At 64.6% G+C, this 55489-nt stretch carries 56 protein-coding genes (2 of these 56 running past the window's edge); 34 read left to right on the top strand and 22 right to left on the bottom strand.

What is annotated here, in order from left to right; genetic code table 11:
* The 8 genes from JVX91_RS28515 to JVX91_RS28480 all read left to right on the top strand — a co-directional run.
* Positions 1-531 carry the 3' portion of an MFS transporter gene (locus JVX91_RS28515; protein WP_205337368.1) on the top strand. The gene continues 831 nt to the left of window position 1, outside the view, so only the last 531 of its 1362 coding nucleotides appear in the window; its start codon lies off the left edge, out of view; it ends in the stop codon at positions 529-531.
* A 260-nt stretch (positions 532-791) separates the two neighbouring features.
* Complete coding sequence (locus JVX91_RS28510) at positions 792-1295, top strand: transcriptional regulator (RefSeq protein WP_205337367.1); 504 nt, start codon at positions 792-794, stop codon at positions 1293-1295.
* A 76-nt stretch (positions 1296-1371) separates the two neighbouring features.
* Positions 1372-1698: a hypothetical protein gene (locus tag JVX91_RS28505; RefSeq protein WP_205337366.1), complete on the top strand. Its 327-nt coding sequence runs from the start codon at positions 1372-1374 to the stop codon at positions 1696-1698.
* Positions 1699-1751: 53 nt separating this feature from the next.
* Entirely contained in the window at positions 1752-2357 is a 606-nt protein-coding gene (locus tag JVX91_RS28500; RefSeq protein ID WP_205337365.1) for a hypothetical protein, read from the top strand.
* Positions 2358-2438: 81 nt separating this feature from the next.
* The gene (locus tag JVX91_RS28495; RefSeq protein WP_205337364.1) at positions 2439-3614 is read left to right on the top strand and encodes an efflux RND transporter periplasmic adaptor subunit; all 1176 of its coding nucleotides are present in this window, start codon (positions 2439-2441) and stop codon (positions 3612-3614) included.
* Between the two features lie 9 nt (positions 3615-3623).
* Positions 3624-6770, top strand: a complete 3147-nt coding sequence (locus tag JVX91_RS28490) for a multidrug efflux RND transporter permease subunit (RefSeq protein ID WP_205337363.1) — start codon at positions 3624-3626, stop codon at positions 6768-6770.
* Entirely contained in the window at positions 6770-8191 is a 1422-nt protein-coding gene (locus JVX91_RS28485; RefSeq protein ID WP_205337362.1) for an efflux transporter outer membrane subunit, read from the top strand. The genes JVX91_RS28490 and JVX91_RS28485 overlap by 1 nt, the downstream gene beginning before the upstream one ends.
* Before the next feature lie 28 nt (positions 8192-8219).
* Positions 8220-8462, top strand: coding sequence for a hypothetical protein (locus tag JVX91_RS28480; RefSeq protein WP_205337361.1), 243 nt, complete (start codon positions 8220-8222; stop codon positions 8460-8462).
* Positions 8463-8518: 56 nt separating this feature from the next.
* On the opposite strand, the gene JVX91_RS28475 is transcribed toward JVX91_RS28480, so the two are convergent.
* Positions 8519-8974 (bottom strand): glycine zipper 2TM domain-containing protein, encoded by a 456-nt coding sequence (locus JVX91_RS28475; protein WP_205337360.1) that lies wholly within the window; start codon positions 8972-8974, stop codon positions 8519-8521.
* A gap of 258 nt (positions 8975-9232) precedes the next feature.
* Complete coding sequence (locus JVX91_RS28470; RefSeq protein WP_205337359.1) at positions 9233-10108, bottom strand: LysR family transcriptional regulator; 876 nt, start codon at positions 10106-10108, stop codon at positions 9233-9235.
* 235 nt (positions 10109-10343) lie between these two features.
* Between JVX91_RS28470 and JVX91_RS28465 the strand changes: the two genes are divergently transcribed.
* The 9 genes from JVX91_RS28465 (at position 10344) to JVX91_RS28425 (ending at position 20144) form a co-directional block, all read left to right on the top strand.
* Positions 10344-11510, top strand: coding sequence for a hypothetical protein (locus JVX91_RS28465; protein ID WP_205340127.1), 1167 nt, complete (start codon positions 10344-10346; stop codon positions 11508-11510).
* A gap of 52 nt (positions 11511-11562) precedes the next feature.
* Positions 11563-12501, top strand: a complete 939-nt coding sequence (locus tag JVX91_RS28460; RefSeq protein WP_205337358.1) for a LysR substrate-binding domain-containing protein — start codon at positions 11563-11565, stop codon at positions 12499-12501.
* Positions 12502-12752: 251 nt separating this feature from the next.
* Positions 12753-14174, top strand: coding sequence for an aldehyde dehydrogenase (aldA, locus tag JVX91_RS28455; protein ID WP_205337357.1), 1422 nt, complete (start codon positions 12753-12755; stop codon positions 14172-14174).
* A 114-nt stretch (positions 14175-14288) separates the two neighbouring features.
* Entirely contained in the window at positions 14289-15557 is a 1269-nt protein-coding gene (locus JVX91_RS28450) for an MFS transporter (protein WP_240201676.1), read from the top strand.
* Positions 15554-16771 (top strand): mandelate racemase/muconate lactonizing enzyme family protein, encoded by a 1218-nt coding sequence (locus tag JVX91_RS28445; protein WP_205337355.1) that lies wholly within the window; start codon positions 15554-15556, stop codon positions 16769-16771. The genes JVX91_RS28450 and JVX91_RS28445 overlap by 4 nt, the downstream gene beginning before the upstream one ends.
* Before the next feature lie 64 nt (positions 16772-16835).
* Positions 16836-18500 carry a GMC family oxidoreductase N-terminal domain-containing protein gene (locus JVX91_RS28440; protein WP_205337354.1) on the top strand — a complete coding sequence of 555 codons (1665 nt, stop codon included), beginning with the start codon at positions 16836-16838 and terminating at the stop codon, positions 18498-18500.
* Between the two features lie 92 nt (positions 18501-18592).
* Complete coding sequence (locus JVX91_RS28435) at positions 18593-19174, top strand: DJ-1/PfpI family protein (protein ID WP_205337353.1); 582 nt, start codon at positions 18593-18595, stop codon at positions 19172-19174.
* A gap of 33 nt (positions 19175-19207) precedes the next feature.
* Positions 19208-19513: a ribbon-helix-helix domain-containing protein gene (locus JVX91_RS28430; protein ID WP_205337352.1), complete on the top strand. Its 306-nt coding sequence runs from the start codon at positions 19208-19210 to the stop codon at positions 19511-19513.
* A 115-nt stretch (positions 19514-19628) separates the two neighbouring features.
* The gene (locus JVX91_RS28425) at positions 19629-20144 is read left to right on the top strand and encodes a hypothetical protein (protein ID WP_205337351.1); all 516 of its coding nucleotides are present in this window, start codon (positions 19629-19631) and stop codon (positions 20142-20144) included.
* A 66-nt stretch (positions 20145-20210) separates the two neighbouring features.
* On the opposite strand, the gene JVX91_RS28420 is transcribed toward JVX91_RS28425, so the two are convergent.
* A complete protein-coding gene (locus tag JVX91_RS28420; protein ID WP_205337350.1) occupies positions 20211-21734 on the bottom strand; it encodes a fumarate hydratase in 1524 nt (507 codons plus the stop codon).
* Positions 21735-21995: 261 nt separating this feature from the next.
* On the opposite strand from JVX91_RS28420, the gene JVX91_RS28415 reads away from it, so the two are divergent.
* The 3 genes from JVX91_RS28415 (at position 21996) to JVX91_RS28405 (ending at position 25010) form a co-directional block, all read left to right on the top strand.
* Entirely contained in the window at positions 21996-23123 is a 1128-nt protein-coding gene (locus tag JVX91_RS28415; protein WP_205337349.1) for a GGDEF domain-containing protein, read from the top strand.
* Positions 23116-24054 carry an iron-sulfur-binding ferredoxin reductase gene (locus JVX91_RS28410; protein WP_205337348.1) on the top strand — a complete coding sequence of 313 codons (939 nt, stop codon included), beginning with the start codon at positions 23116-23118 and terminating at the stop codon, positions 24052-24054. Before JVX91_RS28415 ends, JVX91_RS28410 begins: the two co-directional genes overlap by 8 nt.
* 182 nt (positions 24055-24236) lie before the next feature.
* Positions 24237-25010 carry an enoyl-CoA hydratase-related protein gene (locus JVX91_RS28405; RefSeq protein ID WP_205337347.1) on the top strand — a complete coding sequence of 258 codons (774 nt, stop codon included), beginning with the start codon at positions 24237-24239 and terminating at the stop codon, positions 25008-25010.
* A 531-nt stretch (positions 25011-25541) separates the two neighbouring features.
* On the opposite strand, the gene pyk is transcribed toward JVX91_RS28405, so the two are convergent.
* The 3 genes from pyk to JVX91_RS28390 all read right to left on the bottom strand — a co-directional run bounded on the left by pyk (position 25542) and on the right by JVX91_RS28390 (position 28898).
* The gene (gene pyk, locus JVX91_RS28400; RefSeq protein WP_205337346.1) at positions 25542-26993 is read right to left on the bottom strand and encodes a pyruvate kinase; all 1452 of its coding nucleotides are present in this window, start codon (positions 26991-26993) and stop codon (positions 25542-25544) included.
* A 93-nt stretch (positions 26994-27086) separates the two neighbouring features.
* Positions 27087-27995, bottom strand: a complete 909-nt coding sequence (locus tag JVX91_RS28395) for a universal stress protein (RefSeq protein WP_205337345.1) — start codon at positions 27993-27995, stop codon at positions 27087-27089.
* Between the two features lie 90 nt (positions 27996-28085).
* On the bottom strand, positions 28086-28898 hold the full coding sequence (locus JVX91_RS28390) for a tetratricopeptide repeat protein (protein WP_205337344.1): 813 nt from the start codon (positions 28896-28898) through the stop codon (positions 28086-28088).
* 99 nt (positions 28899-28997) lie between these two features.
* Here JVX91_RS28390 and JVX91_RS28385 point away from each other — a divergent pair, with 99 nt between their 5' ends.
* The 3 genes from JVX91_RS28385 to JVX91_RS28375 all read left to right on the top strand — a co-directional run bounded on the left by JVX91_RS28385 (position 28998) and on the right by JVX91_RS28375 (position 30284).
* A complete protein-coding gene (locus tag JVX91_RS28385; RefSeq protein WP_205337343.1) occupies positions 28998-29366 on the top strand; it encodes a hypothetical protein in 369 nt (122 codons plus the stop codon).
* A 75-nt stretch (positions 29367-29441) separates the two neighbouring features.
* Positions 29442-29864 carry a DUF4124 domain-containing protein gene (locus tag JVX91_RS28380; RefSeq protein WP_205337342.1) on the top strand — a complete coding sequence of 141 codons (423 nt, stop codon included), beginning with the start codon at positions 29442-29444 and terminating at the stop codon, positions 29862-29864.
* A gap of 60 nt (positions 29865-29924) precedes the next feature.
* The gene (locus JVX91_RS28375) at positions 29925-30284 is read left to right on the top strand and encodes a PilZ domain-containing protein (RefSeq protein WP_205337341.1); all 360 of its coding nucleotides are present in this window, start codon (positions 29925-29927) and stop codon (positions 30282-30284) included.
* A 126-nt stretch (positions 30285-30410) separates the two neighbouring features.
* Here JVX91_RS28375 and JVX91_RS28370 read toward each other — a convergent pair whose 3' ends face one another.
* The 8 genes from JVX91_RS28370 to JVX91_RS28335 form a co-directional block, all read right to left on the bottom strand.
* Positions 30411-31739: a DUF58 domain-containing protein gene (locus tag JVX91_RS28370; protein WP_205337340.1), complete on the bottom strand. Its 1329-nt coding sequence runs from the start codon at positions 31737-31739 to the stop codon at positions 30411-30413.
* Positions 31736-32752, bottom strand: coding sequence for a MoxR family ATPase (locus JVX91_RS28365; RefSeq protein ID WP_205337339.1), 1017 nt, complete (start codon positions 32750-32752; stop codon positions 31736-31738). Before JVX91_RS28365 ends, JVX91_RS28370 begins: the two co-directional genes overlap by 4 nt.
* Entirely contained in the window at positions 32749-34029 is a 1281-nt protein-coding gene (locus JVX91_RS28360) for a DUF4350 domain-containing protein (RefSeq protein WP_205337338.1), read from the bottom strand. Before JVX91_RS28360 ends, JVX91_RS28365 begins: the two co-directional genes overlap by 4 nt.
* Positions 34026-35606 carry a DUF4129 domain-containing protein gene (locus JVX91_RS28355; protein ID WP_205337337.1) on the bottom strand — a complete coding sequence of 527 codons (1581 nt, stop codon included), beginning with the start codon at positions 35604-35606 and terminating at the stop codon, positions 34026-34028. Before JVX91_RS28355 ends, JVX91_RS28360 begins: the two co-directional genes overlap by 4 nt.
* Positions 35593-36579, bottom strand: coding sequence for a stage II sporulation protein M (locus tag JVX91_RS28350; RefSeq protein WP_205337336.1), 987 nt, complete (start codon positions 36577-36579; stop codon positions 35593-35595). Before JVX91_RS28350 ends, JVX91_RS28355 begins: the two co-directional genes overlap by 14 nt.
* Complete coding sequence (locus JVX91_RS28345) at positions 36576-37247, bottom strand: RDD family protein (RefSeq protein ID WP_205340126.1); 672 nt, start codon at positions 37245-37247, stop codon at positions 36576-36578. Before JVX91_RS28345 ends, JVX91_RS28350 begins: the two co-directional genes overlap by 4 nt.
* Before the next feature lie 136 nt (positions 37248-37383).
* Positions 37384-38151, bottom strand: a complete 768-nt coding sequence (locus JVX91_RS28340; RefSeq protein WP_205337335.1) for a hypothetical protein — start codon at positions 38149-38151, stop codon at positions 37384-37386.
* 149 nt (positions 38152-38300) lie between these two features.
* Positions 38301-39116 carry a hypothetical protein gene (locus JVX91_RS28335; protein ID WP_205337334.1) on the bottom strand — a complete coding sequence of 272 codons (816 nt, stop codon included), beginning with the start codon at positions 39114-39116 and terminating at the stop codon, positions 38301-38303.
* Between the two features lie 137 nt (positions 39117-39253).
* Here JVX91_RS28335 and sbcB point away from each other — a divergent pair, with 137 nt between their 5' ends.
* Positions 39254-40690, top strand: a complete 1437-nt coding sequence (gene sbcB / locus JVX91_RS28330; protein WP_205337333.1) for an exodeoxyribonuclease I — start codon at positions 39254-39256, stop codon at positions 40688-40690.
* A gap of 69 nt (positions 40691-40759) precedes the next feature.
* On the opposite strand, the gene mvaT is transcribed toward sbcB, so the two are convergent.
* A complete protein-coding gene (gene mvaT, locus JVX91_RS28325) occupies positions 40760-41134 on the bottom strand; it encodes a histone-like nucleoid-structuring protein MvaT (RefSeq protein ID WP_205337332.1) in 375 nt (124 codons plus the stop codon).
* 261 nt (positions 41135-41395) lie between these two features.
* Here mvaT and purU point away from each other — a divergent pair, with 261 nt between their 5' ends.
* Together purU and JVX91_RS28315 are read left to right on the top strand one after the other, a co-directional pair.
* Positions 41396-42247, top strand: coding sequence for a formyltetrahydrofolate deformylase (gene purU, locus JVX91_RS28320; RefSeq protein ID WP_205337331.1), 852 nt, complete (start codon positions 41396-41398; stop codon positions 42245-42247).
* An 89-nt stretch (positions 42248-42336) separates the two neighbouring features.
* Complete coding sequence (locus JVX91_RS28315) at positions 42337-42516, top strand: hypothetical protein (protein ID WP_205337330.1); 180 nt, start codon at positions 42337-42339, stop codon at positions 42514-42516.
* Between the two features lie 3 nt (positions 42517-42519).
* Here JVX91_RS28315 and JVX91_RS28310 read toward each other — a convergent pair whose 3' ends face one another.
* From JVX91_RS28310 to upp, 3 genes are all read right to left on the bottom strand, one after another.
* The gene (locus JVX91_RS28310) at positions 42520-43518 is read right to left on the bottom strand and encodes a lysylphosphatidylglycerol synthase transmembrane domain-containing protein (protein ID WP_205337329.1); all 999 of its coding nucleotides are present in this window, start codon (positions 43516-43518) and stop codon (positions 42520-42522) included.
* 162 nt (positions 43519-43680) lie between these two features.
* Entirely contained in the window at positions 43681-44973 is a 1293-nt protein-coding gene (locus tag JVX91_RS28305; protein ID WP_205337328.1) for a uracil-xanthine permease family protein, read from the bottom strand.
* A gap of 3 nt (positions 44974-44976) precedes the next feature.
* On the bottom strand, positions 44977-45615 hold the full coding sequence (gene upp, locus JVX91_RS28300) for a uracil phosphoribosyltransferase (protein ID WP_152225787.1): 639 nt from the start codon (positions 45613-45615) through the stop codon (positions 44977-44979).
* A 155-nt stretch (positions 45616-45770) separates the two neighbouring features.
* On the opposite strand from upp, the gene JVX91_RS28295 reads away from it, so the two are divergent.
* The 3 genes from JVX91_RS28295 to JVX91_RS28285 all read left to right on the top strand — a co-directional run bounded on the left by JVX91_RS28295 (position 45771) and on the right by JVX91_RS28285 (position 48447).
* Positions 45771-46328: a hypoxanthine-guanine phosphoribosyltransferase gene (locus tag JVX91_RS28295; RefSeq protein ID WP_205337327.1), complete on the top strand. Its 558-nt coding sequence runs from the start codon at positions 45771-45773 to the stop codon at positions 46326-46328.
* Positions 46329-46330: 2 nt separating this feature from the next.
* On the top strand, positions 46331-46807 hold the full coding sequence (locus tag JVX91_RS28290) for a WbuC family cupin fold metalloprotein (protein ID WP_205337326.1): 477 nt from the start codon (positions 46331-46333) through the stop codon (positions 46805-46807).
* 215 nt (positions 46808-47022) lie between these two features.
* Complete coding sequence (locus JVX91_RS28285) at positions 47023-48447, top strand: aldehyde dehydrogenase family protein (RefSeq protein WP_205337325.1); 1425 nt, start codon at positions 47023-47025, stop codon at positions 48445-48447.
* On the opposite strand, the gene JVX91_RS28280 is transcribed toward JVX91_RS28285, so the two are convergent.
* Positions 48431-49348, bottom strand: a complete 918-nt coding sequence (locus JVX91_RS28280) for a LysR family transcriptional regulator (RefSeq protein WP_205337324.1) — start codon at positions 49346-49348, stop codon at positions 48431-48433. The two genes, JVX91_RS28285 and JVX91_RS28280, sit on opposite strands and share 17 nt — an antisense overlap.
* A gap of 221 nt (positions 49349-49569) precedes the next feature.
* Between JVX91_RS28280 and JVX91_RS28275 the strand changes: the two genes are divergently transcribed.
* The 3 genes from JVX91_RS28275 to JVX91_RS28265 all read left to right on the top strand — a co-directional run bounded on the left by JVX91_RS28275 (position 49570) and on the right by JVX91_RS28265 (position 51141).
* Positions 49570-49980, top strand: coding sequence for a hypothetical protein (locus JVX91_RS28275; protein WP_240201803.1), 411 nt, complete (start codon positions 49570-49572; stop codon positions 49978-49980).
* 99 nt (positions 49981-50079) lie between these two features.
* On the top strand, positions 50080-50367 hold the full coding sequence (locus JVX91_RS28270) for a PA4642 family protein (RefSeq protein WP_205337322.1): 288 nt from the start codon (positions 50080-50082) through the stop codon (positions 50365-50367).
* A gap of 372 nt (positions 50368-50739) precedes the next feature.
* Positions 50740-51141 carry a glyoxalase/bleomycin resistance/extradiol dioxygenase family protein gene (locus tag JVX91_RS28265; RefSeq protein WP_205337321.1) on the top strand — a complete coding sequence of 134 codons (402 nt, stop codon included), beginning with the start codon at positions 50740-50742 and terminating at the stop codon, positions 51139-51141.
* 55 nt (positions 51142-51196) lie between these two features.
* Here JVX91_RS28265 and mqo read toward each other — a convergent pair whose 3' ends face one another.
* Positions 51197-52690 (bottom strand): malate dehydrogenase (quinone), encoded by a 1494-nt coding sequence (gene mqo, locus JVX91_RS28260; RefSeq protein ID WP_205337320.1) that lies wholly within the window; start codon positions 52688-52690, stop codon positions 51197-51199.
* Positions 52691-53497: 807 nt separating this feature from the next.
* Between mqo and JVX91_RS28255 the strand changes: the two genes are divergently transcribed.
* Positions 53498-54085 (top strand): YajG family lipoprotein, encoded by a 588-nt coding sequence (locus JVX91_RS28255; RefSeq protein ID WP_081516300.1) that lies wholly within the window; start codon positions 53498-53500, stop codon positions 54083-54085.
* A gap of 63 nt (positions 54086-54148) precedes the next feature.
* On the opposite strand, the gene JVX91_RS28250 is transcribed toward JVX91_RS28255, so the two are convergent.
* Positions 54149-54355 (bottom strand): hypothetical protein, encoded by a 207-nt coding sequence (locus JVX91_RS28250; protein WP_205337319.1) that lies wholly within the window; start codon positions 54353-54355, stop codon positions 54149-54151.
* 263 nt (positions 54356-54618) lie between these two features.
* Between JVX91_RS28250 and JVX91_RS28245 the strand changes: the two genes are divergently transcribed.
* A complete protein-coding gene (locus JVX91_RS28245; RefSeq protein WP_205337318.1) occupies positions 54619-54903 on the top strand; it encodes a hypothetical protein in 285 nt (94 codons plus the stop codon).
* A gap of 37 nt (positions 54904-54940) precedes the next feature.
* On the opposite strand, the gene JVX91_RS28240 is transcribed toward JVX91_RS28245, so the two are convergent.
* Positions 54941-55489 carry the 3' end of a 1-acyl-sn-glycerol-3-phosphate acyltransferase gene (locus JVX91_RS28240; RefSeq protein WP_205337317.1) on the bottom strand. The gene runs 612 nt beyond the window's last position, so the window shows 549 of its 1161 coding nt (coding positions 613-1161); its start codon lies beyond the right edge, outside the window — the gene reads right to left on this strand; it ends in the stop codon at positions 54941-54943.

Genomic DNA, 55489 nt, shown 5'->3' with positions numbered 1-55489 from the left:
GGGCTGGCCGAGGGCTTCGGCACCGAGATGATGCTCAATGCCCTGTTGGTGGTAGGCGCGTTGCTGGGCATCTGGTGCACCGTGAAATTCAGCCGCCGTGGCTTCCTGATCAACTCCTTCCTGATCCTCGCCGCTTCGCTGTTCGTGCTGGTGCTGTTGCCCGGCAGCATGGCCTGGCTGATGGTGGCGTGCTTCGGGCTGTTCACCCTGGTGCTGTCGGCGGTGAGCAACCTGGTGGGCGTCTACCCGGCGGAGAGTTTCCCCACCGAGGTGCGCGCCGGTGGTATCGGCCTGGCCACTGCGGCGAGCCGGCTGGGCTCGGCGCTGAGTACCTTCCTGCTGCCGGTCAGCGTGGCAGGTATCGGCCTCAATCCGACCATGGCGATCCTCGCCGGCATCCTGTTGCTGGGCGCGATCGTCTCCATCGCCTGGGCGCCGGAAACCAAATACCTGACCCTGACCGATTGTGGACGTGGGGAGGCGAAGCCGGGAAGCATCGCTGAACCGATGAAGGCGACCGGGTTGGCCTGATCCGTCGAATTCCTGCTTTTCAGCGGGCGTACCGGGAAGCCGGTACGCCCGTTTTTCATGGCGACAATTGTATGAATTGTGATGCGGTTTTTTGATGATCTTTCAGAGCCTGTAGGAATTCGGCTCAACATTTGTAAGCCCGTCCTTAACTGGTTCCCGCCTGCTTTCAGCGTCGAAATTGCCGACTAATGTAGGGGCTTCCGCTTCCCGCTGGATGGTCTTCGCGACACTCCATCGGGGCATTCCAGACAGGAGTCGCCATGTCCCTACGTCCCACGGTCGCCGCTATTGCCTTGGGTTGTCTGCCGCTGTTCGTCGATGCCGATGAAGAGAACCAGCAGACCCGTTCTGAAATGGAACAGCACCAGGAGGAAATCCGAAACGAACTGGCGGACGTCGAATACAACCGCCGCCGCGTGGTGGCGCGCAACATCCAACTCGCGCCCGCCGAAGAAGAGCCGTTCTGGGCCATCTACAACAGCTACCGCGATGAGGCGGGGAAGGTCGATACCGACGCCCTCGCGCTGAACCTGGATTTCCTGCAGAGCCTGAAGAGCGGCTCGGTCAGCGAAGACCAGGCGCGGGAGCTGCAAATGCGGGTCTTCCAGCTGGAAGATCGCCGCGAAGCGCTCAAGCAAACCTACGTCGAGCGTATCGCCAAGGAAGTCTCGCCGGTACGCGCGCTGCGCTTCCTGCAGATCGAGGCCCAACTGGACGCCATCGCCCTCCTGCAGACCACGCGCTCCTTGCCCCTCGCTGAATAAGTCGCTCCTGCTCCAGGGCAGATGGCGTGCCTCCGCGCGCCGTTGTAACAGCCACGTCCCATAGAAGGCGATAGCCATGAAAAAACGCGTCCTCCTCATCCCATCGCTGCTGATGGGTGTCGGCCTGTCCGGCTGCATGTCCGACCAGCAGTTTCTTGCGCAGAACCAGAACGCGGCGATGAACGCCACCGTGTCCCGCGCGAAGTTCGAACTGAACTGCCCTGACGTTACCGCTTCCGTGCTCTCCAGCAAGGTCACCCAGGTACAGCTGATCAACGCCAGCAACCGCACGGAATACACCATCGGCGCTCGCGGCTGCGGTCGCCAGGCGGTGTACATCACCTATTGCCTGGACCCGGATACCTGCAACGCCGTGGCCGATACCGCGCGAGTCGCCCAATAGCGTCAGCCGGCGAACCACGTTTTCCCCACCCTGAGCCCAAGGAGGGTTCAACCATGCAATTCCTCAAATCCCTGCCGCTGATCAGTGCATTGGCTATTGCCGTTTCCGCCCACGCGATGGCAGCGGACATCCCGCTTGGCGGTATGGTCGACGCCGACGAAATCGTGACCAAGGTCATCTCCGTCGACGCCAAGGACCATCGAATCGTCGTCGAGGACGGCGCGGGCCACCCTGCCACGCTGCAACTGACCGATGCCGCCGATGACCTGAACCACCTGAATGCCGGCGACTACGTCGCCGCACTGGTCGTGCACTCCGCCGTCTTCGACCTCGATACCACGGTGCAGACCCAGGCTCCGGGTGGCTTCAGCGAGGAAGGCGCGGTCACTGCGACTCCCACCAATCCGCATCCGGGCGGCGACGCTTTCCGCATGGCTCGCGTGCAGATGAAGATCGTCGGCATCAACCACAAGAAGCATGAGCTGACCTTCGAAGGTCCGGATGGCACCACCAAGGTGGTCAGCGTGGATGACGCGAAGCTGCGCAGCAAGATGCGCGACCTGAAGGTCGGCGAGATGGTGAACGTGACCTACGAGGACACCCTGCAGATCGTCTCTGCCCATCCCAAGGCGCCCTCGGTCGCCAAAGCCTCCAAGTAACGCTGTTGCGAAACTCCCGGTGCCCTCGGGAGTTTCGCTTTACGACCTTTCGCCCATGGGCGATATGCAATGGAAAAAACCATGCGCTTGAATGATCTCGGCTGCCGCTGCGCAGCATTACTGGCCATCGCCTGTGTGACGGCGTGTGGTCCGCAGGCGAAGACTCCTGCGGCCATGCCGGTAGGCGTCACGACGGTGACCACGAAGCCCGCCAGCCTTCCCGCCAGCCTCACCTTCGTGGGGCAGACGCAAAGCCCCCAGGGTGTGGACATTCGAGCGCGAGTGAACGGCTTCCTGATCAAGCGCAACTACACCGAAGGCTCGGTGGTAAAGACCGGCCAGTTGCTGTTCGAGATCGACCATGCGCCTTTCCTGGCCGAGCTGGCATCCGCCAAGGCCGAATACGCCGCACAGAAGGCGCGCTATGACCGTGCCAAGGCAAACCTCGATCGCGTGCTGCCGCTGGCCGCCGAAAAGGCGTTGAGCCCGAAGGATCGTGACGATGCCATTGGCAGCGCCAAGGCCGCGGAGGCTTCCATGGAAGCTGCGCAGGCCCAGGTGAAGACCCAGGAGCTGAATCTCTCCTACACCTACATCCGTTCGCCGGTGGATGGCATCAGTGACTATGCACAGGTGAATGACGGTACCTACGTCAATGCCAGCAACAGCCTGCTGACGACGGTATCGACACTCGATCCGATGCGCGTGGTGCTGAGCGTCAGCGAGGAACAGTTCCTGGCCATACGCAGCCTGCGCGAAAGCGGCCGACTGAGCATGCCGGCCGATGGACGACTGCAGGCCGAGCTGCTGATGGCGGACGGTTCCAGCTATCCCCAGAGCGGCGTGGTGACCTTCACCTCGACCTCCTTCAACCAGCAGACCGGAACCTTCATGGTTCGCGCCGATTTCGCCAACCCCAAGGGCGATCTGCATCCGGGGCAGTTCGTACGCATCACCCTCCAGGGCGCGAGTTACACCAACGCGATCCAGGTACCGCAGCGCGCGGTCATGCATGGCCCAAAGGGCGACTTCGTGTATGTCGTTGGCGCCGATGGCAAGGCGGAGGCGCGGCCGGTGCAGATGGCCGAACCTGCCGGTGAGTTCTGGCGCGTAGAGGACGGGCTCAAGGGAGGAGAGCAGGTGGTCGTCGACGGTGCCGGCAAGCTGATGCCGGGTGCGCCGGTGAAAGTCACCGCAACGGCCGCGGTGGGCAGTTTCGACGCGCCGTCCGCAGCCCCTGCGCCGAAGTCAGAGTAAGGAGCCGCCATGCTTTCCCGCTTTTGCATCGAGCGCCCGATCTTCGCCATGGTGCTGTCGCTGATCATCATCATCGCCGGCGGCGTTTCCATCTTCGCGTTGCCGGTGGCGCAGTATCCGGACATCACCCCGATCCAGATCACCGTGACGGCAACCTACCCCGGCGCCGACTCGCAGACCATCGCGTCCACCGTGGCGGCGCCCATCGAGACGCAGGTCAATGGCGTCGACAACATGCTGTACATGCAGTCGGTCAGTTCGCCGACCGGGCAGATGACACTGAACGTCTACTTCGACATCGGCACTGACCCGGACATCGCCCAGGTGCAGGTGCAGAACCGTGTCAGCCAGGCGCTGGCGCAACTGCCCCAGTCGGTGCAGCAGAACGGGGTGAACGTGCAGAAGCGCTCCTCCAGTTTCCTCATGCTGCTGGCGATCTATTCGCCGGACAATAGCTTCGACCAGCAGTACGTCGGCAACTACGCGAACCTTTATGTGCTGGATGCGATCAAGCGTATCCAGGGGGCAAACCAGGCGCAGATCATGGGCGATGCCGACCTTGCCCTGCGCATCTGGCTCAAGCCCGACAGGATGGCGGAGCTGGGCATCACCGCCGCCGACGTACAGAACGCGGTCAGCAAGCAGAACCAGCAGTTTGGTGCCGGCAACATCGGGCAGGCACCGTCCCAGGGCCGGATGGAGCTGACCTATCCGCTGGTGACGCCCGGCCGCATGAAGACGGCCAAGGAGTTCGAGTCGATCATTCTGCGCGTCGACTCCACGGGCACCGCCATCGTTCGCCTGGGTGACGTGGCCAGCGCCGAGATCGGCCTCAACCAGTACACCATGCGCTCCGCGCTCAACGGCAAGACGGCGACCATGATCGCGGTCTACCAGCAGGCAGGTTCCAACGCCCTGGAGGTCTCGACGAATGTGCGTGCCGCCATGGCGGAGATGTCCAGCACCTTCCCCAAGGGCATCGGTTACGCGATCTCCCTGGACACCACCGAGTTCGTTCGCTCGTCCATCCACGAAGTGGAGCAAACGCTGTTCATCGCCATCGTCCTGGTGGTGCTGGTGGTGTTCATCTTCCTGCAGAGCGTGCGCAGTACCCTGATTCCGGTTGCCGCCGTGGTGGTGGCCGTCACCGGCACCTTCGGCGCGCTGCTGGCGCTGGGGTTCTCCATCAACCTGCTGACGCTGTTCGCCCTGGTGCTGGCCATCGGCATCGTGGTGGATGACGCCATCGTGGTGGTGGAAAACGTCGAGCGCAACATGGAGTCGTTCAAGCTCAGCCCCCGCGATGCAACCATCCGCGCCATGGAGGAGGTGACCGGCCCGGTCGTCGCCATCGTGCTGGTGCTGTGTGCGGTGTTCATACCCGTCGCGTTCGTCAGCGGTACCACCGGCCTGCTGTACCGTCAGTTCGCGCTGACCATCGCCTGCTCCGTGACCATCTCCGGCTTCGTCGCGCTGTCCCTGTCGCCGGCGCTGGCTTCGTTGATCCTCAAGCCTGGCAAGCATGCTCCGTGGAAAGGCTTCCAGTGGTTCAACCAGGCTTTCGACAAGCTGACCCACGGCTATGTCAGCCTGGTATCGGTGATCGTGCGGCGCGTGGCGGTGGCATTGCTGCTGTTCGTCGCGATGCTGGGCTGCATCTGGACGCTGTTCTCGCACATCCCTACCAGCTTCGTTCCCGAGGAGGACCAGGGCTACCTGCTGGTCGCGGTGATGATGCCGGACTCCTCCAGTCTCGATCGTACCCAGGCCACCACCGAGCAAGTGGCCGCGCTGTTCCGGGAACACCCCGCCGTGCAGGACGCCTCGGCGATCTCCGGCTACAGCTTCATCGACGGCCAGAACCAGACCAACATGGGCACCGTGTTCGTCAACCTGAAGCCCTCCGAACAGCGCAAGGGCTTCGCCCTTTCCGCCGACGGCGTGGTCCGTGCGTTGTACCCCAGGTTGGCGGGCATTCCTCAGGCGCGGGTCATTCCCATCAATCCACCGTCCATTCCCGGCCTGGGCACCCAGGGCGGTTTCGAATTCTGGGTCGAAAGCCGTGGCGATGGTGATCCGATGCAGTTGCAGGCAGCCACCTGGAAGCTGATCGGTGCGGCGGCCAAGCGACCGGAGCTTTCCGGGCTGATCAGCACCTTCCAGGCCTCCACCCGGCAGATGCGCATTGCCGTGAACAACGCCAAGGCGGAGACGCTGGGCGTGCCCATGGCCGATGTCTATGGCGCGTTGCAGACTCAGTTCGGCTCCGCCTATGTCAGTCAGTATGTGCTGGGCAGCCGTGTCTGGCAGGTGATCCTGCAGGGCGCGCCGCAATATCGCAGCTCGCCGACCGACCTGAGCTACCTGTACGTGAAGCAGAAGGACAACAAGATGATCCCCCTGTCCGCGCTGGTGACCACCGAATTCACCTCCGGGCCGAGCCTGGTCACGCGCTTCAACAACTTCCCCGCCGCCAAGATCACCGGCAATGCGAGCCCTGGCTACAGCTCGGGTGATGCGATCAAGGCGATGCAGGAGCTGGCCATGCAGGAGCTGCCTGCCGGCTATAGCTATGCGTGGAGCGGCGAGGCCTACGAGGAAACCAAGTCTGGCAATACCACGGTGCTGGTATTCATCTTCGGCATCGTCATGGTGTTCCTGATCCTGGCGGCGCAGTACGAGTCCTGGTCACTGCCGCTGACGGTACTGAGCGCGGTGCCATTCGGCATCTTCGGTGCCCTGGTGGCGATCTGGGCGCGGGGCATTCCGAACGACGTCTACTTCCAGATCGGCCTGGTCACCCTGGTCGGCCTCGCGGCGAAGAACGCGATCCTGATCGTCGAGTTCGTCATCCTCCAGCGCAAGGCCGGCCTGGCCCCGCTGGACGCGGTGCTCAAGGCCGCCGAACTGCGCTTGCGTCCGATCATCATGACGTCCCTGGCGTTCATCTTCGGTGCGGTTCCGTTGGCCATTGCCAGCGGGGCGGGGGCCAACTCCCGTCACTCCATCGGTACGGGGATCATCGGTGGCATGGTGGCCGCCACCAGCCTGGCGCTTCTGTTCGTGCCGCTGTTCTCCTATCTGGTCGAGCGGTTCGGCGAGCGATCCGAAAAGCGCAAGGCTTCCGCCAGCGACGCTGCTCCGGAGGCGAACTGATGAACGCGACAAAACTGCTGTTGGTGGTCGCCATCGCAAGTGTCTCCGGTTGCATGATCGGGCCGGACTATCAACGTCCGGACGTCACCCTGCCGGCATCCTTCCGGGCTCATCTGCCTGACACCGCATCCGGTGTGGCGGGGCCCTGGTGGGGGCAATTCGGTTCATCGACGCTGACGTCCCTGGTGAACGAAGGCCTGAAGAACAACCTCGACCTGCAGCGGGCCGCCGAGCGCGTCGAGCAATTCCGCGGGCAGCTGCAGACCGTTCGCGCCGGCCTGTTCCCGCAATTGGGCCTGGGCCTGGGCGCCCAACGTGCGCGCAGCGACCAGTTCATCGGCACGCCGCTGGCCGGCTTCGATGGCGTCGCCAACCAGTACCAGGCCGGGTTGAACGCAAGCTGGGAAATAGATTTGTGGGGACGCCTGCGCCGGCAGAGCGAGGCGGCGAGCGCACAGATGCTGGGCGCGCAGTACGCTCAGCGAGGCGTAGCGCTCAGCCTGGCCAGCTCGATCAGCGAGGGCTACCTGAACCTGCTGGCCCTGGATGAGCAACTGAGCATCGCGCAGCAGACGGCGCAGGCGCGCAAGGAGGCGTTGGACATCCTCCAGAAGCGCTATGACCGGGGTGTGATCCGGCAGATCGAGCTCAGCCAGGCACAGAACGACTATTGGGCCACACAGGCGACGATCCCACCGTTACGGGCGAAGATCGCCGCCGCGGAGAACTCCCTGTCGGTGCTGCTCGGACGGGTGCCAGGGCCGATCGAGCGCCACGAGCGCCTGGCTTCCTTGCGCTTGCCGGCCGTGCCTGAGGTCCTGCCGGCCAGCCTGCTGTCGCGGCGTCCGGACCTGTTGCAGGCGGAGCAGGCGGTAGTGGCCAGCAATGCGCTGGTCGGCGCGGCCGAGGCGCTTTATCTGCCGGCGCTGAATCTGTCCGGCATGATTGGATTCAGCCGGGGAGAAAGCAGCCAGCTATTCGAGAGTGCCTCCAAGGTATGGAATCTTGCACTTGGCCTGAACCAGACCCTGTTCGATGGAGGCGCCATTTCCGGGCAGGTGCTGCAGGCGCAGTCCCAGTACCGCCAGTCGGTGCTCGCCTACCAGGGGGCGGTGAAATCGGCGCTGGCGGACGTGAACGATGCGCTGGTCGGCACGCGGGAATCGGCCGCGCAGCTCGCCGCGGTGCAGCAGCAGATCACGGCCTTGCGCACCTATTCCGTTCAGGCACAGCGATTGTACGAGGGCGGGTACTCGACCTATCTGGAGGTCACCACCTCGGAAGAGAAACTCTTCGAAGGGCAGTTGCAGGAAGTGAACAGCAGACTGGCGTCGCTGAATGCCTTCAACAGCCTGTATCTGGCTGTCGGTGGGGAGCTGGCAACGGCGGACACACTCGCCGCCTCGACAGCGCAACCATGACTCTGATTGTCACGCAGGAGACAAGCAAATGGCACTGATATTATCGCGCCGGCCGGGCGAGGAAATCCGACTCATCTGCGGCGATGAAGTGGGTGATGAGGAAATCCTCGCAGCGGTACGTGGCGAGGGATTGGCCGTGCGGGTGGACGGTGTCTACACATCGCTCTCCCGCGAGCCCTTGAAGGGCCTGACCGTGCGGATCTCCATACGTGCTCCGCGTTGTATCGACGTAGTGCGCACCGAGTTGCTGGGGCGTATCGGCAATCGATGATAGTGGTGCGAAGTCGGGCGCCTCTGCGCAGGTCATGCAGAGGCGCCCACTCCCTGTCAGTTCTGCGGAACGACCCGCGCTTCGTTGCCGCTGCCTTCGATGAACACCGGCATGCCCATTGCCAGGCTGGGGTTGATCGGTTGGGTAACCGATACCAGGACGCCGCTCCTCATCCGGACGATGATCTGCTGCGCTTCCTTGGGTTGGTCGTAGTTCTTCTTCTCGGCGTAGTTGCCGCCCAGTGCGCCACCCAGAGCGCCCGCGACCATCGCGACGTCGCGCCCGGTCCCATGTCCCACCAGGCTGCCCAGGACCGCTCCGCCCACGCCACCCAGCACCGCACCTACGCCGCTGTCATGGTTGGTCTGCATCTGTGTCAGGGTGATCTGCTCGATGCGGCCGCTGCGGATTTCCATTTCGCCGGGGCCGCCGTTTCCTGCATCGACCGTCGCACAGGCGCTGAGCGAAAAAGCGACGAAGAGGGCGGCAATCCAGGATGTTGCTGATTTCATCAATGAGTTCCTCGATATTGATCTGCTTTTTGGCCGTCGATTCGTGGGCGAATCGCGGTATGTCGAGGGTAAAAGGATGTGGCGGCAGACGAACGGTCAGGGCCGTTGGAAGGGAAGAGTCGGCGAGTCATCTGGGACATTTCCTGCACGTTATCTCGATGCGTGCCGTCCCCTGGGCCGCTGGCGACAGGACGCCTCGGCGCATGCCCCGGCTCGGGCTGCGCGCCGGTCTTCGGTGCTCTGTCGGGACAGATCGGATCAGGGATTGCTGACCAGGTTCAGCCAGTCCTGAAAGCGTTGCACCTTCGACAGCCCACACTTGTCAGTGGCGATATCCAGCCAGTAGCCGTAGGGACCGATTACCTCCACGGGAGTGATCGGCAGCAGGCTGCCGGCGGCCAGTTCGCGTTCGATCATCTGCCGGTCGATCACTGCCAATCCGCCACCCGCCAGCGCGGTGTGGATCACCTGGTCCAGTGTGCTGAACTCGATACCGCTGCCGGCGTCGACATCCGTCCGGCCCATCGCTTCCAACCAGTTTTCCCAGACCTTCAGGCGCTTGCCCTCGTGCAGGATGTGCAGCAGCGGATAGGAACTCAGGTCCGGCGCCTGCTCGCCGTCGAACAGCTCCGGGCTGGCCACGGCGATGTGCCGTTCCATCACCAGTAGTTCGCTGTGGCAGTTCGCGGCCTGCTGGAGGCCGAAGCGGACGCGGCAATCCAGCTCGCCGGCGCTATCGCCTTCGAGGTTATTGGTGACGCTCAGGCTGAGGTCCGGGTAGCGCTGCAGGAATCCGCGCAGACGCGGTGAAAGCCAGCGTGTGCCCCAGGTGGGCGGTGCGAGGATACGCAGGCGCTGGCGCAGGTTCGGCACGCGAACGGCTTGCAGCGCGCGCTCCATCTGGTCGAAGGCATCGCCCAGGTGCGGGGCGAGGGCGCTGCCGGCTTCGGTCAGGGTGAGACCACGAGGTGTCCGTAGGAAAAGGCTGATTCCGAGGTATTCCTCCAGCTGTTTTATCTGCCGGCTGACGGCTCCCTGGGTGACGTTCAGTGCATCGGCCGCGCGATTGAAACTGCGATGGCGGGCCACTTCTTCGAAGACGCGGAGCATGTTCAGGGGCGGCAGGTTACGCATGGCTGGGCCATCCGGAGAAGCGCCTTTGGGCGCGGATTTTTTCGCCGATTCTAGCCCTGGCGGCGGCGTCCGAATATGCGTTTTTCTCGGGTTTTACCTGCGATTTTGTCGTTTGTGTGGGGGATTGGCCTGCGGCTAGTTTCGGCGCGCCCAGCCGGTCGGAGCAGACCGGCAGAGGCTCATTCGATAACGACAAGAAACCAACCGAGGCTCTCCCAACGTGGCCAGACTCCACCTGCCGTTCCGCCCTTCGTGTCTCCTGTTTCCCTTCCTGCTCGCGGCCAGTTCCGCCGCCTTCGCCGTCCAGGTGACGGACAACCTCGACATCGGCGGCGCCGTGCGTGCGCGCATCGATCACGACCCTGATCGCGACATCGAGAAGATCGGCATCGACACCGCCATGCTGCGCGTGACCTACACCTCCGACAGCTGGATCGGCGCGGCGCGTTATCGCTGGTACGGCAAGGACTATCCCTACCAGTACACCCAGCATTTCGGCGACGTGAACTTCGCCGAATACGCCTGGATCGGCTACCGCTTCGATCCTGACCACCAGATCCAGGTCGGCCTGAACCAGATCCCCTTTGGCCTGCAGCCGCTGTTTGGCAGCACCTTCTATGAAACCCTGGGCAACGTCGTCGGTCTCGAGGACGTGAACGATGTCGGCGTGAAGTACATCCAGCAGCAGGGCGACTGGAACCTGCAGGTTGGCGCCTACGCGCGTCCGGCGTGGCCGGGCAACGGCACCAGCAACGGCACCACGTATTCCACGGTGGTGACCGATGCCGACAGCTATGTCGCCGACGGTAATCGCAACAAGGAGCGGCAGATCGTCGTCGGGCGTCTTGCGCGCTCGTTGCAACTGGGCGACTGGAAATCCGAGGTGGGCTTCTCGGCGCTGACCTCGCGCCTGGAGAACCAGGACACCGGCGACAACGGGCGGCGCAATGCCTACGCGATTCACTATGCCGGCCAGAACGGCCCTTGGGGCGTGCAATTGCAAGCGGCTCGCCAGCAGATGTCGCCTAGGAATTCTGGTAGCGACGATGTAGTCACATTCGGTGGGTACGACGGTACATTCAACGTCGCGAGTCGCGGTAACCTCTATGTCGGCGACCTGAGCTACAGCATTCCAGGAACTTTCCTAGATGGCTGGGTAAGCGGCGTGAAGGTCTATGGCAACTACAGCGCCTTCGACAAATCCGCAGACGACTTCAAGACTTCGCAGCGCTTCATCCTCGGCACCTCCTTCTCGGTCAAGGCGGCGTACATCGCCGTGGAATGGCTGAACGGTCGCAACGATCCCTACATTGGTGGCAGCAGTTACACCCAGAGCCTGGCCGAAGGTGGTACCGGCCACTGGGAAAACCAGCTGTACGCGAATGTCGGCTATTACTTCTGATACCGGGCGAACGGCGTCCGCGCGGATTTGGCCGGCGGGCAGGGAAGAGTGGGTGAAACGCAAGATTCCGGCGCTCAATGCGCTGAAAGCCTTCGAGGTGGCCGGCAGCACGGGCAGCTTTACCCGTGCGGCCGAGCTGCTCAACGTGACGCAGAGCGCGGTCAGCCGCCAGGTGCGCCAACTGGAGGAGCAGCTCGGCGAGAGCCTGCTGGTCCGCCGGCATCATCATCTGGAATTGACCGAAGCCGGGCGCGTGTTGCTACGAGCGCTGCAGTTGTCGTTCGACCGCATCGAGTTGACCGTGCGGGGTATCCAGCAGCGCCATCACCTCAATCGCCTGCGAGTCAACGCGCCGCCGACCTTCGCCCTGCGCTGGTTGCTGCCGCGCCTGGGGCGGCTGCGTGAGGCGCACCCCGACCTGGAAGTCAGCCTGACGACCAATCTGCAGGACAGCCTGGCGCAGAGCAGCACCCTGGACTGCGCCATTCGGTTCGGCAATGGTGAATGGGAAGGCCTGGACAGTTCGCTGCTGATGCACGAGCGGCATATCGCGGTGTGTTCGCCGAGTCTGCTGGCGCAGCGTGAAGGGCAGGACATCGATCTGCGCAACATGACCTTGCTGCATGTGCTGGCGCGCGACGACCAGCGCTTCCTGACTTGGCGGCACTGGCTGGACGCGGCCAAGGTCCAGGGCATCGACCTACGCGGCGGCTACGAATTCGACCTGCTGGACATGGCCATCCGCGCCGCCGTGGATGGCCTGGGCATCACCATCGCCGACCGGCAGATGGTCGCTCGAGAATTGGCGGCGGGGCAGTTGGTGCAGATGCTCGACGTCGAGGTGCAGGGACACCAGTCCTACTGGTGGGTCAGTCGTCCGGAACAGGAGCTGCCGGCCCACGTCCAGCGCTTCCACGACTGGCTGCAGCAGGAGGTTTGGATGGCTGAGCGCAACCTGGCGGGGCCGGCGTCGATCGTCAGCCTTTTCTGAAAATTATGGCGGTGATTTCCGGCTAGAGGTCGCCGCTTTTTCTCGCCCGGTAACCTGCGTTTTTCGCATGTTACTCCGCGCTATTAATCGCTTGTCGCCCTGTCGGCGCCTGCTGAAACTTCGGCCAACCGATAACGACAAGAGTCCCTCTGCCCGCGCCGTGCTCCTGGCTGTTCGCCTGCATGTCCGCGTTCGCATCTTGTCGTTCCGTGGGGCCTTCGCCCCTTTTGCTTGAATGACAGGAACTGCCCATGCGTACAGATCGACTCTTCATCGACGGCCGCTTCGTCGACGCCTCCTCCGCCCATATCGACGTGTTCGATCCGGCGACCGAGCAGCAGGTCGCCCAGGTACCGGCCGCCACCGAAGCCGATGTGCGCACTGCCGTCGAAGCCGCCGCCCGCGCCCAGCGCAACTGGGCTCGCCTGCCGGCCATCGAGCGTGGCGAACATCTGCGCCGTTTCGCCGAAGCGCTGGAGCGCAATGCCGAGCGCATCGGCGCCGCCCTGGCCGCCGAGTCCGGCAAGAGCCTCGCCGATGCCAGCAGCGAAGCCTTCTACGCTGGCCAGATCACCCGTTACCACGCCGAGTGGGCGCGTCGCATCGAAGGCGAAGTGATCCCCAGCGACTCCACCGACGAAACCATCCTGCTGCAGCGCGAGCCGATTGGCGTCGTCGCGGCACTGATCCCGTTCAACTACCCGGTCTACACCTTCCTGCGCAAGGTCGCGCCGGCACTGATCACCGGCAACACCGTGGTCGTGCGCCCGAGCAACAACACCCCGACCTCGGCTTTCGAGATCGCCCGTTGCGCCGAAGAAGCCGGCCTGCCCGCCGGCGTACTGAATGTGCTGACCATGCAGCACGACGTTGCCGGCGTACTCTGCCAGCAGCCGCAGATCGGCCTGATCACCCTGACCGGCAGCGTCGGCGCCGGCCGCATCGTGCTCGATTACTGCAAGGCGAACATCGCCAAGCCCTCCCTGGAACTGGGCGGCAAGACCCCGGCAATCATCGAAGCCGACGCCGACCTGGAGAAGGCCGCATCCGCCATCGTCGGTTCCAAGACCACCCACTGCGGCCAGCTGTGCACCGCCATCGAACGCGTCTATGTGCAGGCCAGCGTGCATGACCGCTTCCTTGCCCTGCTGCGCGAGAAGATGGCGGCCGTGCGCATCGGCAATCGCGCCGAGGACGCCAGCCGGATGGGGCCGATGCAGAACGCCCGCGCCCGCCAGGACGTCCACGCCAAGGTGCAGCGCGCGCTGGCCGATGGCGCGGTGCTGGAGTGCGGCGGCGTGCTGCCTGAAGGCGCCGGCCACTTCTACCCGGCGACTCTGCTCAGCGGTTGCCACCAGGACATGGAGATCGTCCAGGAGGAAATCTTCGGCCCGGTACTGCCGGTGCTCTCCTACGAAACCCTCGACGATGCCCTGGCCATGGCCAACGACCACCAGTTCGGCCTGTCCTCGGTGCTGTTCACCGAGAACTACCGCAACGCCATGAAGGTGGCCAACCACATCGAGGCGGGCGAGATCTACATCAACCGCACTCCGGCCGACCCCTACCAGGGTTTCCACGCCGGCTGGAAGCGCTCGGGCCTGGGCGGCGACGACGGCAAGCACGGCATGCTCGAGTTCACCCAGACGCGCCTTGTGGTCCTCAAATTCTGATCCACCCGGGGCCCGCTGCCAGGACCCCGTCTTTCCCACTGCTGTTCCGACCAGTTGCCGGCGACCGAGCCGGCGCCGAGATGCATGATGAAAAAAACAATAAGTGCAGAGGCCATGCCTGTGGCCGCACCCAGCAACGCAAACCTCACACGTTACATCCAGCTCGCCCTGCTCGTGCTCGCGGCAGGGGCGATCTATCCCATGCTGTACCTGCGCCAGGTGTACCAGAGCACCATGCTCGAGGCGCTGGCGATCAATAACAGCGAGTTGGGCTACCTCTACTCGATCCTCGGCACTGCCTTCCTGCTCAGCTACCTGCCCAGCGGCTGGCTGGCGGATCGCCTGTCGCCGCGTTACCTGATCAGCTTCTCGCTGATCGGCACCGGCGCGCTGGGCATGTGGTACTCCACGTTGCCGGGCTTCGATACGCTGCTGGTGATCTTCTGCGGCTTCGGCATCACCACCGGCCTGACCTTCTGGGCCGCGCTGATCAAGCGGGTGAAGATGCTCGCCGGCGAGGACGAGCAGGGCCGCTTCTTCGGTGTGCTCGATGGCGGGCGCGGGCTGGTCGAGGCGCTGCTGGCGACCATCGCCATCGCCCTGTTTGCCTATGTCACCGAGACCCGTGGCGAGAAGAACGCGCAGGGCCTGCAACTGGTCATCCACATGTACGCGATCTTCTGCATCGTGCTGGGCGCCGCGCTGATGCTGGTGCGTGATCCGCAGAAGAACCACAGGGAAGCCAGCGTAGAAAAGGGCAACCTGCTGGACGACTTCAAGACCCTGCTGCGTATCCCGGAGCTGTGGCTGGTCACCGCCATCGTGTTCTGCGGCTACCACTTCTTCTGGGCCACCTACAGCTTCTCGGCCTACCTGCAGGAAGGCGGCTTCGGCCTCTCCGCCACCGCCGCCGGGGTGATCACCACCATCAAGCTGTGGATGCGCCCGGTGGGCGGCATCGGCGGCGGCTGGCTGGGCGACCGTTTCTCCAAGGCCGGTGTACTGACGGTGGCGATGCTCTTCGCGGCGCTGGGCATGATCGGCCTGATCGTACTGCCGAGCCTGCATGTGCTGGGTGTGCTGATCTTCCTGGTGATCTTCATCGGCCTGATGACCTACGCCATCCGCGGCCTGTACTGGGCTGTGCTGGACGACTGCCGAATCCCGATGCGCGTCACGGGCCTGGCCATCGGCATCATTTCGGTTATCGGCTACTCGCCGGACGCCTATCTGCCGCTGCTCAACGGCTACATCACCGACCGCTTCCCCGGCTTCGTCGGCTACCAGATCTATTTCTCCTACGTCGTGGTGATGGGCCTGCTGGGCGTGGTCGCCACCCTGATCCTGAACAAGCGCATCCAGAAGCGAGCGAAGAAAGCATGAAGATCGTCTCTCTCGAAACCCATGTAGTAGCCGTTCCGCCGCCGCATATCGGCGGCATGTACTGGCTGTTCGTCAAACTCAGGACCGATTGCGGCATCGAAGGCGTCGGCGAGATCTACGCCGCCACCTTCCATCCCAAGGTCATGGTCCCGGCGATCGAAGACGTGTTCGGTCGTTATCTGGAAAACCAGGACCCGCACCACATCGAGCGCTTCTTCCGTCGCGCCTATTCGAGCGGTTTCACCCAGCGTCCGGACCTGACCATGATGGGCATCGTCAGCGGCCTGGAAATGGCCTGCTGGGACATCATCGGCAAGGCGGCGAACAAGCCGGTGTACGAGCTGCTCGGCGGCAAGGTCCACGAGCGCCTGCGCTCCTACACCTACCTGTACCCGGTGAACGCCCAGGGCGAGTACGACTACTCCGACCCGGACCTGGCCGCGGAATGCGCCATCGAGAACATGAAGCTCGGCTTCACCGCCGTGAAATTCGACCCGGCCGGCCCGTACACCGCCTTCTCCGGCCACCAGGTTTCCCTGGAGGTGCTGGAGCGCTGCGAGACCTTCTGCCGCAAGATCCGCGAAGCGGTGGGCAACAAGTGCGACCTGCTGTTCGGCACCCACGGGCAGATGGTGCCGTCCTCGGCCATCCGCCTGGCCAAGCGCCTGGAAAAGTACGACCCGCTGTGGTTCGAAGAGCCGATCCCGCCGGGCCAGGAAGACGCCATGGGCCAGGTCGCCGCCAAGACCAGCATCCCGATTGCCACCGGCGAGCGCCTGACCACCAAGTACGAATTCTTCAAGCTGCTGCAGGCCGGCGGCGCGTCGATCCTGCAGATGAACGTGGGGCGCTGCGGCGGCCTGCTGGAGGGCAAGAAGATCGCCTCCATGGCCGAGGCCTTCTACGCGCAGATCGCCCCGCACCTCTACAACGGCCCGATCGGCGCCGCGGCCAGCTTCCAGCTGGCGGCCTGCACGCCGAACTTCCTGATCCAGGAAAGCATCGGCACCTGGGGCGGCTTCCACGCCGAGATCCTCAAGAAGCCGCTGCAGTGGGAAGACGGCTACATCATCCCGTCCAGCGAGCCCGGCCTTGGCGTCGAGCTGAACATGGACGTGGTGCGCGCCCACAGCCCCTACACGGGTGAGCGCCTGCACCTGCAGATGGGGCCGGACCCCGTCGACGTGAAAGACAACGCACCGGCCAAAGGCTGATGTCGGACCCGTCCAGCTCAAGAGGGCTGGGCGGGGTTTTACCCAAACTCGCGGTACGCATTCCATGAAATACGACTACATCATCGTCGGCGCCGGTTCCGCCGGCTGCATCCTCGCCGCCCGCCTGAGCGAATCGGGCGAACACAGCGTCCTGCTGCTGGAGGCTGGCGGCAAGGACAGCTCGCACTGGTTCAAGATCCCAGTGGGCTTCGCCAAGCTCTACTACAACCCGACCTTCAACTGGATGTACTACAGCCAGCCGCAGAAGCAGCTCGCCAATCGCCAGCTCTACGCGCCGCGCGGCAAGGTCCAGGGTGGTTCCGGGTCGATCAACGCGATGATCTACGTGCGTGGCCAGGCCCATGACTTCGACGACTGGGCGGCGGGTGGCAACGACGGCTGGTCGTTCAAGGACGTGCTGCCGTACTTCCGCAAGCTGGAATCGCACCCGCTGGGCAACACCGAGTACCACGGCGCCAACGGACCGATCCGCATCACGCCGATGAAGGGCCACACCCACCCGATCTGCGACAGCTTCCTCGAAGGCTGCCAGGAACTGGGCTACCCGCTGAGCGACGACTTCAACGGCAAGGACTTCGAAGGCGCCGGCCTCTACGACGTCAACACGAAAAATGGTCAGCGCTGCTCCAGCAGCTTCGCCTACCTGCACCCGGCGCAGAACCGCGCCAACCTGACCATCGAACGCAATGCGCTGGTGGAGCGCGTGCTGTTCGACGAGAACAAGCGCGCTATCGGCGTGAGCGTGCAGCAGAGCGGCGTGCAGCGTGAGTTCCACGCCAGGCGCGAAGTCATCCTCGCCGCCGGCGCGGTGGATTCGCCCAAGCTGCTGCAACTCTCCGGTGTCGCTGATCGTGAGTTGCTCGACCAGCACAAGATTCCGCAGGTCCATCAGCTGCCGGCGGTGGGCAAGAACCTGCAGGACCACCTCTGCGTCAGCTACTACTACAAGGCCAACATCCGCACCCTGAACGACGACTTCGGCTCGCTGTTCGGCCAGGCCAAGCTGGGCCTGGAGTACCTGCTGACCCGCAAGGGCCCGCTGTCGATGAGCGTGAACCAGAGCGGCGGCTTCTTCCGCAGCGATGACGCGCTGGAGCATCCGAACCTGCAGCTCTACTTCAACCCGCTCTCGTACCAGATCCCGAAGAGCAACAAGGCGAGCCTGAAACCCGAGCCGTACTCCGGCTTCCTGCTCTGCTTCAACCCGTGCCGGCCGACCAGCCGTGGCGAAATCCGCATCGCCTCGAAGAACCCGGCCGATGCCGCGCTGATCGACCCGAACTACCTGAGCACCCAGAAGGACATCGACGAAGCGATCCAGGGCAGCCACCTGATCCGCAAGATCATGAACGCCCCGGCGCTGAAGAAGATCACCGTCGAAGAGGTGCTGCCGGGCCCGGCAACCCAGTCCGATGAGCAGATGCTGCAGTACTTCCGCGAGAACTGCGGCTCGATCTACCACCTGTGCGGCAGCTGCGCCATGGGCAGCGATCCGCAGACTTCCGTGGTGGACAACCGCCTGCGCGTGCACGGCATTGCCGGCCTGCGCGTGGTCGATGCGTCGATCTTCCCCAACGTCACCTCCGGCAATACCAACGCGGCGGTGATGATGGTGGCGGAGAAGGGCGCCGACCTGATCCTCGAAGACGCCCGCCAGGTCGCCGAGCAGCGCCCCGCTTCCCGGCCTGCCCAGCGCGCGGCGGTGTAGTAGCGGCGTATTACCCCGCCACCAGCGCGACTGTCTAAGCTCTCCCGCATGCCCGGCCGCCACGGTCGGGCCCTGCCGGGAGGATGCCCCAGATGGCCGCGAAGAAGATCCTGATGCTGGTCGGCGATTACGCCGAAGATTACGAAACCATGGTGCCGTTCCAGGCATTGTTGATGGTCGGGCACACCGTCCATGCCGTCTGTCCGGACAAGAAGGCCGGCCAGAGCATCCGCACCGCGATCCACGATTTCGAGGGCGACCAGACCTACAGCGAGAAGCCCGGTCACAACTTCGCGCTGAACGCCACCTTCGCCGATGTGCGCGCCGAAGACTACGACGCGCTGCTGATCCCCGGCGGACGTGCCCCGGAATACCTGCGCCTGAACGCCAAGGTGATCGAGCTGGTGAAAGCCTTCGACGCTGCGAAGAAGCCCATCGCCGCCGTCTGCCACGGCGCCCAGCTGCTGGCCGCTGCCGGCGTGCTCAAGGGCCGCGCATGCAGCGCCTACCCGGCTTGCGGTCCGGAAGTGACGCTGGCTGGTGGCGAGTATGTGGACATCCCGGTGGATGCCGCCCATGTCGATGGCAACCTGGTCACCGCTCCGGCCTGGCCGGCGCACCCAGCCTGGCTGGCGAAGTTCCTCGACGTGCTGGGCACCAAGATCAGCCTGTAAACTGGCCCCTCATCGAAGCTGGAGAAGCCGTCCATGTGCGAACTCTATGTAAAGGCCGACCCGATTCTCTATGAGTCGCGCTCCCGCTCGCTGCGCATCCGTGGCGTGGTCACCACGCTGCGCCTGGAGAACCAGTTCTGGGACATCCTGCGCGAGATCGCCGAAGTGGACGGCATGACCACCAACCAGCTGATCACCAAGCTCTACGACGAGGTGATGGACTACCGCGGGGAGGTGGTGAACTTCGCTTCCTTCCTGCGGGTGAGCTGCACGCGCTTCCTGGCCCAGCGCCGCGACAACGTCGTGGAACTGAGCCGGGTACCGCACACAGTGCCCTGACTCAGTCCTCGCCTACGCGTTTACGGGAAAACTCCGTCAACCATTGCCAGCGGGTCTTTCTAGACTGCGGGCAGTCGTGCCCAAGGCACATACCGTGGTTCTCCAGGAGTTTCCCATGTACACACCTTCCCTGCGCTCCCTGCTCGCGCGCTCCGTCGTTGCCGGCCTGCTGGCCTGTGCCGTCAGCGGCGTCGCGTTGGCCGACCCGTCGCTGGCCGAGCGCCGCGCCATCACCGCCTATGAGCAGGGCATCTACGCCAGCCAGTTGAAGGAGATCCAGGCCGCCGCCGGCTTCGCCGTGCCGGTCGAGGTGAACTGGAACAGCATCGCGCTGCCGGACCAGGCGGATGCCTACGCCAGTGATGACTTCTGGACCAATGTTTACTTCGTTCCGCTGAAGCAGGCGCTGGCTTCCGTCGCCGCCGACGACATGGGCAAGCAGGCACTGAAGGAAAAACTGAAGAAGATAACCGTGCGCTATGACGAGGCATCGGCCCCCGCCAGCGATTACGCCGCCGGTATCGAGTTCAAGGGCGGCACGCTCGCCCTGAACTTCAAGCCGTACTCCAACAGCACCGACATCGAGGCCCGCGCCAAGGCGATCCAGTCGGCGCTGGAAGCGGCGCTCTGAATTTTCCGCGCGCATGAAAAAGCCCGGCACATGGCCGGGCTTTTTCATGGTGCGGTCATGCAGTGATTACTGCACTTCCACCGCCAGGTTCTCGGCGATCTTCTTCTGCCAGATGGCCGGGCCGGTGATGTGCACCGACTCGCCATTGGTGTCGACCGCGACAGTCACTGGCATGTCCTTCACGTCGAACTCGTAGATCGCTTCCATGCCCAGTTCGGCGAAGGCCAGGACCTTGGACTTCTTGATCGCCTGGGCGACCAGGTAGGCGGCGCCGCCCACGGCCATCAGGTAGACGGCCTTGTTGTCCTTGATCGCTTCGATGGCGATGGGGCCGCGCTCGGACTTGCCGATCATGCCCAGCAGGCCGGTTTGCTCGAGGATCTGGCGGGTGAACTTGTCCATGCGGGTCGCGGTGGTCGGGCCAGCCGGGCCAACCACTTCGTCACCGACCGGATCAACCGGGCCGACGTAGTAGATGAAGCGGCCTTTCAGGTCCACCGGCAGCTCTTCGCCCTTGTTCAGCATGTCGACCATGCGCTTGTGCGCAGCGTCGCGGCCGGTGAGCATCTTGCCGTTGAGCAGGATGGTCTCGCCCGGCTTCCAGCTCTGCACTTCTTCCGGGGTGATGCTGTCGAGGTTGACGCGGCGCGCGGACGGGCCGGCTTCCCAGACGATTTCCGGGTAGGCGTCCAGCGACGGCGCTTCCAGTTCGGCCGGGCCGGAGCCGTCGAGCACGAAGTGCGCGTGGCGGGTGGCGGCACAGTTGGGGATCATGCAGACCGGCAGCGAGGCGGCGTGGGTCGGGTAGTCCATGATCTTCACGTCGAGCACGGTGGTCAGGCCGCCCAGGCCCTGGGCACCGATGCCCAGTTGGTTGACCTTCTCGAACAGTTCGAGGCGCATTTCCTCGATCTTGTTCTGCGGGCCGCGGGCCTTCAGCTCGTGGATGTCGATCTCGTCCATCAGGACTTCCTTCGCCATCACCGCGGCCTTCTCGGCGGTACCGCCGATGCCGATGCCGAGCATGCCCGGCGGGCACCAGCCGGCGCCCATGGTCGGAACGGTCTTCAGCACCCAGTCGACGATGGAGTCGGACGGGTTGAGCATGGCCATCTTCGACTTGTTCTCGGAGCCGCCGCCCTTGGCCGCGACGTCCACTTCCACGGTGTTGCCCGGGACGATGGAGTAGTGGATCACCGCCGGGGTGTTGTCCTTGGTGTTCTTACGCGCGCCGGCCGGGTCGGCCAGGATGGAGGCGCGCAGGACGTTCTCCGGCAGGTTGTAGGCGCGACGCACGCCTTCGTTGATCATGTCGTCGACGCTCATGGTGGCGCCGGCCCAGCTCACGTCCATGCCGACGCGGACGAACACGGTGACGATACCGGTGTCCTGGCAGATCGGGCGGTGACCGGTGGCGCACATGCGCGAGTTGATCAGGATCTGCGCCATCGAGTCCCGGGCGGCCGGCGATTCTTCGCGCAGGTAGGCCTCATGCATGGCCTGGATGAAATCAACCGGGTGGTAGTAGGAGATGAACTGCAGGGCATCGGCGACGCTCTGGATCAGGTCGTCTTGCTTGATCACGGCCATGGAGCACGGTCCTCTTCAGGCGGGTAGTACAGGCATAGGGCCTGTTACATCGGGAATTCGCCGACACGGCTGCGGCGAAAAAAGGCGCCGTAGTATACCGCTGCGGCCGCTCGCCGCGCACCCGCCAGCGATCCGACCTTGGTCCCAGATGGCCCCCGCTCTTTATAAGGAGCCCTCCGGTCGCCCACATTCCGATCGACTAGGCACTGGGGCGCTTTGATAGTAGAGTGAAGGCCAGGTGCCATTACGGGACGGAGCCCCATGAGCACGCTGAAACCACCTCTGAAGCAGCACGCCTTACAAAAACTACTCATCAGGCGATTCGGCATGGCCCTCGGGACCTATGCCCTGGCGCTTCTGCTGCTGTGGTTGGCCGTGTTCGGCGAGTTCTACCGCGCGCCCGTCAGCTTTGCCCTGGCCTGCACACTGCTGGTCGCCGGCAGCCAGCTGGTGTTCGCCTGGCTGTTCCTCACCGGCCGCAACCAGCGCTTCACCGACCCGAGCATGACCGAGCCGCAGGTGCTGGTGGCCGTGGTCTGGCACACCCTGTTCCTGGCCAACGTCGATACCGCGCGCGGCACCTTGATGGTGCTCTACGTGCTGATCCTGCTGTTCGGCGTGTTCCAGTTGCAGCCCAGGGTATTCGCCCGTTGCGCCGCACTGGCCTTCATCGCCTTCGCCGGCCTGAACCTCCACGAAGCCTTCCAGCAACGACTGCAACTGCCCGCCCAGGCCGTGCTGCAACTGCTGGTGCTGTTCATCGTGCTGACCTGGCTGAGCCTGTTCGCCGGCTATGTGCAGTCGCTGCGCCAGCGCATGCGTCAGCGCCGCTACGCATTGCAGGCGCACCAGGACACCCTGCGCGGCATGATGCGCCAGCTCGAAGACCTGGTGGCCACCGACGAGCTCACCGGCCTGTTCAACCGCCGCCACTTCCTGCGCCTGGCCGGCCGCGCGCTGGAGGAAATGCGCGAGGGCCAACGCCACGGCCTGGCGCTGATCGACCTGGATCACTTCAAGCGTATCAACGACGTCCACGGCCACGCCGCCGGCGACCGTGTGCTACAGACCTTCGCCGCCGTGGCGCGGGCTTGCCTGCGCGAGGGCGACGTACTGGCGCGCTACGGCGGCGAGGAATTCGTCCTGCTGCTGCCCAATGCCGATGCCGACCGTCTGACCACCTGCTGCGAACGCCTGCGAATGGCGTACTCGGCGGCGGAGCCGGTGGGCGTGAACATCGAAGTGCTCAGCCTGTCGGCGGGAATGACCCTGCTCGACGCCAATGACGATCTCGACGAGGCCTTGCAACGGGCCGACCAGGCGCTCTACCGTGCGAAACGCAGCGGGCGTAACCGCTGCGATGCCGCATGGGAGTGGACGCGTGCCTGAGATACGGGCCGGAACGCAAAGCTTTTCGGTTAGCCCCGGAGTCAACCTGCTCGATGCCCTGCGCGGGGCCGGTATCACCGTGCCCTACAGCTGCCGCGCCGGCAGCTGCCACGCCTGCCTGGTGCGCTGCACCCACGGCGAAGTTCGCGACGCATTGCCCGATGCCCTGGATGTCGGGCGGCGCGCCGAAGGCTGGCGCCTCTCCTGCCAGTGCCAGGTGATCGAAGACCTGGTGGTGGAAACCTTCGACCCACAGCGCGACGGCCTGCCCGCCAGCGTCGCCGAGCTGGACTGGCCGGCGCCGGATGTCCTGCGCCTGCGCCTGATCCCCCAGCGTCCGCTGCGCTACAGCGCCGGGCAGCACCTGATCCTCTGGAGCACCGAGGGCGTGGCCCGGCCGTATTCCCTGGCCAGCGTGCCGGGGCTCGATCCCTGGCTGGAGTTCCACATCGATTGCCGGCAGCCCGGCGCGTTCAGCGATTTCGCCCGTGGATTGAAAGCCGGCGACAGCCTGCGCCTGGGTGAACTGCGCGGCGGTGCGCTGCACTATGACCCTGAATGGCACGAGCGGCCCTTGCTGCTGATGGCCTCCGGCACCGGCTTGGCGCCACTCTGGGGCGTGCTGCGCGAGGCGCTGCGGCAGCATCACTGCGGGCCGATCCGCGTCATTCACCAGGCCCATGACCACGCCGGGCATTATCTTGCCGAACCCCTGCAATCCCTGGCTGCCAGCCATCCGGAGCTGGACGTCACGCTGATGACCACGGCCGAGTCGGCCGAGGTTTTGGCGCAACTCCGGCTTGTCTCGCGACGAACCCTCGCCTTACTCTGCGGCCATCCCGCCAGCGTCGATGCCTTCGCCCGCCGCCTCTACCTCTGCGGCGTGCCGCGGGGCCAGACGCTGGCCGACCTGTATCTGCCCCACGCCTGAGAGCCAGGTCAACACCTGCTGCGCGTCGGCATAACTGCGTTGGAAACAGGCTGAAATATGCTCATTTACAGGATGTAAACTCCGCTTTTTCAGCCTGCTTCTGCCTTGTTCTGCTCTAGCTCGCGAGGTGTTGAACAGGCTCTGAAACGGTCCTCTCACTTCAATAAGAACAAGGAATTGCCATGAGCGAACAGATTCTCATCGAGCGCGAAGAGGGCCTGCTGACCCTGCGCCTGAACCGCCCGGACAAGATGAACGCGCTGACCCGCACCATGTATGCGGGGCTGGCCGATGCCCTGGAAGCGGCGCAGGAGGATCGTTCGGTGCGCGTGGTGCTGATCACCGGCAACGCCGAGTGCTTCACCAGCGGCAACGACATCGTCGATTTCCTCCAGGAACCACCGAGCGGTCCGGACAGCGCGGTATTCCGCTTCATGCGCGCGCTGATGGAGTTCACCAAGCCCGTAGTCGCAGCCGTTGCAGGCCCGGCCGTGGGTATCGGCACCACGCTGCTGCTGCATTGCGACCAGGTATTCATCGCCAAGGGCGCCAAGCTGAAGATGCCTTTCGTCAACCTGGGCCTGTGCCCGGAATTCGGTTCCAGTTTCCTGGTGCCGCGCCTGGTCGGTCCGGTGAAGGCTTCCAGCCTGTTGCTGCGCGGCGAGGGATTCACCGGCGAGCAGGCGGTGGCTTACGGCATCGCCAACGAAGCGCTGGATGATGGCGCTGCCGCCCTGGAGCGTGCGCGTGAGGTCTGCCAGGCCTTCCAGCAGCTGCCGCCGGCGGCGGTGGCGCTGAGCAAGCGCCTGCTCAAGGCGCCCTTCATCGAGGAGCTGCGTCGCGTGGTAGCGGAGGAAGGCCAGCACTTCGTCCAGCGCCTGCATTCGCCGGAAGCCCACGAAGCACTGAGCGCCTTTACCCAGCGCCGCCAGCCGGATTTCTCGAAGTTCCTGTAAGCGCTGCCTGTCGGCGTACAACCGCGAACGGTTGCACGCCCTACAGGGAACACCAACCGGATCCCCCCGGTGGCGTAGGAGCGGACCGTGTCCGCGATTGGTTGATCCACACGCCAAGGCCAACAACAGAGCGACCGATAAGACATCGCGGACACGGTCCGCTCCTACACAAACCTCACGCCTTGCGTCGGGGCGGGCTATGTCCGCGATAGGTCTGCATCGCCGAGAAAGTTTGCCCACACAATCTGTGGAGCGTGCTGTGGATAAGCTCTGGGGCAACCCGCAGAACCCACGCCGCGTGTGGCCTGCTGGGGATTGAGCGGTATTTGAGCGATGTCGTGCAGGTTGCCCACAGTAGATGTGGAAGGCGTTGTGGATAAGCTCTGATGCAACCGCTGCAAGCCAGGCGCCATAGGCCTTGGCGGGTATTGAGCAGGAATTGAGCAGCACGAGCTTCTTCTCTTTGCAGGTTCTTGCAACGGATATGAAAAGGCCGCCCCGAGGGCGGCCTTTTTTGTTCCGAACGCAGGATCAGACCAGCAGATCACCCACGTGCAGCACCTTCATGGTGTTGGTGCCACCCTGGGCGGTGTAGCTGTCGCCCTTGGTCAGGATCACCCAGTCACCCTTGGTCACCACGCCACGCTGTAGCAGCGCGTCGACGGCTTCCTGGCTGACGCGCTCCGGCGGCAGGGCGGCCGGGTCGAAGGGGATGGTCTCCACGCCACGGAACAGCGCCACGCGGGCCTGGGTTTCGCGGTGCGGGGAGTAGGCGAAGATCGGTACCGAGGAGCGGATGCGCGACATGATCAGCGGGGTGTAGCCGCTTTCGGTCAGGCAGATGATCGCCTTGATGCCCGGGAAGTGGTTGGCGGTGTACATGGCCGCCAGGGCGATGCTTTCGTCGCAGCGCTCGAAGGTCTGGCCGATGCGGTGGCTGGACTTCTTGGTGGTCGGGTGCTTCTCGGCGCCGGCGCAGATGCGCGCCATGGCCTTGACCGCTTCCACCGGGTATTCGCCGGCGGCGGATTCGGCGGAGAGCATCACGGCGTCGGTGTAGTCGAGCACGGCGTTGGCCACGTCGGAGACTTCCGCGCGGGTCGGCATCGGGTTGTGGATCATCGACTCCATCATCTGGGTCGCGGTGATCACGGCCTTGTTGTAGCGGCGCGCGTGCAGAATGATTTTCTTCTGGATACCCACCAGCTCGGCATCGCCGATTTCCACGCCGAGGTCGCCACGGGCAACCATCACGGCGTCGCTGGCGCGGATCAGGCCGTCCAGGGCTTCGTCATCGGCCACGGCTTCAGCGCGCTCGATCTTAGCCACCAGCCAGGCGGTGCCGCCGGCTTCGGTGAGCAGGCTGCGGGCGTATTCCATGTCCTTGGCGTCACGCGGGAAGGACACGGCGACGTAGTCCAGGTCCATGCTCGCGGCCAGCTTGATGTCGGCCTTGTCCTTCTCGGTCAGGGCCGGGGCGGTGAGGCCGCCGCCGCGACGGTTGATGCCCTTGTGGTCGGACAGCGGACCGCCGATCAGGACTTCGCAGACCAGTTCGTCTGCTTTCACTTCCTTCACCACCATGACCACGCGGCCGTCGTCCAGCAGCAGTTCGTCGCCGATGCCGCAGTCCTTGACCAGGTCCGGGTAGTCGATGCCCACGACTTGCTGGTTGCCTTCGGTGCGCGGGTGGCTGGTGGAGAAGCGGAAGGTGTCGCCGACCGCCAGCTCGATGCGCTTGTTGGCGAACTTGGCGATGCGGATCTTCGGGCCCTGCAGGTCGCCCAGCAGCGCGACGAAGCGGCCGTGCTTGGCGGCGATGTCGCGCACCAGTTGGGCGCGGGCGCGGTGTTCGTCGGGAGTTCCGTGGGAGAAGTTGAGGCGGGCGACGTCGATCCCGGCGAGGATCAGCTGTTCCAGGACTTCGGGAGAGTTGCTGGCTGGGCCGAGGGTGGCGACGATCTTGGTGCGGCGAAGGGACATGCGGGACTCCTAGGGGAAAGCAGCGGTCAGGCTGCCTCGAGACTGGGGCCGGGGCAGCCAGGGCGCCATCTTACTCTCTTTCAGGTGACTCTTTCAGGTGGCCGGTCTGATCACCAGCAGGTCGCATTCGATTTCCTCGAACACGCGCTCAGCCGTCTGGCCGATCAGCGCGTTGTCGATCTGGCCGCGAGCGACGGCGCCCATCAGCAGCAGGTCGATGTCGTGTTCCTTTACATAGGAAGGGATCACTTCCTCGGCGAAGCCCTGGCCCAGGCTGGCGCGTTCCGGGGCGATTTGCGGGTAGCGCGCCAGCAGGGCGTGGAAGGCATCGCGGTGATGCGCCTCGGTGCGCAGTACGTAGTCGTCGTAATCGGCCAGCAATTCGGCGTTGAACGCCAGGGTGTGCGGCAGCGCCATCCAGGCGTGCAGGTAGCGCGCTTCCAGCTGCAGGCGCTGCTCCAGTTCGCGGGCGACGACGATCAGCCGGTTATCCAGCGTCGCTGTGGCGTCACCGGCATGCAGCGGGTCCAGCGCCGCGCACAGTGTGTTCCCCGCCCATTCGCGGTGCTGCACCAGCCACAGCGGTTGCGGGCAATGGCGAATCAGCTGCCAGTCATTGTTGGTGAGGAATAAGCGCCGGAGCAGGTTGTGGTGGTGGGCGGACTTGAGTACCAGGTCCGGCTGGGATTGCTCGCAGTGCAGGACAACCTGGCGGTGCAGCGGCTTGCCCCAGCGCACTTCGCAGTGCACGTCGAGGCCGGCCTCCTGCAGCGGTGCGGCGAGTTTCTGCAACCAGGCCAGGCGTTCGTCCAGCAGGTTGCGCTGGGCGCCGTCCAGGTCGTTGCGGTCCAGCAGCAGCGCGTTGTCCAGCGCCGGGTTGAATTCGCAGGCCAGCAGTTCCAGGCGCGCGCCGCAGCGCTGGGCGATCCAGCGGGCGCGGGTGAGGGCGGGCTGGTCCTCGCGGGTGGGGTCGATGACGACGAGCAGGTGCTGCAGGTTCATGGCGGAGTCCTCGCGCGGTCTGCGCTCATTGCAGAGCAAGCGTAGACACTGCCGCTTGACTTGGGTCAGCGGCAGGCGCGAGAACGCGGCTCAGCTGCGCGGCGAGGTCTGGTTCAGCGCGCGGTCGAGGTGGCGCGCACCCTTGTCGGCCAGTTCGCCATTGGGGAACTCGGCGAGCTGGCGGCGCAGGTAGGCGATGGCCTTTTCGCGGTCGGGATGCGGATTGTCCTGCGCCATGTACATCAGGCCCAGCTGGTACAGCGCCTTCTCGCGGATATCCGGTGGAATGGCCGGGTCGTTGGCGCCCAGCAGGTACAGCTGCGCGGCCTCGTCGACACGATCCTTGAGCACGGCGCGGCGCGACAGCAGGGTCATGTCCGGATCGAGGGTCGGCTTGTTCAGGTCCAGGTTGTACTGCGGCTGCCAGTCGGCGAGCAGCTGTTTCGCGGTCTTCTGTACCGGCTCCTTGGCGCGCTGGCGGATGATCAGCTCGCGGGCATCGGCATGTTCGGCGGCCTTGGTGCCGGGGAATTCGCGGTCGATGCGCTGGAAGTAGTCCATCGCCTTCTGGTCGTCGCGCTGGTCGTTGTAGCGGCTCATGTAGATCAGGCCGATCTGGTACAGCGCGATGGCGCGCACTTCCGGACCGTAGCGGGTGTTGTCGTAGCCGGTGAGGTAGAGCTTCTCGGCATCGCTGCTCTTGCCGTCACGGATGGCCTGGGCGCTGTAGGTCAGCAGGTCGCCTTCCTCTTCCACCGCGGCGGTCATGCGCTTGTTCTTGAGTTGTTTGTACTCGGCGACCTCCCCGGTGGTGATCTGCGCGACGAACAGCGGTGTGGTAGGAGCGCAGGCGGCGAGCCAGGGCAGCAGCATGACGAGGGGCAGGGCATGGACGAAACGCATGGCAACTCCTTTGCGCCAGGGCGAAGTCCACGTGAGTCTAGTGGCGGGCTACAGTACGGCCAAGACGGGCCGATACACTTCCCAACGGAGGATATGCCCATGCGAACCCTTTTCCTCGCGCTGCTGGCGCTGAGTGTTACCGGCTGCACCAGCTGGTCGATGAACTATCACCTGAACAACGCCTACCGCGCGTACAAGAGCGGCGATTGCCAGCGCGTGCAGCTGGAACTCTCGGAAACCGAGCGCAAGGCCCGCGCGCGGCCGTGGATCCAGCCGGAAATCTCCATGCTGCGCGGGCAGTGCCTGGAGCGCGAGAAGTTCTACGTCGATGCCGCGCAGACCTACCAGTTCATCATCGCCCGCTACCCCACCAGCGAGTATGCTTACCGGGCCAAGGCGCGGCTCGAAACGTTGCGCCTGAATGGCCGGCTGCCCGGCGATTCGCGCGCCTATCCGGCCACTCCGTGACCGCCGGTCGGTGGCGAGCTTGAGCCGGGCCGATAGCTGGCTAGTCTCTTGATTGACCTTACGGAGGAGGTTCGAATGCGTGCCCTGTGGCTCTGCGCCTGGTGTTTCCCGTTGCTCGCGTCAGCGGATATCTACCGCTGGACTGACGCCCAGGGAAAGGTGCACTTCAGTGAAACGCCACCGCCAGGGGCGCAACGCGTCGAGGTGAAACCGCAGGTCGTCGAGCGCGATGCAGCGACCCGCGAGCGGGAAGATCGCACCCGACGCTTCTACGACGCGCGCCGTGATGAAAGCGCCGCCGCTCAGAGCCGCGCGGCGCAGCAGCAGGCCAAGCTGGATCAGCAATGCGGCGAATGGCGCCACGAGCTGGATTCGATCAGCAAGGGCGGTCGCTACTTCTCGAAGGACAACACAGGCGAAAGGACTTACTACAGCGATGCACAGATCGACGCCGCTCGTCAGGCGCTCAGCGCTCGGCTGGCGGAAGGTTGTCGTTAGGACTGGCCCCCGGTGGGCAGCATCGTCATACTGGACGATATCTCATAGCGAAACGCCATTATGCGTCATCAACGACATATCGAGCGCCATCAGCTGCCTTACTACCTGAAGGTGTTCAACAGCATCACCGACAAACCGATGGGCTACCTGGGCAACGTGTCGCTGGATGGACTGTTGCTGATCAGCCAGTTGCCCATGCTGGTGGGTGGCCGCTTCGAAATGCGCCTGAAGATTCCCGGTCACGACGGCAAGCTGCAACTGATCGAATTCACCGCGACCTGCCAGTGGTGCCGGGAAGACGTCAATCCGGGCAACTACGACTCGGGCTTCAGCCTCTCGGCGCCGCCGATGGAGTACGTCGAGCTGGTCGATGCGCTGCGCCGTTATTTCAGTTTTCGCCGGCAGGTGGAGTCGGTCTGAAGCGCAGGACGCGCTGACCGACCTGTACGGTTGAGCAGGACAGGATTCCCGGCCGCAACCCTCGTAGGGCGCATGACCGTTTCCGGCCATGCGCCGCCGCATTCAGCTTTTTCCCCGCCTTCCTGATCACAACGCGCCGGCCTTCTTCCAGCCCAGGTAGCGGCTGATCAGTTCAGGCCCCAGCTGGCTTGGGCGGGTGTCGAGCACCGGCACGCCATGGGCGGCCAGTTTCTCGTGGAGGCCGGCACGGGCGTTGAGGTAATCCACCGCGCCGCAGTACGCCAGCGCTTCTTCGAAACCCTCCACCGGCGCCTGGCGCAGGCGGTCCAGCACTTCCTCGCGCAGGCTGGCGACCAGCACGCGGTGCTGGCGTCCGAGGCGTTTTACCGCCGCTACCAGTTCCTCGTCGTCCTCGTCGCGCAGGTTGGTGACGATCACCACCAGTGCGCGGCGGCGCTGGCGCGTCAGCACGGCTTGCACCGCGGAGGGGTAGTCGGCCGGGCGCTGGCTGCTGCGCAGGTCATAGACACTGTTGAGCAGGGCGCTGAGCTGGGCGCTGCCCTTGGCCGGCGGCAGGTGGCGCGGCTGTTCGCCGGCGAAGGTCATCAGGCCCACCGCGTCGCCCTGGCGCAGGGCGACGTAGGCCAGCAACAGGCTGGCGTTGAGCGCGTGGTCGAAGTGCGAGAGGTCGCCATCGTGGCTACGCATGCGCCGGCCGCAGTCGAGCAGGAAGAGAATCTGCTGGTCGCGCTCGTCCTGGTACTCGCGGGCGATCGGTGTGCGCTTGCGCGCGGTGGCCTTCCAGTCGATCTGCCGCAGGGTGTCGCCATCGCGGAACTCGCGCAGCTGGTGGAAATCCAGGCCGAGGCCACGACGCTGCCCGGCGCGTACGCCGATGCGGTTGAGCCAGTGATCGACAGCCATCAGCTCGGCCCCGTAGATGCGCGCGAAGTCGGGGTAGACACGGGTCTCGTCGCGCTGCTCCAGGTAGCGCCGGCCCTTCCACAGGCGCAGCGGGCTGGACAGTTCGATCTCGCAGCGTTCGAAGACGAAATGCCCGCGCGACAGCGGACGCACGCGGTAGCCCAGTTCAGTCTGTTCGCCCGGATGCAGCTCCACGACTTGCGGCAGGTACTCGAATTCCATGCCGGCGGGCAGGTGGTCGAACACCGTGATGCGTTGTGGTTGGGCGTAGCGGTGATGCAGGTGCAGGCGCACTTCGCTCCAGCGGCCGAGCGGCAGGTTGCCACTCAACTGGCGTTGCAGGCTGGGCGAGGGGATGCGCCGCAGCCACAGCGCGTCGGCCAGCGCCAGCAGGACTAGCGCGCACAGCGCACCCCACCAGAGGCGCCCGAGCAGAGCCGGGGCTGAGTCCAGGGCCGCGGCCGCGCCCAGGGCAATCGAGATCGCCAGCAGGACGCCGAGCAGCGCGAGGAGCGCGCGCGATGGCTTCATACGCGCGGCGCCGGTACCTGGTCGAGCAACTGTTGCAGCACCTGATCCACCGACAGGCCTTCGATTTCCAGTTCCGGTGACAGTCGCACGCGGTGGCGCAGCACGGCGAGGGCGCTGCCCTTCACGTCGTCAGGGATCACGAAGTCGCCGCTGCGCAGCAGGGCGCGGGCGCGGGCGCAACGCACCAGCGCGATGGACGCGCGAGGGCCGGCACCGAGCGCCAGGCCCGGCCAGTTGCGCGTGGTGCGAGCGATGCGCACCGCGTAGTCGAGTACCTGGTCGTCGATGGGCAGTTCGGCGGCGATCTTCTGCAGCGCCAGCACGTCCTTGTCCTTGAGCAGTGCGCGCATCGGCGCAACGTCGAGCATGTCGCTGCGGGCGGAGCGGGTGACCTGGCGCACCAGGGTCTGCTCCTCGGCTTCCAGCGGATAGTCGATGCGCAGTTTGAGCATGAAGCGGTCGAGCTCGGCTTCCGGCAGCGGGTAGGTGCCTTCCTGTTCGATGGGGTTCTGGGTCGCCAGCACCATGAACGGTTGCGGCACCGGCAGGGCGCGGCCCTCGAGCGTCACCTGGCGTTCCTGCATCACTTCCAGCAGGGCCGCCTGGGTCTTGGCCGGTGCGCGGTTGATTTCATCCGCCAGCAGCAGGTGGGTGAACACCGGACCCTTGCGCAGCTTGAACTGTTCGGTGGCCAGGTCGTACACGGCGTGGCCGGTGACGTCGCTGGGCATCAGGTCGGGAGTGAACTGGATGCGCGCGAAGCCGCCATCGAAGCAGCGAGCGAGGGCGCGTACCAGCAACGTCTTGCCCAGTCCGGGAACGCCTTCGATGAGCACATGGCCGCCCGCGAGCAGCGCGGTGAGCACGTCATCGATCACGGCCTGCTGGCCGATCAGGGCCTTCTGCAGTTCGTGGCGCAACGCCTGGGCCAGCTGGCTGGCGCGCTGGCGCTGGGCGGCCGGGTTGGGCGTGGAATTGGCGGTGTTCGAAGGTTCCGGCGTCTGTTCGCTCATAGGGCATTCCTGAGGCTTTGCAGGTGGGCGACCTGGCGGGTGAATTCGGCAACGGCCATGCGCTGTTGTGGATAAGGGCGCATGGCCTGGCTGATGGCGCTGGTGGGCATGCGGGTCATGCGGCCGAGGACTTGCCATTGTTCGGCGACCGGCAGGCGGTCGAAGCCGGGCTGGCGTTGGCGTGCCCGGCGCATCACGTCGCGTTGCAGCCCTTGCAGCAGGGCAAGTTGGCCGCGATGGCGGAGGATGAAGTCGGCGCCGGCGCGCAGGTGTTCTTCCAGTTGTCGGCGGCTACGATCGGGGTTGGGTTGCAGCGGCCCCTGGCGCAGTCCATTGCGCCACAGAACCAGCGCCAGCAGCAGAAGGCCAGCGGCCAGGGCCTGGGGGAAATAGCGGGCCAGCAGGGTGAACAGGCTGGCGCCGTCGGCACGGTAGACCAGGGTGACGGCGCTGTCCTGGGTCAGGTACCAGAGCAGCCAGGCATTGTCGTAGGCGTCGAGCTGGCCGTTCTGCCAGATCCAGTTGTCGGTCAGTACGGTGACCAACCCCTGGCCCTGTTGCAGTTGCAGCAGGTGGGTGGCGTCGCCGCTGTTGGCCCAGGCGTAGGCCAGGTTCTTCGAGTCGAACAGGTGGTAGTCGGTATCGAAGTCGATGTAGGCCGGCGCCTTTTCGTTCTCCAGATAGAGCTTGGTGAGGTTCGGGTAGGGCTCTTCCTCGTCGACGGTGGCGTCGGCGGCTGCGGAGGCCTGGTCCGGGTGGTGCTGTTCCACTTCCGGCTTGGCGGTGTCTTCGTCGTCCTGGCTGTCATCACCCTGGCTGTCAGCGTCCGCGGGTTTCGCGTCTTCTTCTTCCTTGAGGTCGGAGGTGAGGAATTGCTGCACGCCCAGCTCGTCGAGCAACAGGTCGCCGCTCTTGCCTTCGTCCTTGTCCCAGAGCCGTTCGGCGGTGACGATCAGATGGCCGCCACGGTTGGTCCAGTCGAGCAGGCGGCGGGTCTGGGTGGGGGTGAGGTTTTCGCGGCTGCCGAGCAGGATCAGCGTCTGTCCCGCGCCGGGCAGTTGGTCGAGCACTTCGACGCCGTTGGCGGTGGACACGCGCAAACCGCGTCCGCGCAGGTACATCTCGGCGGCGAGATAGGGATTGGCGCGCGCCTCGGGCGACGGGCCGTGATCGACGGTCTCGGTATAGGGTTCGAGGTTCTTGTACAGGTAGTACCCCAGGGCACCCAGCACCAGCAGGGTGAGCGCCGCCAGGAAGGCGATGTGACTGCGCTTCATGCCCGCACCTCGTTGCCGAACAGGCTGCGCCATTCGCCACACAGCTGCTGCTTGAGGCCTTCCTGGGGTGGTCGATGGCCGTAGGCGAGAGCCTGCCACTGGCGGGTCAGGACCTGGGCAAAGCTGTCCAGCGACGGATCGTCGAGATCGGCTACGCGCGCCAGGACTTCTCCTTCGGTAGTGGATTCGCGCAGCGGCACGCGGAAGTCGTGCAGCAAGCGGCTGAGCAGGGCGCGGTAGAGCAGGCCGAGGGCGGCGCGCGGTTGCTCATCCCATAGGCGCTCGGCTTCGCTGGCGACGTCGCTGGGCAGGGACTCCGGTGCGAGTTCCAGGCCGAAGAGCACGGCGGGGGCTTCGCGCTTCGCCTTCTGCGGCAGGCCGACTCGCCCGACGAACAGCCGCAGCCATTCACGATAACGCCAGACCAGCAGGGCGATGGCGGCGAACAGCAGGCTCCAGAGCAGGATCTCGATGCCTTGGGCGGCGGATTTGAAGACGCTCCAGTTATCCAGGGCATCGAAGAAGTTCTTCAGACGTTTCTCGTCGTCCTTGCTGGGCTGCTTGTCTTCCTTCTCGTCCCCCAGCCGCCAGCCGGTGACCTTCTCGCTATTCCTGAACGGCGGAGCGCCGAGGATCTTCTCGGCGGCCTGCCGCGAATCCTCGCTGTTGAGTTTTTGCTGCGTCAGCCGCGCACCTTGCGGGCCGTCGGGATTCTGGTCCGGCAGCGGGCACGACTGGCTGGCGCCGCCGCTGGCGGCGAGCGCGTCATTGCTCGGCAGCAGGGCGAAGGCGCCGGCCAGCACCAGCAGCAGGGCATAGGCGCTACCGATCAGGCGCTGGCGCAGGCGGCGGAACACCAGTTCGATGTCCCAGGCTTCCAGTTCGGTGCGCCGGTTCAGGTAAAGGGTGAAGCCGCAGGCGACGTACACCGGCTCCCAGACGATCAGCAGCAACGCGTAGATCAGGTTGCTCACGTGCTCAAGCCAGGCCCAGTCACTCTGCGCGGCGCTGATCAGTGACTTCCATTCCCAGTCTTCCACCCATTGTTGCGGCAGCATCAGGTACATCAGGACGGTCAGGCCCAGCCAGAGCGCCAGTTCGAAATGCATGCCGATGACGGTCAGCCAGGTGGCGCCGCCGGCGTTACGCTGGCCCAGGACCACCAGGCGCTGGCTGCGGGCCTGGCCCTTGAGACCTTCCAGCTGCATGACGGGCAGGTCGAAACTGCGCGTCGGGCTGAGCCTGCGCCACAGCAGGCTCGCCAGCAATTGTGGCTTGAGCAGGCCGGGGAAGGCCCGCAGCGCCTGCCTGAGCGTTGGCGCCTCACCGAACAGCGCGCGGGAAAGGATGTACAGCGGCAGGCGTTCGAAGACTGGCTTGAGCCACCAGAACAGCAGGATCGCCCAGCTGGAGTGGTTCCACAGCAGCACCGAGAGCAGCACGAACACCGGCAGGGTGACGATCGCCCAACTGGCCATCAGCACGCCGGCGTGGCGCCGTGCGAGGAGGATGCCGAGGTCCAGCGCTTCCCAGGCGCTGCGCGGGCGGATGGCGACGCTGGCGTCAGTCAGGCGCATGGCGTTTCCGTCCGGCGAAGAGGAAGTAGCAGGCGACCAGCAGCCACAGGCCGGCGCCAACGATGTATTTCACATTCGCCGAGAACTGTGTGATGGAGGACCAGTATCCTTCGACGAAGGCGGCGATCAGCAGCAGCAGGATCACCCCGCCGATCAGCTGTACCGCCCGTGCCGCGGCCTGGCGCAGGGCTTCGAGGCGACTCAGCCGCCCCGGCGCGAGCAACGCCCAGCCAAGCTTGAGACCGGCGCCGCCGGCGAAGGTGATGGCGGTGAGTTCGAACGCACCGTGGCCGATGACGAACGACCAGAATGTCTCGATGTAGCCGACCTGGGTCAGATGGCCGGCGACCGCGCCGATCACCAGGCCGTTGAACAGCAGGAAGAACAGGCTGCCCACGCAGAAAAGCAGCCCGCTGGCGAAGGTCTGAAAGGCGATGCCGATGTTGTTCATGATGTAGTGGCCGAACATCTGCCAGTCATCGCCGGCGTCGCGTTCGCCCATCGGGCCGAGGCGCGTGGTGTCCGGCGAGTACATGGCCTCCATTTCGGCCACGCGCTCGGGCGCCATCATGCTGTAGACCAGGTCCGGGAAGTGGTAGACCAGCAGGCCCATCAACAGCAGGCTGCCGTAGAACAGCAGGCTGGCCACGGCGATGCAGCGCCACTCTTCGCGAACCAGCCGCGGGAAGCCGGCGACCAGGAAGCCGAGCAGGCGTGTGCCGAGATGGCTGCGGTGGCGATAGAACTGCTGGTGCCCGCGCATGGCGAGTTGCTGCAACTGGTCAATCAAGTGGCTGCTGTAGCCGCGCTCCTGGGCGAGGGCGAGCTGCTGGCAGATCCGCCGGTAGTCGGCGGCGAACTCGTCGGGGCGCTCGCCGGCCTCCTGGCGCTTGCCGCTTTCCAGTTGCTCCAGGCGCTTGGCGAAGCGCTTCCAGTTGCTCTGGTGACGCTGTTCGAAGAAGGCCTGCTTCATGCGTTGCCCATCCCGTTGCCCAGCAGGCCGCTGGCGATGCCGGCCAGCCGCTGCTCGGCGTGCTCGGGTGTCACCCCCAGTGGCTGCGCGAGGATGCCGGCCAGCTCCTGGCGGCGTGCGGCGGACAGCTGTGTGCCGCGCTCGGCGAAGCCCATGAGGGCGCGCTGTTCCTCCAGGCTGAGGGGCCAGGGCGCCAGTTCCGGGGTGGCTTCGGAGACCTGGGGACGGCTCGGCGGCGGGTCGCGGTAGATCACCAGCGTGCCGGCGGCGAGGTCGCCCAGGCGCTTGAACGCGGAATTGGACAGGCAACTGAGCAGGCCCAGGGTATAGGCGAAGGGCAGAATATCGGCGAAGCGCAGCAGGTTGCGCAGCAGCGAAGCGGACCAGCCGATGGGCGTGCCGTCGTCGTGCACCACGCGCAGGCCCATCATCTGCTTGCCCGGCGAGCGACCCTGGTTGAGCACTTCGAAGAGCACCATGTACCACCAGGTCATGATGAAGGTGAGGATCAGTCCGAGGCCCGTCCCCAGTTCGCCGAGGAAGGCGAGCAGCATGAATAGCGCCACCATCAGCAGGGCGCGGATGCCGAGATCGATCAGGTAGGCGAGGGCCCGCGGAACGACGCCGGCGGGACGTAGCAGCAGGTCGATCCCTTCCGGGGTTTCAATGTGAAATCGGGTGTCCAGGACGGAACTGGGGGAGGCTGCTGCGCTCAAGGGAAATCGCTGTCGAAGGCTGGATGCCAGATGCTAGCCAGCGCGGTCCGGCGAGGCAACCGCGCTGGTGTTTATGGACTGACGTGGCTCAGTTGGCCGGAGGCAGCACGCCGAAGATCGTCCGGTACAGCCCGCCGACGGAGATGATCACCAGCGGCAGGGTCCAGACCAGGCCGATACCCAGGGGAATGGCACTCACCATCATGATCAGACCGAGCACGACGAACAGGCCGAAGACCTTGAACCAGTGCTGGGTGATGGCCTTGCGCGAAGTTTCCAGGGCCTGCCAGGGGCTGAGCTTGCGTTCCACAACCAGCGGGATCGCCAGGATGTACGCGATGCTCAGGTAGATGCCCGGCAGCACCAGCAGCAACATGCCGATATAGATCAGGACGGTCATGACCAGGCCGGTGATGAGCAGCGGAACGAACTGGCCGAAGTGGCTGAACATCTCGTTGAAGGAGACGGGTTGGCCGGCGGCGCGGCGGATGCCGAGCATGTTGATGCCGGCCAGGAAGGGGTAGCCCACGGTGCCGGCGAGGATGCCCACGACCATCTGCACGATGGTCGCGCCGATGCCGGGCTCGGTGCCGGAGGCCACGTAGCCCACGCCGAGGATCAGGCCCAGCACGAAGCTGACCGCCTGGACCACCACGATATAGACGAGGAAGCCGGCGACGATCAGGCCCTTGGTGCCGCTGACGCGTGCCCAGGCATCCTTGATCAGAGCCTCGATGGAGAAGTCATAACCGCGGGACAGGGCTTCCTCGATGCTCGGCACGTTGCCGCTGGCGATGGGGTCCTGCAGGGAACTGCTGGGGGTTGCAAAGGGATTGGGAGAAGTGTCGATGCTCATCTACGTGCTCCAGGGCTGTTCAGGTTGGCGCAGCAGTGTGACGGGGCAGGCTAATGCCGGTTGTCAGGACGTTTCGCAAAACTCTTATGGAAGCTTCCGTGAGGACGCTGGCAATGGAGCGGCGCATGTCGGCCGCTCCCCGCGAGCCTTCAGACGTTTACCGGCAGCACACCGAAGATGGTGCGATACAGCACGCCGATGCAGACAATTACCCACGGTAGCAGCCAGATCAGGGCGATGCCGAAGGTCAGCGTGCTCAGCATGAACAGCACGCCGAACACCAGCAGCAGGCCGAACACCTTGAACCAGTGCTGGGTGATCGCCTTGCGCGAGGCTTCCAGCGCCGCCCAGGGCGACAGACCGCGCTCCACCACCAGCGGTACGGCGAGCAGGTAGGCGATGCTCAGGTAGATGCCGGGCAGCACGAACAGGGCGTAGCCGATGCAGATCAGTACGGTGCTCAGCAGTACGCAGACCACCACCTGGAAGGTACGGCCGAAGTGGCTGAATATCTCGTTGAAGCGGAGTGGCTGGTCGGCCGCGCGGCGAATGCCGAGCATGTTCACGCCGGCCAGCAGCGGATAGCACAGCGCGGTGGCGGCGAAGCTCAGGACCACGGAGCCGATGATGAAGGCCGCGATGGCGCCTAGCGCCATGCCACCGTCGGGCTCGCCGCCGGAGAGCAGGCCGGCGCCCGCCAGGCCGGCTACGCCGACGATGGTCAGGAACAGACTGAGAATGTTGACCAGCGCGAAGATCGCCGCATAGAACACCACGAAGCCGCCAATGATCAGGCCCTTGGTGCCTTTGGTGCGGCGCCAGGACTCGCCCAGCAGGTCGTTGATGCTGAAGTCGTAGCCACGCGCGAGGGCGTCGGCAACAGAGGGGACGGTGGCTTGCGAAGCGCCTGGCTGCAGGTTGCTCAGCGGAGCGCTGTACGGATTCTGCGCAGAAATGTCTTGCATGGTAGGAAGTCCTTTCCAATGGGTGTCCTTGCGAGGTCCATCATATAAGCGATCGCTGGCAAGGTGCCACCGCCCGGTTTTGGAAGTGTGCCGGGCAGCACTGTTAGACTGCGACGCAATCGCTTGCAGGCAAGGACATGTGCATGAGCGCCAGCATCTTCTGGTACGACTACGAAACTACCGGCATCGACCCGCGCCGCGACCGGCCGCTGCAGGTCGCCGGGATTCGCACCGATGAGAACCTCAACGAAATCGGCCAACCGCTGAACCTGTTCTGCCGCCCGAGCGACGACATCCTGCCGCACCCGGCGGCATGCCTGGTCACCGGCATCACGCCGGATCGGCTGGAAGAGAAGGGCCTGAGCGAAGCGGAGTTCATGACTCGCCTGCATGCCGAGCTGGCACAGCCGAGCACCTGCGTGGCGGGTTACAACACCCTGCGCTTCGATGACGAGGTCACGCGCTACAGCCTGTACCGCAACTTCTTCGATCCCTATGCGCGCGAGTGGCAGGGCGGTAACAGTCGCTGGGATCTCATCGATATGGTGCGCACCGCCTATGCGCTGCGTCCGGAAGGCATCGTCTGGCCGGAGCAGGATGGCGTCGTGAGCCTCAAGCTGGAGCGCCTCACCGCGGCTAATGGCATCGACCACGGCCAGGCCCACGACGCGCTGTCCGACGTCCGCGCGACCATTGCCCTGGCGCGGTTGATCCGTGACCGCCAGCCCAAGCTCTACGACTATCTGTTCCGCCTGCGCAGCAAGCAGGGCGTGCTCGACCAGGTGCGCCTGCTGCAGCCGTTGGTGCACATCTCCGGCATGTTCTCCGGCGCCCGGCATTATCTGTCCGTTGTGCTGCCGCTGGCGCGGCACCCACGCAACCGCAATGCCCTGATCGTCTGCGACCTGGGTGTCGATGTCTCGCCGTTGCTGACGCTGGATGCCGAGACGTTGCGCCGGCGGCTGTACACACGCCGCGACGAGCTGGCCGAGGGCGAACTACCGGTGCCTTTGAAGCTCCTGCACATCAACCGTTGCCCGGTGGTAGCCCCCTTGTCTGTACTGCGGGCGCAGGATCGCGAACGTATAGGCCTTGACTTGGATGCGTGTCTGAAAGCTGCGCAAACGCTGACTCAAGATCAGGCAGTCTGGCAGGAAAAACTGGCACCTCTGTATGCCGAAGAAAGTTTCGCTGGCTGCGACGACCCGGAACAGCAGTTGTACGACGGATTTATCGGCGATCGTGATCGCAGACTCTGCGAACAGGTACGTCAGGCCGATCCGAGTCGATTGTCGAAAGAGCAATGGCCGTTCGACGATCCGCGACTTCCGGAACTTCTGTTCCGTTATCGTGCGCGAAATTTTCCAGGTACTTTGAGTCCCGTGGAACAGCAACAATGGCAGGACTTCTGCCGTGCACGCCTGAGTGACCCGCAGTTCGGCGCGCCGAATACTCTGTCGAACTTCGACATGGCAATGCGCGATCAGCTGCTCAATGTCACGCCGGAAGGGCGGCGGGTTCTCGAAGAATGGGCGAAGTTTGCCGAGGTCCTGCGTTCACGATATTCCCTGTAGCGCTGCAGGGTTTTCTGCGGGCAATAAAAAACGCCAGCACAAGGCTGGCGTTTTTTATTGCCGTGAAGCTTAGCCCAGCAGGGTGGCCCAGCCTTCCACGGCCTCGGCGCCCCACTTGGCTTTCCATTCCTTCAGGGTCTTGTGGTTGCCGCCTTTGGTCTCGATGACTTCACCGGTATGCGGGTTCTTGTATTGCTTGACCTTGCGAGCGCGCTTGCTCACGGTGGTCTTTGCGGTACGCGGCGATTTGCTCAGCTTCGCGTCCGGATCGAGCAGGGCGATCACATCGCGCAGGGACTTGCCGTAGCTGCCCATCAGTGCGCGGAGTTTCTCTTCGAACTCAAGCTCTTTCTTCAGCTTGTCGTCCTGTTCCAGGGATTTCAGCCGCTCCTGAAGTTCCTTGATGGCTTCTTCGGTGGCGCGGTACTCGTTGATCAGCGACATGTTGGGTACCTTATTCTTGAGGTCCAGCGGTGGCGGATAGTTTGTAGCACTCATAATAGTCAGCGAAGTTGTTCAAGTAAATGCTTGGGAAAAGTTTTGTGGGTAATTGCCAAAGTATTTAAGTAGTTCACTCGTCTGTAACTAACGAGGACATTGACGTGAATGCGCAATACGCTCTCGTCGGCGTGCCACGGCGATGGCTGAACTTTTCCCTTCGAGCCGCTAGAATGGCGGCCTTCGCGATGTATCTGGAGTACACCCATGCGCACTTTCCGACTGGTGATCGCCTGCCCCGACGGGGTCGGCATCGTCGCCAAGGTGAGTAATTTCCTGGCCACTTACAACGGCTGGATCACCGAGGCCAGTCACCATTCTGACAACGACAACGGCTGGTTCTTCATGCGGCACGAGATTCGTGCCGATTCCCTGCCGTTCGATATCGACGGTTTCCGCCAGGCCTTCGCGCCGATCGCCCGCGAGTTCTCCATGGAGTGGCGGATCACCGACTCCTCGGTGAAGAAGCGCGTGGTACTGATGGCCAGCCGCGAATCGCATTGCCTGGCCGACCTGCTGCACCGCTGGCACAGCGGCGAGCTGGACTGCGAGATTCCCTGCGTGATCGCCAACCACGATGACCTGCGCAGCATGGTGGAGTGGCACGGTATCCCGTACTTCCATGTCCCGGTGGACCCGAAGAACAAACAGCCGGCCTTCGAACAGGTGTCGCGCCTGATCGACGAGCACCAGGCCGACAACGTGGTGCTGGCGCGCTACATGCAGATCATCCCGCCGGACCTGTGCCAGAAGTATCGCCACCAGGTGATCAACATCCACCACAGCTTCCTGCCCTCATTCATTGGCGCCAAGCCATACCACCAGGCCTCGCTGCGCGGCGTGAAGCTGATCGGCGCGACCTGCCACTACGTGACCGAAGAGCTGGACGCCGGTCCGATCATCGAACAGGACGTGGTGCGCATCAGCCACCGCGACAACATCGAGGACCTGGTGCGTCTGGGCAAGGACGTCGAGAAGCTGGTGCTGGCCCGTGGCCTGCGCTACCACCTGGAAGACCGCGTGCTGGTGCACGACAACAAGACCGTGGTGTTCGACTGATCCACACGCTCTCGTTCGCTACACTGGGTACTCCGCATGCGCCCGCTGTCCACGGACGGCGGGCGCTGCGCCCAACGGAGATCGCCGTGATGAACGATCCGAAGAACCCCGGCACCGCCACCCCGCCGCCCACTCTGGGCGAAGGCTGCACCAGCCGCTACGACCCCGACGCGCTGAGCGACGAGGACGGCACCGAGTTTCCCGGCGCCGCCGAGCTCTGGGATTCGCTCAAGCCTGAGCAGAAAGAAGACAAGCCCGCCAGCGACTGAGCTTCAGGCGCGTTCCCGCATCCCAATCAGCTTGCGCAGCAGCGGTCGCCCCGCCATGAGGGCGAATACCGGCGCGCCCATCACCAGGTAGAAGTAGTAGGTCACCACGCGCCAGATCAGGATGGCCGCGGCCGCCGTGGACTTGCCCACCAGCGGGGCGAGCAGTGCGGCACTGGTCAGTTCGGTACCACCCGCGCCACCCGGCAGCAGCGTGGCCAGGCCCGCCGCCAGCGACAGCAGCTGGATCAGGAAGGCCCAGGCCCAGTGCAGGTCCACTCCCAGCGCATTGAGGGTGATGTAGAGCACCGAGAAGCGCAGGATCCAGTGGCAGCAGGTGAAGAAGAAGATCAGCGCCAGCCGGCGTTTGGGTTGGCGCAGGCAGCTCACCAGGGTGTCGCGGAAGTGCAGGCATTTGCGCGCCCAGTGCAGGCGCGTGCGCGGTTTCATCCCCAGGCGTTTGAACAGCCGGCCATTGGCCCTGATCACCCTGCGCTGGAACCGCGCCAGCAGCACCACGCCGAAGAATATCCCGCCCAGCAGCACGCCGCTGGTAATCAGCGAGGTCTCCAGGTTCGGGCTGACGCTATGCGACAAAGCCCAGACCAGCACCGCCGCCAGCGCGCAGAGGAAGAACAGCAGGTCGCTCAACTGGTCCACGGCGAAGATCGCGCTGCTGTGCGCCGGGCGCATGCCGTGGCGCGCGAGCAATGCCATCAGGGTCAGCGGGCCGCCGGTGCCGCCGGGGGTCGCATAGAAAGCGAACTCCGAGGCCATGATGATGCCCACCGAGCGGACCTTGCCGATCTCGCCGGCGCGGCCATTGAGCAGCACGCGGAGCTTCTGCGCGTTGATCAGCCAGCACAGGCAGATCATGCCGAACATGATCAGCAGCTTGTCGAGGGGGAAGGCGAGGACGTGATCGAGCATTTCCCGGCCGCCGAGGGCGAGCGGGATCAGCGAGGCGCCGATCAGGCCGAGCAGCAGCCACCAGGCACGGCTCATGGGCGTACCTCTGGCAGCTGGAGCGGGCAGAGCGAGGCGGAGTGGATAACCAAGGCCTCCTGTCGGAATCGAACTGTCATGCTGAATGGACCGTCATCGGCATGCTGCGTTCGCCGAACTTTACGTGGGCAAGGCGCCGCGCTCAGGCGGCGCCCTTGCCAATCACTCGGCGGACTTCCCGTCGTCGGCGCCTTGTTCCAGCGCCTTGTTCTCCCAGCCTTCTTCGCCGGGGAGGATCAGGTTCAGGAGGATCGCGACGATGGCGCACAGGGCGATGCCCTTCAGGCCGAAGTCGTCCGGGCCGGTGCCGGTGCCGATCAGCACGCCGCCGATGCCGAACACCAGGGTGACCGAGACGATGCACAGGTTGCGCGCCTGGGACAGGTCGACCTTGTGGCGGATCAGGGTGTTCATGCCCACCGAGGCGATGGTGCCGAACAGCAGGCAGAGAATGCCGCCCATCACCGGTACCGGGATGCTCTGCAGGATGGCGCCGAACTTGCCGACGAAGGCCAGGCTGATGGCGAACACCGCCGCCCAGGTCATGATCTTCGGGTTGTAGTTCTTGGTCAGCATCACCGCGCCGGTCACTTCCGCGTAGGTCGTGTTCGGCGGGCCGCCGAACAGGCCGGCGGCAGAGGTGGCGATGCCGTCGCCGAGCAGGGTGCGGTGCAGGCCCGGGGTCTTCAGGTAGTTCTTGCCGGTCACGCCGCCAACGGCGATGACCCCGCCGATGTGCTCGATGGCCGGGGCCAGCGCCACCGGGACGATGAACAGGATGGCCTGCCAGTTGAACTCTGGCGCGGTGAACTTCGGCAGCTCCAGCCACGGTGCGGCGACGATCTTGGCGACATCGACGACGCCGAAGGCGAAGGACAGGCCATAGCCCACCAGCACGCCGGCGATGATCGGCACCAGGCGCAGCATGCCTTTGCCGAATACCGCGACGATCAGCGTGGTCAGCAGCGCCGGCATGGAGATGAACATGGCGGTCTTGTATGGGATCAGCTCGGTGCCGTCACCCGCCTTGCCCATGGCCATGTTGGCGGCGATCGGCGCCATGGCCAGGCCGATGGAGATGATCACCGGACCGATCACCACTGGCGGCAGCAGGCGGTCGATGAAACCGGTGCCTTTGACCTTCACCGCCAGGCCCAGGAAGGTGTAGACGAAGCCGGCCGCCACCACGCCGCCCATGGTCGCCGCCAGGCCGAACTGGCCCTTGGCGAGGATGATCGGGGTGATGAAGGCGAAGCTCGACGCCAGGAAAACCGGTACCTGGCGGCCAGTGACGATCTGGAACATCAGGGTGCCGAAGCCGGCGGTGAACAGCGCGACGTTCGGGTCGAGCCCGGTGATCAGCGGCATCAGCACCAGCGCGCCGAAGGCCACGAAGAGCATCTGCGCGCCAGAGATGACCTGGCGCCACAGAGGTTCGTTGAATTCATCGGCCATGAATCAGGTTTCCTTCTGCTTGGTGCCGAAGATCTTGTCACCGGCATCGCCCAGGCCCGGCATGATGTAGCCGTGTTCGTTCAGGCACTGGTCGATGGAGGCGGTATAGATGAGCACGTCCGGATGCGCATCGTTGACTGCCTTGATCCCTTCCGGCGCCGCCACCAGCACCATGGCGCGGATGTCCTTGCTGCCGGCTTTCTTGAGCAGGTTGATGGTGGCGACCATGGAGCCGCCGGTGGCCAGCATCGGGTCGATGATCAGCGAGCGGCGCTCGGCGATATCCGGCGCGAGTTTTTCCAGGTAGGTGTGCGCTTCGAGGGTTTCCTCGTTGCGCGCCACGCCCACGGCGCTGACCTTGGCGCCCGGAATCAGGCTGAGCACGCCGTCGAGCATGCCGATGCCGGCGCGCAGGATCGGCACCACGGTGATCTTCTTGCCGGCGATCTTCTCGACCTGCACGGGGCCGGCCCAGCCTTCGATCTCGTAGTTCTCCAGCGGCAGGTCCTTGGTCGCCTCGTAGGTCAGCAGGGCGCCCACTTCCTGGGCCAGCTCGCGGAAGTTCTTGGTACTGATATCGTGACGGCGCATCAGTCCGATCTTGTGGCGGATCAGGGGATGGCGAATCTCGAGTACGGGCATGGACGGGTTCTCCGGACGGGCTGGCAAAAAAATTGCGGTAGCGTAATGCATCCTAGCTACGTTGGGCCACGATTGTCGGCGACATTCGTCCGCTGACCCTTGCTCCATGGCACGCCGATAGGTACCTTTGCGCACTTTTTCACGGGAGAACCCCCATGTCCGTCGATCTCGCGCACATCCGCCAAGTCATGGCCGAAGCCGACTGCCTGTACACCAACGCCGAGGTAGAGGCCGCCATCGCCCGTGTGGCCGAGGCGATCAACGGCTCCCTGGCCGACTCCAACCCGGTGGTGTTCTGCGTGATGAACGGTGGCCTGATCTTCTCCGGCAAGCTGCTCCCGCTGCTGAATTTCCCGCTGGAAGCCTCCTACCTGCATGCGACCCGTTACCGCAACGAGACCACCGGTGGCGAGCTGTTCTGGAAGGCCAAGCCGGAAATCTCCTTCATCGACCGTGAAGTGCTGATCATCGATGACATCCTCGACGAAGGGCACACCCTCTCGGCGATCATGGACTTCTGCAAGCACGCCGGCGCCAAGCGCGTGCACACCGCCGTGCTGATCGACAAGGACCACGACCGCAAGGCCCGCCCGGACCTGAAGGCCGACTACGTGGGCCTGTCCTGCATCGACCGCTACATCTTCGGCTACGGCATGGACTACAAGGGTTACTGGCGCAACGCCGCCGGCATCTTTGCCGTCAAGGGGCTCTGAGGATGAACGGGCCGCGTTTCCTCGACAGCGCGCTGTTCGACGAGGTCGCGGCCCTTGCCGCCGCCAGCCCCCGGCGCCGGCAGAACCATAACTTCCATGAGCAGACCGAGCCCTGCCATCGCCTGCTCAATGCGCTGCAACCCGACAGCTATATTCCGCCGCATTGCCATCGCCATCCGGACAAAGCCGAAAGCCTGCTGGTGGTAAAAGGCGCGCTGGGGCTGCTGATCTTCTCCGACAGCGGTGAGTTGCTGGCCACTCGCGAACTGCGCGTGGGCGGCGAGTGCGTCGGTGCGGACCTGCCGCCCGGGACCTTCCACGCCATGGTGGCGCTGGAGCCGGACAGCGTGATGTTCGAAGCCAAGGCAGGGCCGTTCGTGCCGCTGGGCGAAGACGAGCGCGGGCAATGGGCGCCACGCGAAGGCGAGCCGGGCGCCGCCGAGTATCTGGCCTGGATGCGTTCCCACTTCCCACACTGAATTCTGCACGCGTGTAGGAGCGGACTTCGTCCGCGATGGTTTTGCCCAACTCCCTGCCAGAGCGGAGTGGCGGTAAGTCAATCGCGGACGGAGTCCGCTCCTACGCAAAGGTATGCATCAAGCAGGAACGATGTATGCATGGGTAGGCGTGTATTTTTACCGATGCATAGCCCACCTATCCTGCGACCCTCACAAGACAACCGTCCGAGGTTCGCATGTCCCGTCTCCTTTATATCGATGGCCAATGGCAGGCTGCCGACAGCGGCGCCGTCCTGCGCCCGATCGCTCCCGCCACCCGTGACGCACTGCCGGAAGTTGCCTGCGCCGGTGTGTCCGACGTAGAGCGCGCCGTCGCGGCCGCCGAGCGCGCCTTCGCCGACTGGAAACTAACCAGCGCCGCCCAGCGCGCCGGTTACCTGCGAGCTTTCGCCGAGCAGCTCGAAGCCCGCAGCGAAGCGCTGATCACCCTGCAGATGCAGGCCAGCGGCAAGCCGCGCCTGGAAGCGGAAATCGATATCGGCGATGCCATCGCGACCTTTGCTTACTACGCCGAGCTGGCCGAGCAGCTGGACGCCCGGCAGAACGCCGAAGTGGCCCTGCCGGACGCCGGCTACCGCTCGCAGACCCGCTTCGAACCCATCGGTGTGGTCGGCCTGATCGTGCCGTGGAACTTCCCGCTGGTGACCAGCGCCTGGAAAGTCGCACCTGCCCTGGCGGCGGGCTGCACCGTGGTGCTCAAGCCCTCGGAGATCACTCCGCTGATCGAACTGGTGCTGGGTGAGATCGCCGACGCCATCGGCCTGCCGGCTGGCGTGCTGAACCTGGTGCCGGGCCTCGCCGATGCGGGCGCTGCGCTGTGCAGCCATCCGGGCATCGCCAAGCTGTCCTTCACCGGCAGCAACGTCGTCGGTCGCAAGGTCATGGAAGCCGCCGCCGCGCGTACCCTGCCGGTAGGCCTGGAACTGGGCGGCAAGTCGCCGATCCTGGTATTCGAGGACTGCGACCTGGACGAAGCCGTGCAGTGGATCATTGCCGGCGTCTACTGGAACGCCGGGCAGATGTGCTCCGCCACCTCGCGCCTGCTGGTGCAGGAGTCCATCGCCGCACCGCTGCTGGCGAAGCTGAAGGTCGCGGTGGAAGGCCTGCGCGTTGGCGACTCGCTGCTGGGCGAGACCGACATGGGCCCGATGACCAGCGAAGCGCAGTACCGCAAGGTGCTCGACTACTTCGCCGTGGCCCGCGACGAAGGCCTGGCTTGTTTGACCGGTGGTGAAGCGGGCGAGGGCTGGTTCATCCAGCCGACCGTCTACACCGATGTGCCGGCGGACAGCCGCCTGTGGCGCGAAGAAATCTTCGGCCCGGTACTGTGCGTGCGCACCTTCAGTGATGAAGCCGATGCCCTGCGTCAGGCCAACGACAGCGACTTCGCTCTGGCCGCTACCGTTTGCAGCGCCGATCTGGAGCGCGCCCAGCGCGTCGCCGAGAATCTGGAGGCTGGCAACGTCTGGCTGAACTCTCCGCAAGTGGTGTTCCCGCAGACCTCCTGGGGCGGCGGCAAGCGCAGCGGCATCGGTCGCGAGCTGGGACCGTGGGGCCTGTCGGCATTCTTCGACATCAAGCACATCACCGCGCCGCGCTGATCGGCGTCACCCCGTGCTCCAGGCGCAAGTCCTCGACCAGCGCCTGGAGCGCTTCGTTGTGCCCCGGCTCGTCGCGTACCACCAGGCTGTGGGTGATGCCGTAGCCGAGGCTGTCCGGCAGTAGCGCGCGCATCTCGCCCTGGTCCACCCAGCGTTCGGCGTAGTGCGTTGGCAGGTAGCCCAGGTGGGTGCCGGCGCGCACCGCGTGGAGCACCGCTTCCATGTGTTGGGCGAAGGCGGTGCTGCGCTGCGGGTCGGCGGGTAGTTGCACGTCGGCGACGGCGTAACCGTGTTGAATCCAGTTGCAGGTTTCCAGTTCGGCGGCGTCGCGCACGTCCTTGTCGAACAGCGGATGCTCGCGCCCGCAGAACACCGCCACACGTTCGTGGTAAAGCGGCTCGTAGCGCAGGTTCGGCAGGCGTCGGCTGAAGCAGGCGATGGCCAGGTGCAGGCGGCCGTTGAGCACCAGACGCTCCAGTTCGCTGGAGGACTCGATGAGGAAATGCAGGCGCACGTCCTGATCGCGGCGGTTGAAGCGTGCCAGGGTCTGGTGGATATGGGCGTCGGGCAGAGTGGCGATATTGTCGGCCAGGCCCAGGTGCAACTCGCCGACCAGGCGCCCGGCCAATGACTGCACCTGATCACGGAAGTCCCCCAGCGCAGCGAACAGATTCTGCGCGTAGTCCAGCACCCGCTCGCCTTTCTCGGTCAGGCGGAAACCGCTCTTGCCGCGTTCGCACAGGCGATAGCCCAGGCGCGTCTCCAGGCTGGCGATGTGCGTGCTGATGGTCGACTGGCCCATGCCCAGTTCGCCCTGGGCGGCAGAGAACCCGCCGCAGCGCACCACACAGGCGAAGATGCGCAGCAGGCGCAGGTCGAGGTCGGAGACGTTGTGCAGCATGTCGGAATCGGTCCGTATCGATGCAAGAGCTATGTCGCTTCGAAGGCTATCAATGTATCGGCGTGCTTGCCATGTGCGCCTGTCGTGGCGCTCCGGGCGCGTGCTAGAGTGCCCGGCCCTGTCCCGCGGAGGTGAAGATGTCCGTTCGCATGCCGGGCGCCGTGCTGGCGCTGCTGTTCTGTATTCCCCTCGGCTTTGTTGGTGCAGCCGTTGCCGCGCCGATGCACAGCCAGTTCCTGCCCCCGGACGACGCCGGCCTGCGTCAGGGTGAGCCGGAGCAGCAGCAACTGCTGCAGGTCACCGAGTACAGCGTGGTGCTGGGCAACCAGCGCCAGTCGAACCAGCAGCCCATCCCGATCACCACGCCGTCGTTGTTGCGCCTCAAGGGTAAGCCGCTGAACAAGGGCGCGCAGATCAGCCAGGTGCTGATTAGCTTCGACACCGAAGGCAAGAGCCTGAAGAAGCCCGCGTATGATGAGAAAACCCGTGTCCTCAGCCTGTATTACCCGCAGGCGTCGTACCCGCAGTTGCTGGACCTGCTGCGTAGCGGCACCGTCTATGTGCAATTCCTGAGCTATGGCAATGGCCATATCTGGGCCGACCTGCATACAGGCGCAGTGCGCGCGCGTTGAGCCTGGGTGCTGCGCGGAGTTAAACTCCCGCCTCCGTGGTGCCCGGCCTGAGCCGATGCCGGCCGCGATTCCCGAGACAGCCGTAGAGAGAAGCGAGCGATGCGTAAAGACAAGAAGCAGGTGATTGGCGAAGAGATCAACGACGACGCCATCAAGCTGTTCCTCGACGTGGAACCGGCCGACGACACTCCGGCGTCCCTGCACAAGCTGGTCAAGGCCTATCGCGGCCTGCGCATCGACGACTTCGAGCGCTTCGTCGGCTTCTTCGTCGAAGCGGGTTACGACCTGTCCGCCAAGGATGCCCAGGGCAATGATTTCATCGCTCTGATCCAGGACCAGCGCCAGGCCGAGCCCTACATCGAAGTGATCAAGGCCGCCCGCGGCTGATCCTTTCGACTCGCTGAAAAGCCCGCCTTGTGCGGGCTTTTTTGTTGGAGCGGTTCGCGAGCAAGCTCGCTCCTACAGAAAGCAGGCTCGCCCAAACCTCGGAGCGAATGGCACTTATAGGAGCGAGCTTGCTCGCGAACGTAGCCCGCAGCGGGGCCGCCCTCACCCCAGCCCTCTCCCACCGGGAGAGGGAGTCGATCGTGCCAGCTGGCGATGCGTAGTTAGCCTGTACTGAACTGTCCCCTCTCCCTCAGGAGCGGGGCGCGTATCCAGGGTTAGGGTGAGGGGCTTTTGATGTCGCTCAGGACACCGCCCCGTAATCCCCGCCTAGACTTTCCCTCAGAACGATAACGACAAGGCGAGGACGAAGCCGTGCACGTACAGCCCTATCTGTTTTTCCATGGTCGCGCCGATGAGGCCATTGCCTTCTACCAGCACGCCGTAGGCGCTCAGCTTGGCGCGCTGATGCGCTACGAAGAGGCGCCTGGACCTGCGCCAGTGCCTGATGGCTGGTTGGAGAAAGTGATGCACGCCAGCCTGCAGATCGGCGAGACCGAAGTCTTGCTGTCCGACGAGCGGGGCGAGCACAACGCCGCTTTCAATGGTTTCTCCCTGCACCTGACGCTGCGCAGCGTGGTGGCGGCGGAGCAGGCGTTCGCCGCCCTGGCGGAAGAGGGGCGGGTGGAGATGCCGCTGGAGAAGACCTTCTGGGCGCAGCGCTTCGGCATGCTCACCGATCGCTTTGGCGTCGGCTGGATGGTCAGCTGCCACTGAAATGCCAGAAACGAAAAAGCCCGCCAGAAGGCGGGCTTTTTCATGAGCGCGGGGCTCAGGACGCGGCGACGATCTGCAGGCGGTCGGCGGTCATCTGGTTGACTTCGCGGTAAACCGCGGCGTCGATTTCCAGCTGCTTCTCGCGGGCCGGGAAGATCTCCTTGAGCTTCGCGGTCCACTCGGCCGACTTGTAGCGCTCGGGGAAGCAGCGCTCCAGCAGGCCCAGCATGATCGACACGGTCACCGAGGCACCTGGCGAGGCGCCGAGCAGGGCGGCGATGCTGCCATCCTGGGCTGCCACCAGTTCGGTACCGAACTGCAGGATGCCGCCTTTCTTCGGATCCTTCTTGATGATCTGCACACGCTGGCCGGCGGTTTCGAGGCGCCAGTCGGCCGGGTTCAGTTCCGGGTAGAACTTGCGCAGGGCTTCGATACGCTGATCCATGGACTGCATGACTTCCTTCACCAGGTAGCGGGTGAGGTCCATGTTGTCGCGGGCCACGGCGAGCATCGGCAGCAGGTTGCTGGTGCGCACCGAGAGCGGCAGGTCGAGGAACGAGCCGTGACGCAGGAACTTGGTGGAGAAGCCGGCGTACGGGCCGAACAGCAGGGAAGTCTTGCCTTCGACCACGCGGGTGTCCAGGTGCGGCACGGACATCGGCGGGGCGCCCACTTCGGCCTGGCTGTAGACCTTGGCCTGGTGATGCTTGACCACTTCCGGGTTGTCGCAACGCAGCCACTGGCCGCTCACCGGGAAGCCGCCGAAGCCTTTGCTTTCCGGGATGCCGGACATCTGCAGCAGCGGCAGCGCGCCGCCGCCGGCGCCGAGGAAGACGAACTTCGCCTTGACCTTGCGGGAGTCGCCGGTCTGGGTGTTCTTGATGTCCACCAGCCAGCCGTCGCCGCTGCGCTCGAGGCCCACGACCTTCTGGAAGTAGCGGACGTCGCTGCCTTCGCGGCTGGAGAGGTAGCCCAGCAGCTGGTTGGTGAGGGCGCCGAAGTTGACGTCGGTGCCGCTTTCCACGCGGGTCATGGCGACCTGCTCGTCGGCCGGGCGGCCGGGAATGGTCAGCGGTGCCCACTCGGCGATCTTGCCGCGATCCTCGGTGTATTCCATCGAGGTGAAGGCATGGTGCTGGCTGAGCAGCTCATGACGCTTCTTCAGGAAAGGAATGTCCTTGCCGCGAACGAAGCTCATGTGCGGAACGGGATTGATGAAGTTGCGCGGCGCGCCGAAGGCGTCCTTCCCGGTCAGGTAGGCCCAGAACTGCTTGGACACCTCGAACTGGGCGTTGATGTTCACCGCTTTCTTGATGTCGATCGAGCCGTCGGCGGCCTGCGGGGTGTAGTTCAGCTCGCAGAGGCCAGCGTGGCCGGTACCGGCGTTGTTCCACGGGTTGGAACTTTCGATGGCCCCGGATTCCTGCAGTTCGACGATCTCGAGCTTGACGCCCGGGTCGACTTCCTTCAGCAGGACAGCCAGGGTTGCGCTCATGATGCCGGCGCCTACCAGCAGCACGTCCATCGATTCGATTTCGTTCTGCGCCATTAACGCGTCTCCAGAAAACTATCAGCAGCCAGTTGTGACAAGGGCTTAGCGCTCACTGCGCAATAAGCCGCATGTCCGAATTCTTCTCAGGTCGCTCAGGACCTTTCGCGAATGCCACGGGCCGGGATTGGAGGAGGGGAGTTGCGCACCTTCTCGGCAGTCCACGGCGGACGAGTGCATCCGCAAGTGCATCCGGGGGCGGCGCTTATGCGCGGCTTCCGGTGCCGAAAAAGCGATTCAGTGCTGCGGGGTCAGACGTTAATGGTGCTGCTACCGACGCAAAACTCTTCATTGCTCGCCACACTCTCCTGAAGTAGTGAAAAACCTTCGATCACGCTCTTTTGGAGGCGTGAAGCTCAAAGGGGATCGTCGTCGCGGGCCGGTCCGGTCTCCGTGCGGAGGGGGCGGCTGCATCCTTGCCAAGTTCTGCGCAACGAACGTACAAAGCGCGACGGCCAGTGACCGAGGCGAGTGGCGACTCTCTTTGAGGGGTGGCAGAGGCGAGACACGGTGTGTCGGCATCGTGCGGGGCCCGACCAGGAGGCGTCCTTATAATCGGGGGGCGATTATAACGGCGAATCGAAAAAAAAGCCCTGCACCTTAGACTTTTTTCCTAGGGCATACCCCTTGATTTACGATTTGTGCCTCGACCCGGTGCGTCTCGCCCCGAAGCGGGTCAAGGCGGCCTAATGACGCGCTGGACGCGGAACCCTGAGAACGGGTTCCGCGTCCAATGGCCAAGCGCTATCTGACCGCGCCGACCGCCGGTATACTGCCGGCCATCGCTTACCCCATGGAGAGATGAGCATGCTGCCTCGCCTGTTGCTCGGCTTTATCGCTGCCGCCAGCCTGACCTTGACCGGCTGCGCCCTCAGCCCGCAACAACTCAACCCGACCCCGGAATTCAAGGGGCCGGTCGCCGCGGTTGGCCAGGGCCAGCCGGTGGTGGTGAAAGTCGTCGACGGTCGCCCGAGCACCGCGCTGGGCACCCGTGGCGGCCTCTACTCGGAAACCAGCCAGTTGACCGTGCGCAGCGAAGACGTGATTCCCAAGCTGCAGTTGCAGGCCGAGACCGCCGTGCGCCTGCTGGGCTTCACGCCGTCGGCCAACGCCTACAACGCGCCGCAACTGACCCTGACCCTGGCCGAGCTGAAGTACCAGTCGCCCAAGGAAGGCATGTACGTCACCGAGGCCGACATCGGCGCCACCTTCCGCGCCGACGTGCAGAGCGGCACGCGCCGCTACAGCGGCCGTTACGGCGCCTCGACCAACCAGCGCTTCGGCATGGCGCCCAACCAGGCGACCAACACCAAGCTGGTGAGCGATGTGCTCAGCGACGCGCTGACTCGCGTGTTCAAGGACCCGACCATCGGCCAGACGCTGAACCAGCGCTGATCGATGCGGACATGAAAAAGCCCGGCCTGAGCCGGGCTTTTTCTTGGGTGGCTGATCGGTCGATCAGGCAGCCTGGTGATAGGGGTCGACCTCGACCGAGCGCAAACGCTCGTCGGTTTCCGGGAGATCCAGGTGTTCGTGGCCGCAAGCCTGGGTGTAGACCAGCCAGTGGTCATCCTGGACGTTGAACGAGAGTTCGGTGACGACGGCTTCGATTTCTTCCAGGTGTTCGATCAGGTACGCGCTTTCGTGGGGGACGATTTCGAGCATGGCGAATCTCCTTGGCGGAAAACTTCGATTGGCAGAATTCGTTAAAGCCAACAACGTGCCAGGGCGCGGGAGAGGTCTTAGACCATTTCTCGATAACTTTTACGCTCGTCGTAAATAAGCGTTACGCGCTGGCTGCGAAGCGGGGCCAGCGGATAAAATGCGCGTTCATTGTTTCTCATCCATGACGGGCGATGCCCGTTCGTCCAGACTGACCCCGCTTTGCTTCGAAGTCGATGGCGTGCAGTTCTGAAGCGGAGGTTGTGATGTCGCTGCAGGCGTTCTGGAACCTGTTCCAGGCCCATCCCGGTCGTATCGTGAACGACCTGGCCCTGTTCTTTGCCCTGGCCGGAGGCTGGCTGCTGCTGGCGACTCGTCGCCGCGAACGTCTGGCACTGGCGCGCCTGGCTGCCGAAAGCGAGGTGGAACCGATCCCGCTGGACAGCGTCGAGCCGACCGCACGGATGAACCGCTTCTTCTACCGTTTCGGCTTCGCCTGCATGATGTTGGCGCTGACGGTGAGCTGGTACAGCACGCAGCTCGGCCAGTAATGGATGAAACGAAAAAGGCGCCCGAGGGCGCCTTTTTTCATGCCTGCTGTTTCAGCCGGTACTGATTCAACACCGGGTTGGCGTACTGCAGGATCAGGTGGCCGCGCTGCTCGGCGGGGCACTCCGCGAGGCGACGCTCCCATTCGGTGCGCGCGCGCTGCAGTTCCTCGCCCTTGAACAGGCTGTCGGCGCTGGGCACCTGCAAGGCCGCATCACGCAGCTCGGACGCCTCGTAGGCGAGGTAATGCACCGGGAACAGCCGGTAGTTGCCGAGGATCTGCCGGTCCAGCTCGGCGGCGAGCTGCTTGGCGTCGGCGAATTCCCCGGTGATCTCCTCACCGAAGTTGATGTGCACGCGGCCCTTGTAGCCGGTGATGCCCTGCACGATGCTGCGGTCGTCCTCACCCGGCGTTTTCCTGTACTCGCCGGTGGTGGCGCGGGTGAACAGCTCGCGAGCCTTGGCGGCATCGCAGGGGTCGTACTCGTAGCTGATCGACACCGGGATCAGATGCAGCTGGCGGACCACCTCGGCGAACGGCTCGTCCTTGCGGCTCATGTGGAACATCTTGAGGATCGCCGAATCGGT

The sequence above is a fragment of the Pseudomonas sp. PDNC002 genome, from assembly GCF_016919445.1.
Taxonomy (GTDB): Bacteria; Pseudomonadota; Gammaproteobacteria; order Pseudomonadales; family Pseudomonadaceae; genus Pseudomonas.
This window is presented reverse-complemented; position numbering and strand designations above follow the sequence as displayed.

Coding starts and splice junctions, on each gene's coding strand:
- JVX91_RS28510 (WP_205337367.1), top strand. CDS start 792: ATGTCCCTACGTCCCACGGTCGCCGCTATTGCCTTGGGTTGTCTGCCG.
- JVX91_RS28505 (WP_205337366.1), top strand. CDS start 1,372: ATGAAAAAACGCGTCCTCCTCATCCCATCGCTGCTGATGGGTGTCGGC.
- JVX91_RS28500 (WP_205337365.1), top strand. CDS start 1,752: ATGCAATTCCTCAAATCCCTGCCGCTGATCAGTGCATTGGCTATTGCC.
- JVX91_RS28495 (WP_205337364.1), top strand. CDS start 2,439: ATGCGCTTGAATGATCTCGGCTGCCGCTGCGCAGCATTACTGGCCATC.
- JVX91_RS28490 (WP_205337363.1), top strand. CDS start 3,624: ATGCTTTCCCGCTTTTGCATCGAGCGCCCGATCTTCGCCATGGTGCTG.
- JVX91_RS28485 (WP_205337362.1), top strand. CDS start 6,770: ATGAACGCGACAAAACTGCTGTTGGTGGTCGCCATCGCAAGTGTCTCC.
- JVX91_RS28480 (WP_205337361.1), top strand. CDS start 8,220: ATGGCACTGATATTATCGCGCCGGCCGGGCGAGGAAATCCGACTCATC.
- JVX91_RS28475 (WP_205337360.1), bottom strand. CDS start 8,974: ATGAAATCAGCAACATCCTGGATTGCCGCCCTCTTCGTCGCTTTTTCG.
- JVX91_RS28470 (WP_205337359.1), bottom strand. CDS start 10,108: ATGCGTAACCTGCCGCCCCTGAACATGCTCCGCGTCTTCGAAGAAGTG.
- aldA (WP_205337357.1), top strand. CDS start 12,753: ATGCGTACAGATCGACTCTTCATCGACGGCCGCTTCGTCGACGCCTCC.
- JVX91_RS28450 (WP_240201676.1), top strand. CDS start 14,289: ATGCCTGTGGCCGCACCCAGCAACGCAAACCTCACACGTTACATCCAG.
- JVX91_RS28445 (WP_205337355.1), top strand. CDS start 15,554: ATGAAGATCGTCTCTCTCGAAACCCATGTAGTAGCCGTTCCGCCGCCG.
- JVX91_RS28440 (WP_205337354.1), top strand. CDS start 16,836: ATGAAATACGACTACATCATCGTCGGCGCCGGTTCCGCCGGCTGCATC.
- JVX91_RS28435 (WP_205337353.1), top strand. CDS start 18,593: ATGGCCGCGAAGAAGATCCTGATGCTGGTCGGCGATTACGCCGAAGAT.
- JVX91_RS28430 (WP_205337352.1), top strand. CDS start 19,208: ATGTGCGAACTCTATGTAAAGGCCGACCCGATTCTCTATGAGTCGCGC.
- JVX91_RS28425 (WP_205337351.1), top strand. CDS start 19,629: ATGTACACACCTTCCCTGCGCTCCCTGCTCGCGCGCTCCGTCGTTGCC.
- JVX91_RS28420 (WP_205337350.1), bottom strand. CDS start 21,734: ATGGCCGTGATCAAGCAAGACGACCTGATCCAGAGCGTCGCCGATGCC.
- JVX91_RS28415 (WP_205337349.1), top strand. CDS start 21,996: ATGAGCACGCTGAAACCACCTCTGAAGCAGCACGCCTTACAAAAACTA.
- JVX91_RS28405 (WP_205337347.1), top strand. CDS start 24,237: ATGAGCGAACAGATTCTCATCGAGCGCGAAGAGGGCCTGCTGACCCTG.
- pyk (WP_205337346.1), bottom strand. CDS start 26,993: ATGTCCCTTCGCCGCACCAAGATCGTCGCCACCCTCGGCCCAGCCAGC.
- JVX91_RS28395 (WP_205337345.1), bottom strand. CDS start 27,995: ATGAACCTGCAGCACCTGCTCGTCGTCATCGACCCCACCCGCGAGGAC.
- JVX91_RS28390 (WP_205337344.1), bottom strand. CDS start 28,898: ATGCGTTTCGTCCATGCCCTGCCCCTCGTCATGCTGCTGCCCTGGCTC.
- JVX91_RS28385 (WP_205337343.1), top strand. CDS start 28,998: ATGCGAACCCTTTTCCTCGCGCTGCTGGCGCTGAGTGTTACCGGCTGC.
- JVX91_RS28380 (WP_205337342.1), top strand. CDS start 29,442: ATGCGTGCCCTGTGGCTCTGCGCCTGGTGTTTCCCGTTGCTCGCGTCA.
- JVX91_RS28375 (WP_205337341.1), top strand. CDS start 29,925: ATGCGTCATCAACGACATATCGAGCGCCATCAGCTGCCTTACTACCTG.
- JVX91_RS28370 (WP_205337340.1), bottom strand. CDS start 31,739: ATGAAGCCATCGCGCGCGCTCCTCGCGCTGCTCGGCGTCCTGCTGGCG.
- JVX91_RS28365 (WP_205337339.1), bottom strand. CDS start 32,752: ATGAGCGAACAGACGCCGGAACCTTCGAACACCGCCAATTCCACGCCC.
- JVX91_RS28360 (WP_205337338.1), bottom strand. CDS start 34,029: ATGAAGCGCAGTCACATCGCCTTCCTGGCGGCGCTCACCCTGCTGGTG.
- JVX91_RS28355 (WP_205337337.1), bottom strand. CDS start 35,606: ATGCGCCTGACTGACGCCAGCGTCGCCATCCGCCCGCGCAGCGCCTGG.
- JVX91_RS28350 (WP_205337336.1), bottom strand. CDS start 36,579: ATGAAGCAGGCCTTCTTCGAACAGCGTCACCAGAGCAACTGGAAGCGC.
- JVX91_RS28340 (WP_205337335.1), bottom strand. CDS start 38,151: ATGAGCATCGACACTTCTCCCAATCCCTTTGCAACCCCCAGCAGTTCC.
- JVX91_RS28335 (WP_205337334.1), bottom strand. CDS start 39,116: ATGCAAGACATTTCTGCGCAGAATCCGTACAGCGCTCCGCTGAGCAAC.
- sbcB (WP_205337333.1), top strand. CDS start 39,254: ATGTGCATGAGCGCCAGCATCTTCTGGTACGACTACGAAACTACCGGC.
- mvaT (WP_205337332.1), bottom strand. CDS start 41,134: ATGTCGCTGATCAACGAGTACCGCGCCACCGAAGAAGCCATCAAGGAA.
- purU (WP_205337331.1), top strand. CDS start 41,396: ATGCGCACTTTCCGACTGGTGATCGCCTGCCCCGACGGGGTCGGCATC.
- JVX91_RS28315 (WP_205337330.1), top strand. CDS start 42,337: ATGAACGATCCGAAGAACCCCGGCACCGCCACCCCGCCGCCCACTCTG.
- JVX91_RS28310 (WP_205337329.1), bottom strand. CDS start 43,518: ATGAGCCGTGCCTGGTGGCTGCTGCTCGGCCTGATCGGCGCCTCGCTG.
- JVX91_RS28305 (WP_205337328.1), bottom strand. CDS start 44,973: ATGGCCGATGAATTCAACGAACCTCTGTGGCGCCAGGTCATCTCTGGC.
- upp (WP_152225787.1), bottom strand. CDS start 45,615: ATGCCCGTACTCGAGATTCGCCATCCCCTGATCCGCCACAAGATCGGA.
- JVX91_RS28295 (WP_205337327.1), top strand. CDS start 45,771: ATGTCCGTCGATCTCGCGCACATCCGCCAAGTCATGGCCGAAGCCGAC.
- JVX91_RS28290 (WP_205337326.1), top strand. CDS start 46,331: ATGAACGGGCCGCGTTTCCTCGACAGCGCGCTGTTCGACGAGGTCGCG.
- JVX91_RS28285 (WP_205337325.1), top strand. CDS start 47,023: ATGTCCCGTCTCCTTTATATCGATGGCCAATGGCAGGCTGCCGACAGC.
- JVX91_RS28280 (WP_205337324.1), bottom strand. CDS start 49,348: ATGCTGCACAACGTCTCCGACCTCGACCTGCGCCTGCTGCGCATCTTC.
- JVX91_RS28275 (WP_240201803.1), top strand. CDS start 49,570: ATGCACAGCCAGTTCCTGCCCCCGGACGACGCCGGCCTGCGTCAGGGT.
- JVX91_RS28270 (WP_205337322.1), top strand. CDS start 50,080: ATGCGTAAAGACAAGAAGCAGGTGATTGGCGAAGAGATCAACGACGAC.
- mqo (WP_205337320.1), bottom strand. CDS start 52,690: ATGGCGCAGAACGAAATCGAATCGATGGACGTGCTGCTGGTAGGCGCC.
- JVX91_RS28255 (WP_081516300.1), top strand. CDS start 53,498: ATGCTGCCTCGCCTGTTGCTCGGCTTTATCGCTGCCGCCAGCCTGACC.
- JVX91_RS28250 (WP_205337319.1), bottom strand. CDS start 54,355: ATGCTCGAAATCGTCCCCCACGAAAGCGCGTACCTGATCGAACACCTG.
- JVX91_RS28245 (WP_205337318.1), top strand. CDS start 54,619: ATGTCGCTGCAGGCGTTCTGGAACCTGTTCCAGGCCCATCCCGGTCGT.